Annotated in this window: 57 protein-coding genes and 2 tRNA genes; 29 read left to right on the top strand and 30 right to left on the bottom strand. The window is 62.6% G+C overall.

Annotated elements, in window-relative coordinates; translation table 11 throughout:
* Positions 1 to 1,284, top strand: a 1,284-nt coding sequence (gene groL / locus NKJ40_RS24890; protein WP_352468344.1) for a chaperonin GroEL, incomplete at its 5' end; no start/stop codon positions are given.
* A gap of 294 nt (positions 1,285 to 1,578) precedes the next feature.
* Here groL and NKJ40_RS24895 read toward each other — a convergent pair.
* Positions 1,579 to 2,178, bottom strand: a complete 600-nt coding sequence (locus NKJ40_RS24895; RefSeq protein WP_352468345.1) for a TetR/AcrR family transcriptional regulator — start codon at positions 2,176 to 2,178, stop codon at positions 1,579 to 1,581.
* Between the two features lie 97 nt (positions 2,179 to 2,275).
* Here NKJ40_RS24895 and NKJ40_RS24900 point away from each other — a divergent pair, with 97 nt between their 5' ends.
* From NKJ40_RS24900 to NKJ40_RS24910, 3 genes are read left to right on the top strand one after another with little or no spacing between them, the layout of a single operon-like run.
* The gene (locus NKJ40_RS24900) at positions 2,276 to 3,286 is read left to right on the top strand and encodes a zinc-dependent alcohol dehydrogenase family protein (RefSeq protein ID WP_352468346.1); all 1,011 of its coding nucleotides are present in this window, start codon (positions 2,276 to 2,278) and stop codon (positions 3,284 to 3,286) included.
* A 52-nt stretch (positions 3,287 to 3,338) separates the two neighbouring features.
* Positions 3,339 to 3,785, top strand: coding sequence for an OsmC family protein (locus tag NKJ40_RS24905; protein WP_352468347.1), 447 nt, complete (start codon positions 3,339 to 3,341; stop codon positions 3,783 to 3,785).
* Between the two features lie 16 nt (positions 3,786 to 3,801).
* On the top strand, positions 3,802 to 4,188 hold the full coding sequence (locus NKJ40_RS24910; protein ID WP_352468348.1) for a nuclear transport factor 2 family protein: 387 nt from the start codon (positions 3,802 to 3,804) through the stop codon (positions 4,186 to 4,188).
* A gap of 101 nt (positions 4,189 to 4,289) precedes the next feature.
* Here NKJ40_RS24910 and NKJ40_RS24915 read toward each other — a convergent pair whose 3' ends face one another.
* Positions 4,290 to 4,805 (bottom strand): OsmC family protein, encoded by a 516-nt coding sequence (locus NKJ40_RS24915; RefSeq protein ID WP_352468349.1) that lies wholly within the window; start codon positions 4,803 to 4,805, stop codon positions 4,290 to 4,292.
* A 54-nt stretch (positions 4,806 to 4,859) separates the two neighbouring features.
* A complete protein-coding gene (locus NKJ40_RS24920; protein ID WP_031195266.1) occupies positions 4,860 to 5,285 on the bottom strand; it encodes a GFA family protein in 426 nt (141 codons plus the stop codon).
* A 192-nt stretch (positions 5,286 to 5,477) separates the two neighbouring features.
* On the opposite strand from NKJ40_RS24920, the gene NKJ40_RS24925 reads away from it, so the two are divergent.
* Positions 5,478 to 6,512 (top strand): AraC family transcriptional regulator, encoded by a 1,035-nt coding sequence (locus NKJ40_RS24925; RefSeq protein WP_352468350.1) that lies wholly within the window; start codon positions 5,478 to 5,480, stop codon positions 6,510 to 6,512.
* Positions 6,513 to 6,573: 61 nt separating this feature from the next.
* On the opposite strand, the gene NKJ40_RS24930 is transcribed toward NKJ40_RS24925, so the two are convergent.
* Positions 6,574 to 7,185: a LysE family translocator gene (locus NKJ40_RS24930; protein ID WP_352468351.1), complete on the bottom strand. Its 612-nt coding sequence runs from the start codon at positions 7,183 to 7,185 to the stop codon at positions 6,574 to 6,576.
* 333 nt (positions 7,186 to 7,518) lie between these two features.
* On the opposite strand from NKJ40_RS24930, the gene NKJ40_RS24935 reads away from it, so the two are divergent.
* On the top strand, positions 7,519 to 8,499 hold the full coding sequence (locus tag NKJ40_RS24935) for an asparaginase (RefSeq protein ID WP_352468352.1): 981 nt from the start codon (positions 7,519 to 7,521) through the stop codon (positions 8,497 to 8,499).
* Between the two features lie 90 nt (positions 8,500 to 8,589).
* On the top strand, positions 8,590 to 9,237 hold the full coding sequence (locus NKJ40_RS24940; RefSeq protein ID WP_352468389.1) for a class I SAM-dependent methyltransferase: 648 nt from the start codon (positions 8,590 to 8,592) through the stop codon (positions 9,235 to 9,237).
* Between the two features lie 89 nt (positions 9,238 to 9,326).
* On the opposite strand, the gene NKJ40_RS24945 is transcribed toward NKJ40_RS24940, so the two are convergent.
* Positions 9,327 to 9,746 (bottom strand): nuclear transport factor 2 family protein, encoded by a 420-nt coding sequence (locus NKJ40_RS24945; RefSeq protein ID WP_352468353.1) that lies wholly within the window; start codon positions 9,744 to 9,746, stop codon positions 9,327 to 9,329.
* A 171-nt stretch (positions 9,747 to 9,917) separates the two neighbouring features.
* Between NKJ40_RS24945 and NKJ40_RS24950 the strand changes: the two genes are divergently transcribed.
* On the top strand, positions 9,918 to 10,838 hold the full coding sequence (locus tag NKJ40_RS24950; RefSeq protein ID WP_352468354.1) for an AraC family transcriptional regulator: 921 nt from the start codon (positions 9,918 to 9,920) through the stop codon (positions 10,836 to 10,838).
* Between the two features lie 37 nt (positions 10,839 to 10,875).
* Here the strand turns inward: NKJ40_RS24950 and NKJ40_RS24955 are convergent, their stop codons facing one another.
* From NKJ40_RS24955 to NKJ40_RS24985, 7 genes are all read right to left on the bottom strand, one after another.
* Positions 10,876 to 11,214, bottom strand: a complete 339-nt coding sequence (locus tag NKJ40_RS24955) for a YkgJ family cysteine cluster protein (protein ID WP_352468390.1) — start codon at positions 11,212 to 11,214, stop codon at positions 10,876 to 10,878.
* A 50-nt stretch (positions 11,215 to 11,264) separates the two neighbouring features.
* On the bottom strand, positions 11,265 to 11,429 hold the full coding sequence (locus tag NKJ40_RS24960; RefSeq protein ID WP_023722752.1) for a hypothetical protein: 165 nt from the start codon (positions 11,427 to 11,429) through the stop codon (positions 11,265 to 11,267).
* A 1-nt stretch (position 11,430) separates the two neighbouring features.
* On the bottom strand, positions 11,431 to 11,838 hold the full coding sequence (locus tag NKJ40_RS24965; RefSeq protein WP_292664441.1) for a hypothetical protein: 408 nt from the start codon (positions 11,836 to 11,838) through the stop codon (positions 11,431 to 11,433).
* Positions 11,838 to 12,065: a hypothetical protein gene (locus NKJ40_RS24970; protein WP_352468355.1), complete on the bottom strand. Its 228-nt coding sequence runs from the start codon at positions 12,063 to 12,065 to the stop codon at positions 11,838 to 11,840. The genes NKJ40_RS24965 and NKJ40_RS24970 overlap by 1 nt, the downstream gene beginning before the upstream one ends.
* A gap of 344 nt (positions 12,066 to 12,409) precedes the next feature.
* Positions 12,410 to 12,619, bottom strand: a complete 210-nt coding sequence (locus NKJ40_RS24975; RefSeq protein ID WP_010915421.1) for a cold-shock protein — start codon at positions 12,617 to 12,619, stop codon at positions 12,410 to 12,412.
* Between the two features lie 439 nt (positions 12,620 to 13,058).
* Entirely contained in the window at positions 13,059 to 13,850 is a 792-nt protein-coding gene (locus tag NKJ40_RS24980) for an SDR family oxidoreductase (RefSeq protein WP_352468356.1), read from the bottom strand.
* A 66-nt stretch (positions 13,851 to 13,916) separates the two neighbouring features.
* Positions 13,917 to 14,378, bottom strand: coding sequence for a RidA family protein (locus tag NKJ40_RS24985; protein WP_352468357.1), 462 nt, complete (start codon positions 14,376 to 14,378; stop codon positions 13,917 to 13,919).
* A gap of 97 nt (positions 14,379 to 14,475) precedes the next feature.
* Between NKJ40_RS24985 and NKJ40_RS24990 the strand changes: the two genes are divergently transcribed.
* Positions 14,476 to 15,327 (top strand): LysR family transcriptional regulator, encoded by an 852-nt coding sequence (locus NKJ40_RS24990; RefSeq protein WP_352468358.1) that lies wholly within the window; start codon positions 14,476 to 14,478, stop codon positions 15,325 to 15,327.
* Positions 15,328 to 15,345: 18 nt separating this feature from the next.
* Here NKJ40_RS24990 and NKJ40_RS24995 read toward each other — a convergent pair whose 3' ends face one another.
* Positions 15,346 to 16,101: an SDR family NAD(P)-dependent oxidoreductase gene (locus tag NKJ40_RS24995; protein WP_352468359.1), complete on the bottom strand. Its 756-nt coding sequence runs from the start codon at positions 16,099 to 16,101 to the stop codon at positions 15,346 to 15,348.
* Between the two features lie 77 nt (positions 16,102 to 16,178).
* On the bottom strand, positions 16,179 to 16,847 hold the full coding sequence (locus NKJ40_RS25000; RefSeq protein ID WP_352468360.1) for a glutathione S-transferase family protein: 669 nt from the start codon (positions 16,845 to 16,847) through the stop codon (positions 16,179 to 16,181).
* 146 nt (positions 16,848 to 16,993) lie between these two features.
* Between NKJ40_RS25000 and NKJ40_RS25005 the strand changes: the two genes are divergently transcribed.
* A complete protein-coding gene (locus tag NKJ40_RS25005) occupies positions 16,994 to 17,173 on the top strand; it encodes a CsbD family protein (RefSeq protein WP_254820647.1) in 180 nt (59 codons plus the stop codon).
* Between the two features lie 64 nt (positions 17,174 to 17,237).
* Here the strand turns inward: NKJ40_RS25005 and NKJ40_RS25010 are convergent, their stop codons facing one another.
* Entirely contained in the window at positions 17,238 to 18,368 is a 1,131-nt protein-coding gene (locus NKJ40_RS25010) for a metallophosphoesterase (RefSeq protein WP_352468361.1), read from the bottom strand.
* Between the two features lie 271 nt (positions 18,369 to 18,639).
* On the opposite strand from NKJ40_RS25010, the gene NKJ40_RS25015 reads away from it, so the two are divergent.
* Positions 18,640 to 19,080: a hypothetical protein gene (locus NKJ40_RS25015; RefSeq protein ID WP_352468362.1), complete on the top strand. Its 441-nt coding sequence runs from the start codon at positions 18,640 to 18,642 to the stop codon at positions 19,078 to 19,080.
* A gap of 62 nt (positions 19,081 to 19,142) precedes the next feature.
* Here the strand turns inward: NKJ40_RS25015 and NKJ40_RS25020 are convergent, their stop codons facing one another.
* Positions 19,143 to 19,736: a TetR/AcrR family transcriptional regulator gene (locus NKJ40_RS25020; protein WP_352468363.1), complete on the bottom strand. Its 594-nt coding sequence runs from the start codon at positions 19,734 to 19,736 to the stop codon at positions 19,143 to 19,145.
* Positions 19,737 to 19,886: 150 nt separating this feature from the next.
* Here NKJ40_RS25020 and NKJ40_RS25025 point away from each other — a divergent pair, with 150 nt between their 5' ends.
* The gene (locus NKJ40_RS25025) at positions 19,887 to 20,681 is read left to right on the top strand and encodes an NIPSNAP family protein (protein WP_352468364.1); all 795 of its coding nucleotides are present in this window, start codon (positions 19,887 to 19,889) and stop codon (positions 20,679 to 20,681) included.
* 46 nt (positions 20,682 to 20,727) lie between these two features.
* Here NKJ40_RS25025 and NKJ40_RS25030 read toward each other — a convergent pair whose 3' ends face one another.
* From NKJ40_RS25030 to choX, 3 genes are read right to left on the bottom strand one after another with little or no spacing between them, the layout of a single operon-like run.
* On the bottom strand, positions 20,728 to 22,176 hold the full coding sequence (locus NKJ40_RS25030; protein ID WP_352468365.1) for an amidase: 1,449 nt from the start codon (positions 22,174 to 22,176) through the stop codon (positions 20,728 to 20,730).
* A gap of 8 nt (positions 22,177 to 22,184) precedes the next feature.
* Positions 22,185 to 23,045 (bottom strand): alpha/beta fold hydrolase, encoded by an 861-nt coding sequence (locus tag NKJ40_RS25035; RefSeq protein WP_352468366.1) that lies wholly within the window; start codon positions 23,043 to 23,045, stop codon positions 22,185 to 22,187.
* Complete coding sequence (choX, locus tag NKJ40_RS25040) at positions 23,042 to 23,977, bottom strand: choline ABC transporter substrate-binding protein (RefSeq protein WP_352468367.1); 936 nt, start codon at positions 23,975 to 23,977, stop codon at positions 23,042 to 23,044. The genes NKJ40_RS25035 and choX overlap by 4 nt, the downstream gene beginning before the upstream one ends.
* Before the next feature lie 124 nt (positions 23,978 to 24,101).
* On the opposite strand from choX, the gene betI reads away from it, so the two are divergent.
* From betI to NKJ40_RS25065, 5 genes are all read left to right on the top strand, one after another.
* Positions 24,102 to 24,704 (top strand): choline-binding transcriptional repressor BetI, encoded by a 603-nt coding sequence (betI, locus tag NKJ40_RS25045; protein WP_352468368.1) that lies wholly within the window; start codon positions 24,102 to 24,104, stop codon positions 24,702 to 24,704.
* 112 nt (positions 24,705 to 24,816) lie between these two features.
* Positions 24,817 to 25,575 (top strand): SDR family NAD(P)-dependent oxidoreductase, encoded by a 759-nt coding sequence (locus NKJ40_RS25050; RefSeq protein ID WP_352468369.1) that lies wholly within the window; start codon positions 24,817 to 24,819, stop codon positions 25,573 to 25,575.
* A gap of 314 nt (positions 25,576 to 25,889) precedes the next feature.
* On the top strand, positions 25,890 to 27,287 hold the full coding sequence (gene fumC, locus NKJ40_RS25055) for a class II fumarate hydratase (RefSeq protein WP_352468370.1): 1,398 nt from the start codon (positions 25,890 to 25,892) through the stop codon (positions 27,285 to 27,287).
* A gap of 128 nt (positions 27,288 to 27,415) precedes the next feature.
* A complete protein-coding gene (locus tag NKJ40_RS25060) occupies positions 27,416 to 27,850 on the top strand; it encodes a DoxX family protein (RefSeq protein ID WP_352468371.1) in 435 nt (144 codons plus the stop codon).
* Positions 27,851 to 27,969: 119 nt separating this feature from the next.
* Positions 27,970 to 28,395, top strand: a complete 426-nt coding sequence (locus tag NKJ40_RS25065; RefSeq protein WP_352468372.1) for a DoxX family protein — start codon at positions 27,970 to 27,972, stop codon at positions 28,393 to 28,395.
* Between the two features lie 263 nt (positions 28,396 to 28,658).
* On the opposite strand, the gene ppx is transcribed toward NKJ40_RS25065, so the two are convergent.
* Together ppx and NKJ40_RS25075 are read right to left on the bottom strand one after the other, a co-directional pair.
* The gene (gene ppx, locus NKJ40_RS25070; protein ID WP_352468373.1) at positions 28,659 to 30,191 is read right to left on the bottom strand and encodes an exopolyphosphatase; all 1,533 of its coding nucleotides are present in this window, start codon (positions 30,189 to 30,191) and stop codon (positions 28,659 to 28,661) included.
* Positions 30,191 to 32,392 carry an RNA degradosome polyphosphate kinase gene (locus NKJ40_RS25075; RefSeq protein ID WP_352468374.1) on the bottom strand — a complete coding sequence of 734 codons (2,202 nt, stop codon included), beginning with the start codon at positions 32,390 to 32,392 and terminating at the stop codon, positions 30,191 to 30,193. Before NKJ40_RS25075 ends, ppx begins: the two co-directional genes overlap by 1 nt.
* 150 nt (positions 32,393 to 32,542) lie before the next feature.
* Here NKJ40_RS25075 and NKJ40_RS25080 point away from each other — a divergent pair, with 150 nt between their 5' ends.
* A complete protein-coding gene (locus NKJ40_RS25080; RefSeq protein ID WP_254820632.1) occupies positions 32,543 to 32,788 on the top strand; it encodes a zinc-finger domain-containing protein in 246 nt (81 codons plus the stop codon).
* 19 nt (positions 32,789 to 32,807) lie between these two features.
* The gene (locus NKJ40_RS25085) at positions 32,808 to 34,040 is read left to right on the top strand and encodes an FAD-dependent monooxygenase (RefSeq protein ID WP_352468375.1); all 1,233 of its coding nucleotides are present in this window, start codon (positions 32,808 to 32,810) and stop codon (positions 34,038 to 34,040) included.
* 217 nt (positions 34,041 to 34,257) lie between these two features.
* On the opposite strand, the gene NKJ40_RS25090 is transcribed toward NKJ40_RS25085, so the two are convergent.
* Entirely contained in the window at positions 34,258 to 34,929 is a 672-nt protein-coding gene (locus tag NKJ40_RS25090; protein ID WP_352468391.1) for a TIGR02117 family protein, read from the bottom strand.
* 104 nt (positions 34,930 to 35,033) lie between these two features.
* Between NKJ40_RS25090 and NKJ40_RS25095 the strand changes: the two genes are divergently transcribed.
* The 3 genes from NKJ40_RS25095 to NKJ40_RS25105 are packed head-to-tail and all read left to right on the top strand — an operon-like array spanning position 35,034 to position 37,060.
* The gene (locus NKJ40_RS25095; RefSeq protein WP_352468376.1) at positions 35,034 to 35,297 is read left to right on the top strand and encodes a metal-sensing transcriptional repressor; all 264 of its coding nucleotides are present in this window, start codon (positions 35,034 to 35,036) and stop codon (positions 35,295 to 35,297) included.
* Positions 35,294 to 36,316 carry a cation diffusion facilitator family transporter gene (locus NKJ40_RS25100; protein ID WP_502903756.1) on the top strand — a complete coding sequence of 341 codons (1,023 nt, stop codon included), beginning with the start codon at positions 35,294 to 35,296 and terminating at the stop codon, positions 36,314 to 36,316. The genes NKJ40_RS25095 and NKJ40_RS25100 overlap by 4 nt, the downstream gene beginning before the upstream one ends.
* Before the next feature lie 30 nt (positions 36,317 to 36,346).
* A complete protein-coding gene (locus NKJ40_RS25105; protein ID WP_352468377.1) occupies positions 36,347 to 37,060 on the top strand; it encodes a nickel/cobalt transporter in 714 nt (237 codons plus the stop codon).
* Positions 37,061 to 37,133: 73 nt separating this feature from the next.
* On the opposite strand, the gene NKJ40_RS25110 is transcribed toward NKJ40_RS25105, so the two are convergent.
* Positions 37,134 to 39,050: a multicopper oxidase domain-containing protein gene (locus NKJ40_RS25110; protein WP_352468378.1), complete on the bottom strand. Its 1,917-nt coding sequence runs from the start codon at positions 39,048 to 39,050 to the stop codon at positions 37,134 to 37,136.
* Between the two features lie 485 nt (positions 39,051 to 39,535).
* Here NKJ40_RS25110 and NKJ40_RS25115 point away from each other — a divergent pair, with 485 nt between their 5' ends.
* Positions 39,536 to 41,044, top strand: a complete 1,509-nt coding sequence (locus NKJ40_RS25115) for a multicopper oxidase family protein (RefSeq protein WP_352468379.1) — start codon at positions 39,536 to 39,538, stop codon at positions 41,042 to 41,044.
* A gap of 13 nt (positions 41,045 to 41,057) precedes the next feature.
* Complete coding sequence (locus tag NKJ40_RS25120; RefSeq protein WP_352468380.1) at positions 41,058 to 41,498, top strand: YqaA family protein; 441 nt, start codon at positions 41,058 to 41,060, stop codon at positions 41,496 to 41,498.
* Between the two features lie 125 nt (positions 41,499 to 41,623).
* Here the strand turns inward: NKJ40_RS25120 and NKJ40_RS25125 are convergent, their stop codons facing one another.
* The 4 genes from NKJ40_RS25125 to NKJ40_RS25140 form a co-directional block, all read right to left on the bottom strand.
* Positions 41,624 to 42,373, bottom strand: a complete 750-nt coding sequence (locus NKJ40_RS25125) for an amino acid ABC transporter ATP-binding protein (RefSeq protein ID WP_031194215.1) — start codon at positions 42,371 to 42,373, stop codon at positions 41,624 to 41,626.
* A gap of 69 nt (positions 42,374 to 42,442) precedes the next feature.
* The gene (locus NKJ40_RS25130; protein ID WP_352468381.1) at positions 42,443 to 43,600 is read right to left on the bottom strand and encodes an amino acid ABC transporter permease; all 1,158 of its coding nucleotides are present in this window, start codon (positions 43,598 to 43,600) and stop codon (positions 42,443 to 42,445) included.
* A 4-nt stretch (positions 43,601 to 43,604) separates the two neighbouring features.
* On the bottom strand, positions 43,605 to 44,792 hold the full coding sequence (locus NKJ40_RS25135) for an amino acid ABC transporter permease (RefSeq protein ID WP_352468382.1): 1,188 nt from the start codon (positions 44,790 to 44,792) through the stop codon (positions 43,605 to 43,607).
* Between the two features lie 63 nt (positions 44,793 to 44,855).
* Complete coding sequence (locus NKJ40_RS25140; RefSeq protein WP_352468383.1) at positions 44,856 to 45,884, bottom strand: amino acid ABC transporter substrate-binding protein; 1,029 nt, start codon at positions 45,882 to 45,884, stop codon at positions 44,856 to 44,858.
* 427 nt (positions 45,885 to 46,311) lie between these two features.
* Here NKJ40_RS25140 and NKJ40_RS25145 point away from each other — a divergent pair, with 427 nt between their 5' ends.
* From NKJ40_RS25145 to NKJ40_RS25160, 4 genes are all read left to right on the top strand, one after another.
* Positions 46,312 to 47,481, top strand: coding sequence for a cystathionine beta-lyase (locus NKJ40_RS25145; protein WP_352468384.1), 1,170 nt, complete (start codon positions 46,312 to 46,314; stop codon positions 47,479 to 47,481).
* Positions 47,482 to 47,735: 254 nt separating this feature from the next.
* Positions 47,736 to 48,407: an RNA polymerase sigma factor gene (locus NKJ40_RS25150; RefSeq protein ID WP_023677637.1), complete on the top strand. Its 672-nt coding sequence runs from the start codon at positions 47,736 to 47,738 to the stop codon at positions 48,405 to 48,407.
* A gap of 104 nt (positions 48,408 to 48,511) precedes the next feature.
* On the top strand, positions 48,512 to 49,036 hold the full coding sequence (locus NKJ40_RS25155) for a DUF4142 domain-containing protein (RefSeq protein WP_352468385.1): 525 nt from the start codon (positions 48,512 to 48,514) through the stop codon (positions 49,034 to 49,036).
* A gap of 11 nt (positions 49,037 to 49,047) precedes the next feature.
* A complete protein-coding gene (locus NKJ40_RS25160; RefSeq protein ID WP_352468386.1) occupies positions 49,048 to 49,362 on the top strand; it encodes a cupredoxin domain-containing protein in 315 nt (104 codons plus the stop codon).
* Between the two features lie 107 nt (positions 49,363 to 49,469).
* On the opposite strand, the gene NKJ40_RS25165 is transcribed toward NKJ40_RS25160, so the two are convergent.
* The 3 genes from NKJ40_RS25165 to NKJ40_RS25175 all read right to left on the bottom strand — a co-directional run bounded on the left by NKJ40_RS25165 (position 49,470) and on the right by NKJ40_RS25175 (position 51,183).
* The gene (locus NKJ40_RS25165; RefSeq protein WP_352468387.1) at positions 49,470 to 50,690 is read right to left on the bottom strand and encodes an anion transporter; all 1,221 of its coding nucleotides are present in this window, start codon (positions 50,688 to 50,690) and stop codon (positions 49,470 to 49,472) included.
* A gap of 60 nt (positions 50,691 to 50,750) precedes the next feature.
* Positions 50,751 to 50,827, bottom strand: a tRNA-Arg gene (locus tag NKJ40_RS25170).
* Positions 50,828 to 50,877: 50 nt separating this feature from the next.
* Positions 50,878 to 51,183, bottom strand: coding sequence for an ETC complex I subunit (locus NKJ40_RS25175; protein ID WP_352468388.1), 306 nt, complete (start codon positions 51,181 to 51,183; stop codon positions 50,878 to 50,880).
* Positions 51,184 to 51,343: 160 nt separating this feature from the next.
* Here NKJ40_RS25175 and NKJ40_RS25180 point away from each other — a divergent pair.
* Positions 51,344 to 51,420 (top strand) — tRNA-Pro (locus NKJ40_RS25180).
* Positions 51,421 to 51,578 lie beyond the last annotated feature (158 nt).

Consider the following 51,578-nt stretch of genomic DNA (forward strand, 5'->3'; position numbering starts at 1 on the left):
GCCGACGTCGTCGCGACGCTGATCAAGAACGCCAAGAAGATCAAGACCTCGGAAGAGGTTGCCCAGGTCGGCACCATCGCCGGCAATGGCGACGTTTCGGTCGGCTCGATGATCGCGGAAGCGATGCAGAAGGTCGGCAATGAGGGCGTCATCACGGTCGAGGAAGCCAAGACCGCCGAGACCGAGCTCGAAGTCGTCGAAGGCATGCAGTTCGATCGCGGCTATCTCTCGCCCTACTTCGTCACCAACGCCGAGAAGATGGTTGCGGATCTGGAAGACGCCTACATCCTTCTCCACGAGAAGAAGCTCTCCAACCTGCAGGCCATGCTGCCGATCCTCGAGGCCGTCGTGCAGACCTCGAAGCCGCTGGTTATCATCTCGGAAGACGTCGAAGGCGAGGCCCTGGCCACGCTGGTCGTCAACAAGCTGCGTGGCGGCCTGAAGATCGCCGCCGTCAAGGCGCCGGGCTTCGGCGATCGCCGCAAGGCCATGCTGGAAGACATCGCCATCCTCACCGGTGGCCAGGTCATTTCCGAAGACCTCGGCATCAAGCTTGAGAATGTCGGCCTGAACATGCTCGGCCGCGCCAAGAAGGTGTCGATCTCCAAGGAGAACACCACCATCGTCGACGGCGCCGGCAAGAAGGCCGAGATCCAGGGTCGCGTCGCCCAGATCAAGCAGCAGATCGAAGAGACCACCTCGGACTACGACAAGGAGAAGCTGCAGGAACGTCTCGCCAAGCTGGCGGGCGGCGTTGCCGTGATCCGCGTCGGCGGTGCGACCGAAGTGGAAGTCAAGGAAAAGAAGGATCGCGTCGATGACGCCCTCAACGCGACCCGCGCGGCCGTCGAAGAAGGCATCGTCCCCGGCGGCGGCGTCGCACTTCTGCGCGCTTCGCTGAGCATCAAGGCAACCGGCGCCAACTCCGACCAGACCGCGGGCATCAGCATCGTGCGTCGCGCGCTGCAGGCCCCGGCCCGCCAGATCGCGGCCAACGCCGGTGCGGAAGCATCGATCGTTGCCGGCAAGATCCTTGAGAACAAGGGCGCGACCTTCGGCTACAACGCCCAGACCGGCGAATATGGCGACATGATCGCCATGGGTATCGTCGATCCGGTCAAGGTTGTGCGCACGGCTCTGCAGGATGCGGCGTCGGTCGCCGGCCTGCTGGTCACGACCGAAGCCATGATCGCGGAGGCTCCGAAGAAGGAGTCGGCTGGCGGCGGCATGCCTGGCGGCATGGGCGGCGGCGGCATGGGCGGTATGGGCGGCATGGACTTCTAAGAAGTCCATAAAGCACGCCCATGAACTCAAGTTGCTCAAGCCCGCAAGCGGGCTTGAGTGGCGGCATGGACTTCTAATCCAACCCATCAGCCTTCAGATACGGAAAGGGCGGCCGAGAGGTCGCCCTTTTTTGTTGATGGGACGGAGGATGAGAGGCTGTCCGATTCCAAACCAAGCGGAAGCATACAACTCACCCCCTCTTCGGCGTCGGCGCAGAACGTGAATCGCCGAGCTGGAGTGTCGGCACTTCAGCAGGGCTCCGCGCTGGCCTCGATGCCCTGGAAGCGCGAAACGTCAATGCGCCGTGACGGCGATCTCTTTCGCCGGCAATGCCCCCTCAATCAGCGCCGCGACTTCATCGGCTACAGCCAGCACCGGGGCGCGGTCGTGGGTGGCGCGCGCGATCACCATCAGCCCTTCCAGCGATGATTCGACCAGCAGCGCCAGCGCATGCGCGCGGCGCTCGGGCACCCCTGCCCTGACGAAGGCCGCCCTGAGCAAGCCTATCCATTGATCGAAGGCCGACCGGCACAACTCAACCAACTCCGGCATGTCCGTCGGCGAGTCCAACACTACGGGCGCGATCGGGCAACCGAGCGTGAACTGGTTGTCTTCCAGCATGCGCGCGAGCGACTGGTAGATGTGGTGGACAGCCACCGCCGGGTCCTTTTCAGCGGCGAGCGCGGCGTCCAGCCTCTGCGTCACATCGGCGACGCTATTGCGCGTCACCTCGATGACCAGCTGATCCTTGCCGCCCGGAAAGTGAAAGTAGAGCGAGCCTCTCGGTGCGCCTGAGGCGCTCAAGATGTCGTTGAGCGACGTGCCGTGGTAGCCGCGCTGCCTCAGCAGCAGCGCCGTCGTCTCGAGTATGCGGGTGCGGGTGTCGTTCGCCATGTCAACCTCTGTCAGGAGTGCGCACTATAGGCCTTGCCTCGAATATGACAACCGGTCTATATAATATGTAGATCAGTCTATATATAGTGAGAGGCAAATGCGCAGTTATCGTCTTGAGGGAACCGGCGGGACCAAGTGCCTGGTGATGCGCGACGAGGCGCAGCCGACGCTGAAGCCGCACGAAATCGTCGTGCGTGTCCGCGCCACCTCGCTCAACCGCCGCGACACGATGATCCTCAACGGCACCTATCCGCTGGCGCCGCGCCGAGGCGTCGTCCCGCTGAGCGACGGCGCCGGCGAAGTCGTTGCCGTCGGCGATTCTGTCACCCGCTTTGCCGTCGGCGACCGCATCACCGGCAGTTATTTTGCGCGCTGGATCGACGGCCGCATCAATGCCGGGCTGATCGACCAGCTTGGCTGCACGCTGGACGGGATGCTGGCCGAATACGCCGTGCTTGACGAGCAATGGGCTTTACGGCTTCCCGATCATCTCGACTGGCATCAAGCAGCGACACTGACCTGCGCCGGCCTGACCGCCTGGAATGCGGTGACGGCGGCCGAAATGCCGAAGCCCGGCCAATGGGTTCTGGTCATCGGTTCAGGTGGTGTCGCGCTGTTTGCGCTGCAATTTGCCAAGCTGCTCGGCTGCCGTGTCGTGGCCGTCACCTCGCGCAGCGAGAAGCTGGACCGGCTGCGGGCGCTGGGCGCCGACCTCGTCGTCTCGACCGCCGACATGCCGGAATGGGGTGCTGCGGTGCGCGAGCAGACCGGCGGCATCGACCTCGTCGTCGAGACCGGCGGCCCGCCGACCTTCGCGCAATCGATGATCGCCTGCGCCCTTTACGGGCGCATCGTGCTTCTCACCATACAGGATGCGAAAGGCGGGACGGTGCAGATCCCCGGCCCGGTCTACCAGCGCAGCCTCGCCACCATCAACCGCCTGTTCGTCGGCAATCGCACCAATCTCGAAGCCATGCTGCGCGCCATCTCCGTGCATCGGCTTAAGCCCATCATCGACAAGGTGTTCGCCTTCGACGAGGCCAATGACGCCTACCGCTATTTCCAGCAAGGCGACGTCTTCGGGAAAGTGGTCGTCAACGGCGCCTGACTGGTTCGCCCCAGAATCTGATCGAGCCCCTCAAACTAAAAGGAGAGACACAATGACCATTCGTGAAGCAGAGGCTCAATGGCAGGGATCGTTGAAAGAAGGCTCGGGCCGGCTGAGGCTCGGCAGCGGCGTGTTCGAAGGCGCCTACTCCTTCCCGTCGCGTTTCGAGAACGGTCCCGGCACCAACCCCGAGGAATTGATTGCGGCGGCGCATGCCGGCTGCTTCTCGATGGCGCTGAGCGCCATCCTCGGCCGCGAAGGTTACACTCCCGCGCGTATCCACACGATCGCGAAAGCGCATCTCGGCGCCACCGCGGCCGGACCGACGATCACCCGTATCGAGCTGGAGACGGAGGCAAGCGTCGCCGCGCTGGCGGCGGGGGATTTCGAGCGGCTGGCGCAGACGGCCAAGGAGAACTGCCTCGTGTCGCGGGCGCTGGCCGGCGTCGCCGCGATCACGCTCAAGGCCCGCCTCGTTGAAACCGCTACCGATCACTGAAGGGAAGGAATATCCAATGAAACAGGAACTCATCATTGACATCGCCGCGGCCAAACGCTCCGCCGAAACGGCCGAGGTCATGCGGCGCTACAACGACGTCTTCCAGCGCCACGACCCGTCGGCGCTCGACGATCTGGTGGCGGAAGATTGCGTGATCGAGAACACCACGCCGGCCCCGGATGGCGCCCGCCGCATCGGCAAGGGCGCCTGCGTCGAACTGTGGTCGGCGATTGCGACCGGACCCGGCACGCGCTTCGACATCGAAGAAACCTTCGTCGCCGGCGACCGGGCGACGATCCGCTGGCGCTACTGGATGGCCGACGGCAATTCGCTGCGCGGCGTCAACCTGATGCGCGTGGCGGACGGGCAGATCGTCGAGGCCATGGGCTATGTGAAGGGATAGCGCTTGGCGCGACAAGCTGCATTCAGCCAAGCTGCATTCAGTGAGGCCGCGCTCAGGCCCAGCCCGGAATCCCAAAGTTTAGGATTCCGGGCAGGTCGTGGTTACCGCACGATTTTGTGAAGCTTCACGAAGGTCTTGGGACTGCGCTGGATCGTCTGGAAGATCACGCAGTAGCGATCGGTGAGCTCGAGCAGGTCAGTCAGCCGGTCTTGCGCAACGTCGGTCTCGATGTCGAACCGCAGGCGGATCTCTTTGAAGCCGACCGGCACACCTTCGGTGACGCCGAGCGTGCCGCGAAGATCGACGTCGCCCTCGGCGGAGATTTCGGCCGACTTGATCGGTATTTCGAGAACGGCGGCCGCCGCCCTCATCGAGACGCCGGCGCATGCGACAAGGGCTTCCAGCAGCATGTCGCCGGAACAAAGCTCCTGTCCGCTGCCCCCGGCCTTCGGATGGATGCCCGCTAGCGCGAGCCCACGTCCTGTCTCGACCTTGCAGGTGACCTTGGAGTCGTCGGCACTGCCCTTGGCCTTTAGCGTAAGAAGTGCCGCGCGCGCATCCTTGCGATACAGATCCTTGATCGGCTCCTGTGTGGCGCGAAATGTCGTGATGTCCATGCATGTTCTCCTGTCGTGAGATGTCGCTGTTCGAAATCGTGTGTCATTGCCGGGTTACTCCGGCACGCTCACACCCGAGCCCCCGAGTTCGGCGGGGAAGTCTTTCAGCTTCGGCAATCCGTCCTTCATCGGCAGGACCGTCTCGGCGTAGTTGACATGAACCCCCGGCGTGAACTTCACCGTCGGTATCGTGGCCGCATAGACGTCGACCAGTCCGAGCGGCGGATGATCGGTCATCAGATGGCCGCCGCACTTCGTGCAGAACTGACGGTCGCTCATGTTTGACTTCTCGAAGCCGGACAGGAACTCCTCGCCCTTGGTGACCTTGACGTTTTCCGGCTTCCACAGCGTGAACGCGTTCACGGGAGACGCCGACCACGAACGACAGGAACTGCAATGGCAGTAGCCCATCGCCTCGGCCGCTCCGTGCACTTCGATTTCTACGGCGCCGCAAAAACATCCGCCCTTATGTACCGTCATGACTTAGATCCTCGTTTTTCTTGAGTTCGACTGTGCTCAGCAGCTGATTTGAGACAGAGCTCAGCGCCGACGGGGTTTAAAGCTTCCGGCGATGAACGGAATGACGCCGCGTCCGCCTCACTTGACAGCGCGTCCGGAACTCGAAAGGGATGTCGCGCCGGGTTGCCGCGCAACTTACGGGACATGGATGGAATGGCCGGGGACGCTCTGTCTGACCTCTTGAAAAAGGTGCGTCTCACCGGCGCGACGTTTTTCGACATCAAGGCCCAGGATCCATGGGCCGTCTGCTCGCCTGCCCCGTCATCGATACTGCCGAAGATCCTTCCCGGCGCGGACCACCTGATTTCCTATCACGTGGTGACGGCCGGCCGTTGCTTTGCCCGCATCGTGGGCAAGGAGGCGATCACGGTGGAGGCCGGCGAAGTCGTGGTCTTCACCCACAGCGACCCGCACATCATGTCGAGCAATCCCGAGCTCGCGGCCGATCCTCCGACCGCCGATGTCCTGGAGATCGCGTCCGCCAGCCAAATGCCGTTCCACATCAACTATGTCAGCGACGGGTCGATCTCGGCCAGGCTCGTTTGCGGCTATCTTGCCTGCGACGCACAGCCGTTCAATCCGCTGCTCGATGCATTGCCCCCGGTGATCAAGGCCGGGGACGTGAAAGGTGATGCCGGCTGGCTTGGCCAGTTCATCAGTTTGGCAGTCTCGGAAGTGGCGGAAAAGCGGGCTGGCAGCGAGACCGTGCTCACCAAGCTCAGCGAGCTCATGTTCGTCGACGTCCTGCGCCGCTATGTGGAGGCGCTTCCACCGCAACACACCGGCTGGCTGGCTGGCCTGCGCGACCCGCACCTGTGCAAGGCGCTGGCGCTGATCCACGATCGGCCAGAGCACAATTGGACCGTGGAGGCGCTGGCGAAGGAGGCCGCGCTGTCGCGCACCGTGCTCGCCGAGCGTTTCACCAGGCTCGTCGGGATGCCGCCGGTGCATTATCTCGCCAAATGGCGGATGCAGATTGCCTCGGAACTGCTCAGCACCGGCAACAGCAACGTCGCAAACATAGCGGCGGAAATCGGCTACGAGTCCGAGGCGGCGTTCAGCCGTGCCTTCAAGAAGATGATCGGCGTCCCCCCGTCGGCCTGGCGGCTGGGTGTTCGCGCTGCGCCCGGTTTCGGAGGCGGCGAGGCTTCCGAAACCGAAGGCGGGCCGGCCGATCCGCAGCGGTAAGCAATTCCAGGAAAGGTGTGAAACGGTTTTCCGTCCGGAATTTGCGTCAAAACAGAGAGAGCTACCGGTCCGCTAGCGCCAGTTTGGCGCCGAGCATGACAAAGGCTCCGGCGAAGGTGCGGCGCATCCAGGTCAGCACCTTTGGCCGCGACACGACATGGCTGCGGATCGACGCCGCGAAAACGCCGTAGCCGACAAAGACGACGAAGGTGAGCAGCATGAAGATGCTGCTGAGCTCCAGCATCTTCGACAGCGCGTGCGATTCGGTGGTGCTGACGAATTGCGGCAGGAACGCAAAGAAGAAGATCGACAGCTTCGGATTGAGGATGTTGATGAGTATGCCCGAAGTGATCACTTTGCCGGCGGAGCGCGGCGCGACATCTTCGTCGACGCTCAGGCCGCCCTTCTCCTTCAGCGTGTTCCAGGCCATGTAGAGAAGATAGGCGACGCCGAGATATTTCAGCGTCTCGAAGGCGACGGCGCTGGTGTGCAGCAGAGCCGCGAGGCCGGTGATGGCGGCCGCCATGTGCGGAATGATGCCGAGCGTGCAGCCGAAAGCGGCAATGATGCTGGCGCGCGCACCACGCGAAAGCCCGGCGCTCAGCGTATAGAGAACGCCAGTGCCGGGCGAAGCCACGACTATCAGCGACGTCAACAAAAATTCAATGCTCACGGATGGTCTCCCGGTGCTGGCCCTGCCGCCGGCAGCGTAATCAGCGAAACGTGCGGGCACAAGCCAGCTTGAGCCGGCAGTGTCTCATTTCGAATGTCCGCTCACGACGCTTCTTTGCCTTCCCATTGAGATGATCTTCGGCAAGTCTGTGACCCGAATGAGACGTTCTCGATAGGCCCTGATGACGCAAAGATGGATATTGATGTACAAAGATTCGAGCTAATTGAGAATCCGCCAACAAGGTACCCCTGAACTTCTGTGACCACGTCCATTTGACGCTCAATCCGCTATGTCCAAGTGAACCATTAGTCGCTCCATCCGAAAGCACCCTGCATGGCGTGTATTTGCCTAATTACCACCGGCGGTACAATCGCTTCGCGGCGCATCGAAGCCGAGGATCACGTCGTAGCAACCGTCGCTGGCGAGAAACTTCGAGGTGCGATCCAAGACATTCCTCCTAACGTCGACATCAAAGTTGACGACTTCATGAATATTGTCAGCTGCGCGATGACGTTGCCAATGGCGTTTGCTCTGGTTCAGCGGATCAACATTCATCTTGCTGAAGACGATTGCATCGGCGTCGTGGTCACCCACGGCACCGATACGATGGAGGAAAGCGCCTATCTCGCGGATTTGCTCCTGGTGAATGAAAAGCCCGTGGTGTTTACCGGCGCACAGCGCAGCGCTGATGATCCCGCCGGCGATGGACCGCGGAACGTCACTGATGCCGTCAAGCTTGCGGCGTCGCCACTGGCGGCAGGTCTCGGCGCGGTGGTGCTCCTGGAACAACACTTCCACGCCGCGCGTGACGTCACGAAGGCCCACACCTCCCGCGTCGATGCGTTTGTTTCGCGAAACCACGGTAAGCTAGGGGAAATCGATGGGACGGTCGTAAGCGTATCACGCCGGCCTATCCTTCGGAAAACGTATGCAGCGAACACCATCGAACCACGAGTCGACCTCATAAGCATGGCGCTTGGCTCCGATGACCGCTTGATCCGCCTTGCGGCGGCAAGCGGCTCACGAGCGATTGTGCTCGAAGGCTTCGGCAGAGGAAACGCGACCCCTGCCGTCGCAGCGGCTGTTGCAGACATTATCGCCGATGGCGTTCCGGTGTTCGTGGCGTCACGATGTGGCGAAGGCCGCGTCTCGCCGATTTATGGCAATGGCGGAGGCAAGGATCTCGAGAAGGCGGGGGCGGTCTTTGCCGGCGATCTCACTGGACCCAAGCTGCGGATTCTAGTGTCGGTACTGTTGGGGATGGGAATGACGCTAGAGGAAATGCGCCCTGAGCTTGTCGCTTTAGGTGGGTGACCTTCCGGCAGAGGCTCCTCCCTTATCATCGGACCTTAGGGGAAACGCGCAGTGCAGCTCATAGACAGTCCGTTGGCAGTTGTCAGATCGGTGCGACCGTCGATCGCGGGACTTAGAATTCTTGATATCGGCTGCGGTGCTGGCAGCTTCGCAAGGCAGCTTGTTGCCGAGGGGGCTGACGTGAGCGGCATCGATCCGGCGGCGGGTGCGATTCGCGAAGCGGTGGCGGCGGTTCCGCAGGCGAGCTTCGTGAAAGGTGTGGCGGAGTCGCTGCCTTTCGGCGACGCGGCTTTCGACATTGCTGTTATGATCAATGCACTCCATCATGTTCCCGAAGTGGCGATGCAGGCAGCGCTAGGCGAAGCGGCCCGCGTGATTAACCCAAATGGCGTCCTGATCGTTGTCGAGCCCTTGGCGACCGGCAATTTCTTCGCCGCCCTGCGGCCGATTGAAGACGAAACCATTGTCCGGCAAGCGGCCCAACTCGCGATCGAAACCGCCGTATCATCGGGCATGCTGGCGCGGATGGCCACATTGCAATACGTTCGTCGGGAGGTCTTTCGAACCGTGAAAGGCTTTTTGGATCGCGTCGTAGCTGTTGATCCGTCGCGGCGAAAAGTCGTTGAGCATGACGAATCTGGCATCACCGCTGCTGTGCTTGCAGCGGCACAACGCGATAGCGAAGGCGCGCTTACCTTCGATCAACCGATCAAGGCGGATATTCTCGGACCCAGCTAAATTGTATTGTTGTGATCTTGCCGACGGTAACGCCGAGGCCGCGGCAGCGAAACATGCGGGCACAAGCCGGCCTGAGAGCCTATGCGCATTCAGATCATGCTGTTGGCGTGCAGCTTGCTATCGGCAATAGGCTGCCGAACTTCCCAGTGTTCGACGAGCTTGCTGTCCTTCAGCCTGAAAATGTCGACAATGGCCAAGCCTTCCTCCTCCGGTTCGCGTTTTGCGTGCATGTGCACGATGACGAAATCCCCTTCGGCAAAAATCCGCTTCACCTCTCCCCTCACGAGGGGAAATGACTGCTTGAGCTGCTGCAGATAGGCTTTGAAGCCCTCCGCACCATCCGCAATGTTCGGATTGTGTTGGATGTAGCGTTCGCCAAAATGCATCGAAGCAGCTTCGATGTTGCCTTGGTTTACTGCTTTGTCGATGAAGTCCAGGACGATCGCCTTGTTGGTGTCGAGCAAATTATGGGTCTTGGCTGGAACTGGATTTGATGGTTCGTCACGCATGTTTTTGCTCCTTCCCGTGCCTGCTTCTGCCTGTTGTGGACAGGAGCGTCCGCAGGCCGATCTTGCCAACATAATCAGCCACGCTTGTGAGATGGTCGATACGCTATTCGCCTGGATTCTTATCCAATCGTCTAATATCGTCGTCCTATTCATCGTTGGAGGATGGTTCTCATGGACGCCTTGTCCGAAGTTCTTGCTTCGCTGAGATTTGGCAGCGCCATGATCGGCAGCGCGACCCTGCATCGGCCATGGGGTATTTCGGTGGATCCGACAAGGAATGCCGCCATCCACGTCATACAGAACGGCGAATGCTGGCTGCGGTTAGCCGGTGAAAGGGAGCCGATCCGCTTAGGCGAGGGAGATGTCATCCTTGTCGCGAGCGGTATCGGGCATGCCCTTTGCAATCCGGCGGATGCACCGACGGCATCGATATCCGCCGTCCTTTCCGCAAATCGGAGCGGACTGGAACCGAAAAGCGAGAGCGGCGCGACAACTCTTCTTTGTGCGAGATATTCACTCGACGGCGTCGGGCCATATCCGATGGTTTCGCTGCTTCCTCCGCTGATTCATTTGACCCGGAATCAGATCGACACCAGCGAGCCGCTGCGGCTTGCCCTGGAACTTCTGCAGGTCGAAGCGAAAGCCGATCTCGGCGGCCACGACATTGTCGCCCCACGCCTTCTCGACAGCACGTTGATCTTCTTGTTGCGCGCCTGGATCGAACATCAGCCACTCGGAACAGGGGGATGGTTTGGCGCCTTGCGCGACAAAGGCATTGCGCAGGCTTTGCGCCTGATCCACGAGCGGCCGGGCAATCCCTGGACCATCGCTTCCCTTGCCAGCGGCGCAGCACAGTCCCGGGCCACCTTCGCGCGTCGCTTCGCTCAACTGGTAGGACAGCCGCCGCTGTCCTATGTGACCCGGTGGCGGATGAACCTTGCCGCCAAGGCTCTGCGGGAAACGAACCAGAACATTGGCGAGATCGGGCACGCCGTCGGATATGAATCGGTGCCGTCGTTCTCGCAGGCATTCAAACGATTGACCGGACGATCGCCCGGCCTCTACCGCAGCGACTTTCGCGCATCTGATTGACGAAATTCAAACTGAGACGCCAGCCCGAGGGCCGTCATTACAGCGTCGGCAGACCTTGAGCCCGACGCGCGATCAGGCAGTCGTCATCGCCCGGCATGCAGGCGCGGCAGACGTCGGGGCGGATGTCGTAGATGCCGCAGGCCGTTGACTTGCCGACCTCGCCGCACAGTGCCGAACAGCGCGCGCCGTCGCAGCGCATACCGGCTTCGTCGGCAGCCACGTATTTTTGCGGGATAAGGTCGAGCTGCGCGTCATCCTCGGTGGAGAAGCGCGGCCATCTGGACGAGTAGGCGCAGCAGGCGCCACAGGTCTGGCAATCGAAGGCAATCGGACCGGCGCCCTCTTGTGGCGACGAAAACTCCTCTGCGACCGCCAGGGCAAGCAGCCTTGGCGCAGATTTCCGGTCGGCATTTTGCTGCAAGGGCGCTATTTCTTCTTGGGCTTGCGCGGCGGTGCTTCCGCCGGCGACCTGAACAGATCGGTGCCCGCTTCGGCGGCTTCGCCGGTTTTTGGCGCGGCCGCCGGCTTGGCCGGCTTCACGGCGGCAGCAGGCGCTGCCGGCTGGCCCTTGGCGGAAAACTTGATTGCCATATCAATCCTCGTCAGAGAAACGCGATGATGGCGCATTCGGATTGCGAAGGCGGCCGATGAGCGCCGAAACGGCCGTGATGTTCATTTCTTCGGGCGACCAGTTCCTGGCTTCCTCGATGTGCCGGGGCGCCAGCTCGCGATGCGTACTGCCGCTGTAGGCGGCATCCTGAAAGGTCACGCGCTCGCGGGTCTTGGCGTTTTCCCGGACGTATTCGATCAGATAATTGGGGCATTCGGCACGACCGCGCACGCCGAGCCGAACCTGGGCATCGCCGTGGACACGCCTGCAGCGCTCGAGCTTTTCGAGCACGCGCCGGACATATTCGACCGGCTTGTCTAGTTCGCCCACGACATCGGCGATGGTCGAATCTGCGGCGATCGCCTTTTGAGGCACGCGTTTGGTGGCCATCAGCGTTTGCCTGCGCGTTTCGGCGAGGCCGCGACCGCAACCGCCGCCGCCATGTCGTCGGCTTCCTTCTCCAGGCGCAATTCGCGCAGCCGCGCGGTCTTGGCTTCGCGGGCTTGGCTGACGGCATCCCGTTCGGAATTGATGCGGTCGAGCGACATCGACTGGGTCCGCGTCTTGCTGAAAATGGATTCGGCCTGGTCGCGGGGTTTCTTTGAAGTTGCGGTCAAGGTCTTTCTCCCGGTTCGGAGCACGCCGCGGAAAAGTGGCGAGACTGGTCTTTCGGCCAGGATCCCGCACAAAGCAATACGGCAGCCGGTTTCAAATTGCTGGAACGTCCTTAGCACGTCCGGGCCGTCGAGCGGCGCTCTTTCGGCGATCGAAGCGCAAAAATGAAAAAGGCCAGGCACCGCCTGACCTTCCATGAGAGCGCCCGCGCATCCCGAGAGACGCGCAAGGAAACGTTCTTCTCATGCGCATGAGCGGGGACTTAACATCCCCGCGATCATGCGCTGGAATTTGCCATTCACCGGTGCCAGTACATCCGTGGTCACCGGTGAGGCTTAATTCCGTTTTAGGCCGCCTTCAACTGGTCGGCGGACATCTTGCCCGACTTGTTGTCGCGGACCATCTCGTAGCCAAGCTTCTGGCCCTCGACGATGTCGCGCATTCCGGCACGCTCGACGGCTGAGATGTGGACAAAAACGTCGGCAGAACCGTCGTCAGGCTGAATAAAACCAAAACCTTTGGTGGCGTTGAACCATTTAACTGTGCCTGTGCTCATAACGAACCCTTTCCATGGCAAATATTCGTTCGCCGTCATGCGGATGCACAACAACGTTTGTCTCGATTTTGATGGGGGAAGTTCGCCAAAGGCGCGCCTAAGCACGCGGATAACAAAAGTCGGTCAAACAAATATCGACAAAATTCTTATAGACTTCTTTGCGCGTTGTGTCAATTTTTTTGATTTTCCACACTCGCGGAGACGCGCGGCGGCGGCCCGCGCCAGCACATCGGACGGCGAAAGCCGGGCTATTGCCCGCCGAAAAAACCAATCAGCCGGGAACCATTTTGGCACCGCGGGCATTCTTTCGGTGTCGAAAGCCGTTCTTGAAAGAGCGATCTTGAGAGAGGCGGACGACAAACAGGACGCCCCCCGCGCAGATAAAAGGCACGAGGGGCGTTCCTGTGATGCGACCATTCGCGCCGCTGCACCCTGCCCCTCACAGCATGGCCCGGCTGAACCCGCCATCCACCGGCAAAGCCACGCCGGTGATATAGGCGGCGTCGTCGCTGGCCAGGAATGCGGCAACCGCGCCGAATTCGGCGGGGGTCCCGTAGCGCTTTGCCGGGATTTCGGCCTGACTCTCGGCGGCGATCACAGCAGCGTCCACACCCCTGTCGGCGGCGTCCATCGCGTCGAACTGTTTCGTCCGGTCCGTCGCAAAACGGCCAGGCAGCAACAGGTTGACGGTGACGCCGTCCGCCGCCACTTCGCCAGCCAGCGTCTTGGCCCAGCCGGCAAGCGACGCGCGCAACGCATTCGAAGCGGTGAGGCCGGGGATCGGCTCGCGGACGGACGTGGAGGAAACGGCGATGATGCGCCCCCAGCGCCGCGACCGCATGCCTGGCAGGAGAGAAATGGCGATGCGCATCTGGCTCAGCACCATGCTGGTGAACTGCTTCTCCCAGACGCTCGCATCGAAGACGCTGGCCGCGAAGGGCGGCGGGCCGCCGCCATTGAGCAGGACGATGTCGATCCGCTGATGCTCGTCCTCGATGGCACGGATCAGCCGGGAGACGCTGTCGTTATCGGAAAGATCGGCGCTGAAGGTCGAGCAGACGGGGCCGGCGGACTCGATCGCGCGCCGCGCCGCATCCAGGGTCTCCTTCCCTCGTCCGGCCAGGATGATCTCGGCGCCTTTCGCCGCGAGCGATTCGGCGACGCCGAAACCCAGGCCCTTGCCTCCGCCGAGAACCAGCGCCTTCCGCCCCTCAAAATTTGTACTTATCAAGCCAAGCCTCCCCTGGTTTCGCTGCGCACTCCCGGATAAGCCCTGAGTGCATGCTTTGGGCGTGCATCAGCGGACATGCACAATGGCGTCGGCTTCGACCGGAAAATTGGCCGGCAAGCCGGCCATGCCGAGCGAGCAGCGGGCATGCTCGCCACGCTCGCCGAAAACATGGAGCAGAAATTCGGATGCTCCGTTGCCGACCTCCGAATAGGCCGCAAAGCCGGCCGCCGCGTTCACATAGACGGTCAGCTTGGCGAATTTCACGACGCGGTCGAGATTGCCGTCCAGTTCCTTGTCGAGCCAATAGACGATGTTGGCCGCGCAGAGCCGGGCGGCGTTCCGCGCCGCGGCCAGATCGATCTCTGCGCCAACCTGGCCGATCGCAGCGATCTCCTGCCCGATCTCGGGGATCTGACCGGAGACATAGACGATGTCGGCGACCCGAGCCGTCGGCGAGAACGGCAAAGCAGGCCGATCGAGCGACGGCCAGGCGACACCGAGCCCCTCAAATCTTCTTCTGTAGGACAAGGTGGCTGCTCCTGTTTTCGTTGGCGCGAGCGGACCTTGAATTCAGATCGGGCTTTCGGATAGCCTGATAGTGCTGACACAGCTATCAGGAATTCTTATGACTGGAGATATCGACGTCCGGCTGCTGCGCGCCTTCGTCACCGTGGCCGATACGGGAACGGTGAGCCGGGCCGCCGATCGGCTTGCCCGCACGCAGGCGGCGGTGAGCATGCAGCTTCAGCGCCTCGAGGGCGAAGTCGGAGCCGAGCTGCTGCGCCGTTCGCCGCGCGGCGTGACGCTGACCGAGGCCGGCGAGATCCTGCTCGCCTTCGCCCGCAAGGCCATCGCGATCGGCGACGATGCCAGGCGCGAGATAGAAGGCCGCAGGCTGGTCGGCCGTGTCCGGCTGGGCATCGTCGAAGATTTGGCGGTGACACGGCTGCCGTTGATCATCGCCGACTTCCGCCGCCGGCATCCTTCCGTGGAGATCGAGCTGACGTCGGCCAGCAGCAGCGATCTCAGCAAGTCGCTGGGCGAAGGAAAATGCGACATCGTCATGGCCGATCCGGCGCGCTTCACAAAGGCGCCGCGAGGCCATCTGTCACGACAGTTGGTCTGGGCGGCAAGCCGCATGATCGAGATCGATGACGAGGTCGAGCTTCCGCTGATCATCTTCGAAGGCGCCTGCTCCTGGCAGGACAGGATGCTGGCCTCGCTCGCCGAGGCCGGGATCGGCTGGAAGATCGGCTGCCGCGTGTCGACCTTCGCGACACTGATCTCGGCGCTGAGGGCCGGGCTTGGCATCGGGCTTCTGCTGCAGGAAGGACTACCGCCCGACTGCCAAAGCCTCAACGGACGCTTCAACCTGCCGCCGGCGCCGATGGCGGATTTCGGCGTCTATCTCGCGAGGGACCCGTCGCGGCTGGTCGAGGAGTGTGGCGATTTCCTGCGAGCGGGATTCGAAGCGTAGCGAAATATCTGACGCCGTTCACCGTTCCTGGTCGGTCGGGCGGATGACGATCTCGTTGACGTTGACATGTGCCGGCTGGCTCACGGCGTAGAAAATGGCCGCGGCGATGTCCTCGGCGGTCAGCGCCTCCATGGCGGCAAGCCGCTTATCCAGATCAGCCTTGAACGCCGGATTGGTGATGTGGTCGCCGAGCTCTGTGCGCACCAGGCCGGGCTCGATGACGGTGACGCGAACCTTGTCGGCGTAGACTTCGCGGCGCAGCGATTCGGAAAAGCCGACGACACCGAACTTGGTTGCCGCGTAGCCGCTGGCGCCCGGATTGGCGACACGGCCGGCGACCGACGAGACATTGACGATGTGACCCTTGGCGGCCCTCAGATGCGGCAGCGCCGCTTTGGTGACGCCCATCAGCGCCAGCAGGTTGAGCTCGACCATGCGGCGCCAGTCGTCGAGCCTCGCCTCGGCGGCCGGCGACAGAAGCATCACTCCGGCATTGTTGACGAGGATGTCGAGACGGCTCCATTCGGCGACAACCTTGTCGACCATGGCCGTGACATCGTCATTGCTGGTGACGTCGGCCTCGATGCGGAGCGCCGTGCCGCCGGCCTTTTCGATACGCGCGGCCAGCGCTTCGAGACGATCGGCGCGGCGTGCGGCAATCGCAACCTTGGCCCCGGCGGCGGCCAGCGCCACAGCCGTTGCCTCGCCGATGCCCGAGGAGGCGCCGGTGACAAGCGCGACCTTGCCGGCCAGTGCGGAAGAAACAGCTGTCATTGTGAAATCTCCAAGGCCCCTGCCCGATCTTCAGATAGGCCGCGGGCCGCGAAGTGGAAGACCGGCTTTGCTTGGTTCTACTCGTCTGGGCCGGGCTCCGGCCAAGGCTCTTTCGCCGCCTCGGCATACCAGTGGCGCATCGCCGGCATCGAAAGCACGGCGTCGACATAGGCGCGGGTATCGGTTGCCAGCGTGCCACCATAGGTGTCGAAGCGGGTGACGACCGGCGCGTACATGGCGTCGGCCGCGGTGAAATGGCCAAACAGGAACGGGCCGCCTTTGCCGTGCTTTTCGCGGCATTGCCGCCACAAATCCTCGATGCGCGCCCGTTGCGCCTCACCTTCGGCGTCGAGCGGCCTGTGGCCTTTCGGCCGGCGCAAATTCATCGGCCAGCCATAGCGGACCTCGCGAAAGCCCGAATGCATCTCTGTCGCCGCCGAGCGGGCCAGCGCACGAGCGCCGATGTCGGCCGGCCAGAGCTTTTTCTCGGGAAACAGCTCAGCAAGATATTCAAGGATGGCAAGGGTTTCCCAGACGATCCGGACCTCGCCAGTCGGCAGCCGATGGTTCAGCACCGGCACCTGGCCGGTCGGCGATATCCTGGCCAGATTGGCCGCGGTCTCGGGCGTGCGCAGGCGCACAAGACCTTCCTCGAACGGGATCTCCAGATGCTTCATCGCCAGCCATGGCCTCAGCGACCAGGACGAGAAGCATTTGTTGCCGATGAAGAGCGTGAATTCAGCCATTGTCCCTCCGGCCCTGTCTGTTCGGGCTTCTCGCGCACCCTATCCTGTCGGCTTCGCGGCCGGAAGCTATCCCAATCGACGGGCAGAACCCGGAACCTAAGCGATCCGCGACCGTTTCTCCAGGCGAACGGTTCAGGAGATGCGCGATGGTGAACAAGGATCAGGTTGCCGGCGTTGCCAAGCAAGCCAAGGGCTCGGTCAAGCAGACCGCCGGCAAGGCCACCGGCAACAGGCGCACCGAGGCCGAAGGCGACGTCGACAAGGCGACCGGCAAGATGCAGAAGGCTTACGGCGACGTGAAGGACAAGGTGAAGAAGGCGCTTTGAGGGTGGCCCTTCGCAAACCAGGAAAAGGCGGCTCGGCCGCCTTTTTTGCGTCCTCTCCTGCCCGTCAGAAAGTCAGGCTTTTGCTGTATGCATTGGTGAAGGTGACCTCGCCATGATCTCCTGCGGCTTCGCCCAGCACCACATCCATGCTGTTTCCGGTCACCCGCGCCAAGGCAAAGCCGCCCATGAAGGCGGCCTTCGGCTTGAACAAATCGAGCCCGTCACGGTGGTAGATCATCGGCGTCGCGTGCTGGTGACCATGGAAGATGCCGACGACGTTGTAACCCTTCAGCACAGCCAGCAGCGCCTGCCTGTCAGCTTCGCTCCACCAGTGCGGCGGACCCTTGCCGCCTTCGTCGAAGGTCTTCTCGGCTGCGTCCCATCTTTCGATCGAAAAAGTATCCCAGCCATAATGCTGGAACAGGATGACCGGGCGGCCGTCGCCGGCATAAGTCGCCAGGTCCTGCTTCAGCCATGGCAGGCTGCTGGCGGCGCCATGGCCGGTATCGCCGGCAAAACGGTGCGTCTGGACAAGATGCAGACCGCCCCAATCCCATGAATAGCAGTCGGTCCCGACGTCGTAGTCGGTCGCCGGCGCGGGCGGCTTGAAGAACACGCCGGGGCGGTGGTTGACCTCGACGTAGTCGCGCATTTCGCGGCGGTACCAGTCGACATGCGAGCGCGGGCCGTTCTGGTCGAGGTCGTGGTTGCCGAGGCCGACATAGACCGGCATGTGCACATGGTCGGGGCCGACACCTTGCTGATAGCGCTGGCTGAACTGAAGCAGCTGCGTGCCCTCGCTGGGCTGGGTGATCTGGCCGCCGCCATCATCGGTGATGTCGCCGCCAACGACGAGGCCGAGCGGCGTGCCGATGTTGCCCGTCGAGCGCAGGGCGGTGGCAACGCCATCGATTTCAGCCGGCCATTGCCTGTCGCCGACGCCGTTGAGTGCGGCGACATTGCGCAGCAAGGCAGCGTCTGTCTTGCCCTCCTGCTCGCAATGCGGGCTCAATCCGTTTGCCATGCGGCAGGCATGGACATCGGCGATGAACAGAAAAGTGGCGTCGATCGGCGGGATGCGCTGCCCGGTCTGGCCGAAGGCCGGGCGCGAAACGGCGCCGGCCGCGGCAACGGCCGCTGCCTTCATCAGGAACCTGCGCCGGGAAACCGGCCGGGCGGAAATACGATGCATCATGCGCTAAAATTCAGCACGACGCGGACCGGCAGTCCAGTTGCTCGCAAAGTGTGTCGACACGTTCTCCCAGGTCTGGCATTGCTTTCGGCATTCAACTTGCGCGGGCAGAGGAGGACGCCATGAAAGCTACATCCATCGGCATGACAATGGCGATTCTGGCGGTGACGAGCGCAGCGCATGGCGCCGGGTGCATCGACGCCAAATCGGCCAAGGCCGGCTTCATTCTCGAAAGGCCCGCATCCACAGCGAATTTCGTCCGGCGGCGGGCGGAATGGTGGCGGTTGCCAACAAATACCAGTCGCAATCGCCGCAGTCGCAGTACCTGTTCGGCGGGCTGATCGAAGTGTTTCGCGACAGCAGCACGGGGCAGCTGGCGATGATCCCGTTTTCCGATCTCAGGAAGGTGTTCCCGCTGAAGGCGGGTGCCAAGAGCAAGATCGTATTTGCCCGTCTCGCACCGAACAAGCCGCCGAAGGGCACCGAGACGCTGGAGATCAACGTCAAGGGCAAGGAGACGTTCAGCCTGGGTGATTGCAAATACTCCGTGCTCGCGGTCAAGCAGACGATCAGGAGCGAGGCCGGCGAGACGCGGGACGAATTCATCGCGCTTTACGCACCCGACCTGCAGGCAGTTGTGGCCAGGCGCTATGACGAGGGCACCAGTGCCGAAAGCGTGGTCGGCTACGAGCTGATCAAGCCGCTGCCGAATTAGGAGAGCTCGGCCTCCCCGCCTCGGTCGCGATATCAGCGACTGCGGCCTCTGTCCTGCCAGCGTTAAAGCGCTCTGTGCAGTATCCTGCGACGTCGCCTCGTGACTCCCTGTTCCAATGCCATCAGGCAATCGCGCAGCACGCTTGCGTCCTGCGCGGTCTTGGCCATCGACATGGCGCCGGAATAGCTGGCGACAGCCAACGCTGCGAAGCGCTGCGGATCGATGCCCTGCTCCCGGCCCGCCTGCTGGTCGGCCCTGATCTTGTCGGCGATCGCCTGACGCCAGGTAGAAAAAATGCTGGCAAGGGCAATGCGGAAATCCGGATCGGCAAGCGACAGTTCATGCGCCAGGTTGTTGAGCGGGCAGCCGCGCACGAAACCCTGCCGCTCCAGCTCCGCCGCGACGGCCGCGAACACGGAGCGCACGCCCTCGCGCGCTGAGGGAGCCATCCGCACCGGCGCGATCCATGTCTCTTCAACCGCGGCGGCGACCCGCTCCTCGATCACTGCGAGCGCCAGCGCCTTCTTGGTTGGGAAATGGTGGTGCAGCGCGCCGCCGGTGACGCCCGCCGTCGCCATCAGGTCGCCCATGCTGGATGCATGATAGCCGCGTGCCTGAAACGCCTCCTCGGCGACATCGAGCACCTTTTTGCGCATGCCTTCGGGATCGTTGGTGCGTTTTTGAGCCCGCGACCTTGGGCGAGCGGATATCTCTGCTGACATCTTCACACGATAGCACATTGACAAAACAGGACAATCGGTCTGTTTTGTAAAACAGGATGACTGTCCTGTTTTGGAGCTCGCGCGATGAACCTGCCTTTGAACGCCATACCTAATCCCGATCTGCTCGCCTCGCCCGTCGTCGAACTCAGGCAATACACGCTGAAACCCGGCCGGCGCGAGACACTGATCGGCATCTTCGACAATCAGCTGATCGAGGGCCAGGAAACGGCGGGGATGACCATCATCGGCCAGTTCCGCGATCTCGACCGGCCGGACATGTTCGTCTGGCTGCGCGGCTTCGATGGCATGGAAGCGCGGAAAAACGCTCTGACCGCCTTCTATGACGGGCCGGTCTGGGCTGCCTGGCGCGACGCCGCCAACGCCACGATGATCTCATCCGACGACGTGCTGCTGCTGAAGCCGGCCTGGCCAGGCGCCGGCCTAGACCTCTCGGGATCGCAGCGGGCAGTTACACCGGATTTCGAAAAACCAACCGTAAGCAATGATTTGCAGGCAATTGTTGTCATCAGGATTCATCATTTGCGACCGGGCCTGGAAGCCGGCTTCGCCAGGGATTTCCAGACCGGGGCTCTTCCGGTGCTTGCCGCACTTGGCGCACGGCCGCTGGCCGCCTTCATCACCGAACATGCCGAAAACAGCTTTCCGCGGTTGCCGGTGCGGGCCGGCGAAAACGTCTTCATCAGCATCGCGGGTTTCGACAGCACCGAAGCCTATGCCCGCCATGAGGCAGCCTTGGCTGCCTCCCCGAGATGGCAGGCATTCGAGCAGACCGCGCAGTGGGAATTTGCCAGGCCCATGGAGGTTCTGCGCCTGGCGCCGACGGCGCGATCGCTGTTCGGGCAGCCAACGCCGGCATGACCAACGCCGTCGAAGCCAGCTATGTGCGCTGGACTCCCGGTCTGGTTCACGCCGGAAAATGCCTGGCATGGATCGCTTGGTAGCGCGTGGTCCATGCGGTTGCCTGCTCCAGGTCAAGGGAAATGCGAAGCAGCTGGTGATCCTCGTTCTTGCGGCCAATGAGCTGGATGCCGATCGGCAGGCCGCCTTTCGACTGGAACAACGGCAGGCTGGCGGCCGGTTGCCCGGTGACGTTGAAGATTTCTGTGAAAGGCGCAAAGCCGTAAGCTCGGCTCGCCCAAGCCTCGTAATCGAAGAGAGCACCATCGCCATGGATGGCGCCAAGCCGGGGCGGCAGGTCGGCCGTGGTCGGCGTCATGATCAGGTCGAACGCATCGAACGCCATCGCCATCGCCAGCGAAGCGCTGTGCACGTGGTCCTGCGCCCTGAGATAGTCGGCGGCCGAAGACCGCCGGAAACAGTCGAGCGCGTGACGAGTCAGGCTTTCGATTTCGCCAGCCGCCGGCATCCGCCCGATCTCATCGGCGCGCTCGTCAACCAGCCGCGCAACCTCCGACATCCAGAAAATGCTCCAGTCCGCTCCGGCGCTGGCTTCCCGCGGGAAACGCGCCTCTGTGACCTCGTGCCCCATTTCCTCGAGGAGGATCACGGCTTCCTGGAATTTTCCCCCGATCTCGGACGCGACCGGCGTGCCATCCGGCCGGTGCGCCAGGCACGCGACGCGCAGTCGCTCGCCGGGGGAAGACAGCCAGTCCAGGTAGGACGGCACCGATTTCGACACGGAGTAAGGCGCTCCTTGTTCTGGACCGGCAGTCATGTCCAGCATGGCGGCGCTGTCCCGAACGGTGCGGGACACGACGTTCTCGGCGTAGAGCCCGGCGCCGACCTGACCTTGACCAGGCCCGACAGGCGTGAGCCCGCGCGACGGCTTCATGCCGAACACGCCGCAACAGGCAGCCGGCACCCGGATCGAGCCGCCGATATCGGAACCGTGGGCGACCGGCACCATACCGCTTGCCACCGCCGCAGCAGCTCCGCCGCTTGAGCCGCCCGCCGTCAGCGAAGGATCCCAGGGGTTCAAGGTGGGGCCGCGAAAGCTGGGTTCGGTCACGAAGTCGTTGGCGAATTCAGGCGTGTTTGTCTTGCCCAGCAAGATCAGACCGGCGGCCCGCCAGCGCCGGACGATCTCGTTGTCGGGCTTCGGCGCGGCATCCTTGAAGTAGAGCGACGAGTGCGTCGTCGGCCACTCCCGCACATTGACGCCGGTGTCCTTGACCAGGAAAGGAATGCCGGCGAGTGCGGCCTGCCGGTTGCAGCTTGCCGCGCCGGAAAGCGCCCGGTCCGCATCGATCAGTGTCACGGCGTTGATGGCGGGATTGATGCTTTCGATCGCTTCGATAGCCGCTTCGACGACCTCGACGGCCGATAATTCGCCCGAGCGAACATGCCCGGCCAGGGCGACGGCATCCAGCGCCACGTATTCGGAAAGGTTCATGACCGGTCTCAGCCCGGATTGCCTGTCGCTTCGGCTGTCGGCTGGGGTCCAGCTTTGGTCCGGACCTTGAAATAGCGGGCGATGGCTGCCGCGACCAATGCCGGGTCCTCCCAATGCGGATTGTGGCCACAGCGCACCGCGCTCACGAACGCGGCGCTAGGGATTTCTTCGAGGAGCCGCCGTTGGTGCGTTTCGTCGAAGAGCAGGTCGCGCCCGCCAGCAATGACAAGCGCCGGCAGGCGCAGCGTGCGCGCCTTGTCGGTCAAATCGACGCGCCGAACCTTCTCGAGGATTGCGCGCCAAAGTGCCGCCGGCATGGCTGACGCCTCCTTTGCAGCCATGGTCAGGAAGTCCGCTGGAACCTCGGCCTCGCAGGCATGCCAATAGTCATAGAACGGATCGGCCGGCGATATCGGATCTCGAAGCGCCCGCACACCAATGGTCATCGGGTGGTCCTCACCGATCTGCGGCCGCAGCGTTCCGGCCATCAGCAAAAGGCCGCCGATCATCTCGGGGTAGCGCGCGGCTGCCTCGATCGCCACCATGCTGCCCAGGGAATGCCCGACCAGAACCGGCCGCTGGAGCCGCAATCGCTCGATCAAACTCGCCACATCTTCCGCGAAATCCGCCGGGGCGAAGCCGCGTGTCCCGGCCGGCGAGGCGCCATGCCCGCGCAGGTCCGGAATGACAAGCCGGCGCCCGGCGAGATGCGGCGCCAGCAAGGAGAAGCTGCGGCTCGTGTCGGAGAAGCCGTGCACCAGCACCAGCGCGGGCTCCTGCCCGGCGATTTCGACGCAGGCCGTTTCAGTGCAGCCGGCACCGACCCTGCGCTTGCGGCCGTTCCAACCCGCCTGATAGGCCGATATCACAGGCCGAGCTGCTGCTTGACTGCGTCGAGTGCGGGCTTGCCATCGAATGTGGTGACACCGGCCAGCCAGGCGCCGAGCCTATCCGGATTCTCCTTGACCGCCTTCAGGCCGGCTTCCTCCGGCTTCATACCGTCATTGATGAGATAGCCCATGCCGAGGTTTTCGAAATCGATGTCGAAGGCGAGGTTCTTCAGCAACTGCCCGACATTGGGGCATTGCTGCAGATAGCCCTTGCGCACCTGCGTCGTCACCGTCGCGGCGCCGAAGTTCGGGCCGTAGAACTTGTCGCCGCCGCTCAGATATTTGAAGTCGTACATCGTGTTCATTGGATGCGGCGCCCAGCCCTGGAAGACGATGAAGCGCTTTTCCTTGATCTCGTAGCCGACCTCGGAAAGCATGCCGGCTTCACTCGATTCGACGACCTGCCAACCATCGAGGCCGAGCGACTTATCGGCGATGGCGTCCATCATCAGCTGGTTGGAGCCCGGCTCGATGCCGTACATCTTCCTGCCGAATTTGTCGGCGAACTTTTGCAGGTCGGCAAAATCCTTGACACCGGCCTCCCAGACGTAAGTCGGCACGGCAAAGGTGTATTTGGCGCCGACGAGATTGACGCGCACATCGTCTACCGAGCCGTCCTTCTTATAGGGCTCGTAGTAGGTGATCATCGCCGGATCCCAATAGCCAAGGAACACGTCCAAATCATTGTTCTTCAAGGATTCATAGATGACGTTGATGCCCAGAAGCGAGCTTGCCGGCTTGTAGCCGAGCGCATCGAGCAAGACGCTGGTAACGCCGGTGGTGAAGGCAAGGTCGTTCCATCCAGGCTCGGCCATGCGCACGACCTTGCATTGCTCGGGTTCAGCCGCAAAGACCGGCTGGGTCGCCAGCAGGACGCCGAGCGAGGCGCCTATTCCAAGGCTACGAAGCATTTCGGTTCTCCTCATTTCACCAACGGGCGTCGACCATTCGGTTTTTATATTGTCCCAACGGTCAATTCTTGATCTCGGCGGACGAAAATGTCAACGTCGGTTTTCGATGCATGGATCCGGCCCCGTGAAACTCAAGCGTCTCAGCGACATACGCCGCAAAGAGCTGCGGCAAGCCGCCTTTGCCGTGCTTCAGCGCGAAGGCATAGCTGGCGCCACCATAGAAAAGGTGGCGGCGCAGGCCGGCGCGTCGAAGGGCATCGTGCTGCATTATTTCAACAGCAAGCAGGAACTGTTCGAGCACGCCATGCGCGAATCGAACCTGGTGCTGCGGCATGCGGTGGTCGAGCGGCTGAGACAGGCGCGCACGCCAATGCAACGGATAGATGCCATCATCGAAGGCAATTTCGAGCCGCATCTCTTCCAGCCGTCCCTCTGCCATGCCTGGCTTTCGCTTTGCGCGGAGGTGCCGCGCGACGAAAAGCTGGCCCGCATCCAGAAGGTGATTCATGCGCGCATGCGCTCCAACCTGCTGTCCGGCCTGCGCGGTCTGGCGCCGGCGCGCGATGCTGACGAGATCGCTTTCGGCGTCACCGCCCTGATCGATGGGCTGTGGTTGCGGCTTGGCCTGCAGCCCGGCAGCGTTACGCGTGAACAGGCCATTCATCAGGTCAAGGAGTTTGTCGCTACCCGCCTGGCTGTTCGGCGCGATGCAGCCGCTGCCGAATAGACAGGCGCATCAGCCGAAAGTTCATATTGTAGGATGGGCCGGCGGCTTGACCACAATTGGCAACGGCGCTGTTCTCCTTGCCAAAGAAGACGGCAATGCGCGGGAGTGTTGGATGAGACTAGGCGGCAAACGGGCACTGGTCACCGGCGGCTCGGACGGGATCGGGCTGGCAATCGCCGAGGCGTTTTTGCGCGAAGGCGCGGATGTGCTGATCGTCGGCCGCGACGGCAAAAAGCTCGACGCCGCCCGCAAGCAGCTCGGGGATAATGTCGAAACGCTGTCGGCCGATTTGTCGGCCAGCGCCGGCATCGACGCCGTGGTCGAGCATGCCAGGCGCGGCCCAGCTGTCGATATCCTCGTCAACAATGCCGGCGTGGCGTTCCTGGTGCCGTTCGAAACCGTCAGCGAGGATCAGTTCCAGCAGTCGTTCGCGCTCAACGTCACGGCCGTATTCTTCCTCACCCAACGGCTGTTGCCGCATCTCGCGCCGGGCGGGGCTTCCGTGATCAACATCTCGTCCTATTTCGCACACAAGATGATCCCGAAGCGGCCGTCCAGCCTCTATTCGCTGTCGAAGGGCGCGCTCAATTCGCTGACCAAGTCGCTCGCCTTCGAGCTCGGGCCGCGCGGCATAAGGGTCAACGCCATCGCGCCCGGCACGGTCGACACAGCGATGCGGCGCAGGTCGATCGAAAACCTGCCTGAGGCCGCGCAAGCCGAGCTCAAGGCCTATGTCGAGCGCAGCTACCCGCTCGGCCGCATCGGCCGAACCGGCGACCTTGCCGGCATCGCGGTCTATCTTGCCAGCGACGAAGCGGCATGGACCAGCGGCGGTGTATTTGCTGTCGACGGCGGCTATACGGCGGGGTGAGGAGCGGTCGGCGAAGCTGCCAATCTCCCCCCTTGTGGGGGAGATGTCCGGCAGGACAGAGGGGGGCGCTGTCCCGCCGACTTCTCATCGATCGCAATTCCGCCCTTAGGCTTGTTGTCCTTCTCCGCTGGTTGCAGGGTGAACAACGTTGGCGATCCTTCGCGCCCCCCTCTGCCCTGCCGGGCATCTCCCCCACGAGGGGGGAGATTGCCAGTCCCTTCAACCGATTTGCATCCCCATCGTCCGCAATCTCCGCTTGAAGGCGTTTGTGCAACGCGATACGCCGTTTGCAAATTGCAAACCGGAGAGACTTCGTGAGCGCGCCAGAGACCAGAACCGAAACCGACACGTTCGGTCCCATCGAGGTCGCCGCCGACCGCTATTGGGGCGCGCAGGCGCAGCGTTCGCTGGCCAATTTCAAGATCGGCTGGGAGAAACAGCCGGCGTCGATCGTGCGGGCGCTAGGCATCGTCAAACGGGCGGCCGCCGAAGCCAATATGGAGCTGAAGCGGCTCGATCCGGCGATCGGCAAGGCCATCGTCGAGGCCTCCCAGGAGGTCATCGACGGCAAGCTGAACGAACATTTCCCGCTGGTCGTCTGGCAGACCGGCTCGGGCACGCAGTCCAACATGAACGCCAATGAGGTGATTTCCAACCGGGCGATCGAGCTTCTGGGCGGCGTCATGGGGTCGAAGAAGCCGGTGCATCCCAATGACCACGTCAACATGAGCCAGTCGTCGAACGACACCTATCCGACGGCCATGCACATAGCCTGCGCCGAGCGCATCATCCACGATCTGCTGCCGGCGCTGAGACATTTGCATGCGGCACTCGAGGCCAAGACCAAGGCATTCGCCCACATCGTCAAGATCGGCCGCACCCACACGCAGGACGCCACGCCGCTGACGCTTGGCCAGGAATTCTCGGGCTATGCGGCTCAGGTCGCCTCGTCGATCAAGCGCATCGAGATGACCCTGCCCGGCCTGCAGGAATTGGCACAGGGCGGCACCGCGGTCGGCACCGGCCTCAACGCGCCGGTCGGTTTTGCCGAAAAAGTGGCGTCGCGCATCGCCGCAATCACCGGGATCGATTTCGTCACCGCGCCGAACAAGTTCGAGGCGCTGGCCGCGCATGATTCCATGGTCTTCTCGCACGGCGCCATCAATGCCTGCGCGGCGGCGCTGTTCAAGATCGCCAACGACATCCGCCTGCTCGGCTCGGGCCCGCGTTCGGGCCTCGGCGAATTGTCGCTGCCGGAAAACGAACCGGGCTCCTCGATCATGCCGGGCAAGGTCAATCCGACACAATGCGAGGCCATGACGCAGGTTTGCGTGCAGGTGTTCGGCAACAACGCGGCGATCAGCTTCGCCGGCAGCCAGGGCCATTTCGAGCTCAACGTCTACAATCCTCTGATGGCCTATTGTTTCCTGCAGTCGGTGCAGTTGCTGGCCGACGCTTCCCTGTCGTTCACTGACAATTGCGTCGTCGGCATCGAGGCCCGCGAAGACAACATCAAGGCAGCGCTCGACCGTTCGCTGATGCTGGTGACGGCGCTGGCGCCGACGATCGGCTATGACAACGCCGCCAACATCGCCAAGGCGGCGCACAAGAACGGCACAACGCTGCGCGAGGAAGCGCTGGCCACCGGGCTGGTCAGCGAAGCCGACTATGAGCGGCTGGTGCGGCCGGAGGACATGACGCACCCAGGGTAAGTTGATCGCGAAAACGTTACCTCGGTGAACAATCCGTAACCAATCTGACGTCTTTGGTGAACAGTCGGCATGCGCTAACTGGACGGCTATCCCAAGTCGTTTGGCCAAACCCTTCTGGAGAGTTACGCATGTCCACCAACACGTCCACCAACACTTCGTTTGCCGGTTCCGGCACCGCCTCCGGCGCCTCGGGCACGATCCTGCTCGGCCGCATCCTGCTTTCGGTCATCTTCCTGCTTTCCGGCTTCGGCAAGCTGACGGCGATTGCCGGCACGGCCGGCTATTTCGGCAGCCTCGGCCTGCCGCTGCCGATGGTGACCGCCATTGTCGTCGGCCTGATCGAACTGCTTGGCGGGCTCGCCATCCTGGTCGGCTTCCAGACCCGGATCGTCGGCTGGGTGATGGCGATCTTCACCGTTGCCACCGCACTGGTCGCCCACACCGGCTGGGCCGATCAGATGCAGATGATCAATTTCATGAAAAACCTCGGCATCGCCGGCGGCTTCCTCGTGCTCGCCTCGTCGGGTCCAGGCGCGTATTCGATCGACGCCAAGCGCGGCTGAAGCGGCCCAGCATTTCCTGAACAAAGGGGCGCGGAATTTTCCGCGCCCCTTTTTCGTTGTCGGTTTATATCTGCTGGCTGGAACTCTGCTAGCATCGGCCGCCGATATCGGAGGAGACCATGCCTCGCAATGCGCTGCTCTTGCTTTCCCGGCTGCTGCTCGCCGCGCTGTTCGTGCCGTCCGGCTTCCATGCGCTTGCCGACATCGCCGGCACATCGGGCTATTTCGCCGGCCTCGGCCTGCCGCTGCCGACGCTCGCTGCCTGGGGCACCGGGCTGTTCGAGCTGATCGCCGGGCTGCTCATCCTCGTCGGCTTCAAGACGCCGATCGTGGCGCTGCTGCTCGCCGCCTTCTGCATCGCGGCGGGCTTCATCGGCCACTATGGCCAAGGTGGCGACGATCCGACGCTGACCTTCCTGCATTCGCAGATGCTGATGAAGGACATCGCCATATCAGGCGGTTTCCTGGCGCTGGCAATGGCTGGTGCGGGCGCCTGGTCGGCCGACGGACGGATGCCCAGGGCAATCGCTTCACGCAAAAGCTAGCGCTCGACTCGTCCACCTGCAGAAGTCGGCGCCGCCCCTCATCTGCCTGCCGGCATCTTCTCCCCGTATAGTGACGGGGAGAAGGAAGCTGGCCGCGACCCCGGCACTCTTTCTGCAACGCTGGAAGTAAGCGAAATCCGTTCCGAAGGCATCTTTCTCCCCGTCGCTATACGGGGAGAAATGCCCGGCAGGGCAATGAGGGGCGGCGCAAAACCTGAAACGATTGCCTTGAGGCGGAGCAGAGATTAGTTGGCTGAGACAGCCTACTTCACCGAAACGCTAGGCCCGCCCTCGACCGCCAGCACCAGCCGGCGGTTGGTGACCCTTGCCAGTTGCGCCAGCCTGCCGGCCGGCCGCTCGCCGTAAAGATCGGCCAGCGCTGCCGGCAGCACCAGCGCCAGCACGCCATTGCCGCGGTTTTCCCATTTCAGCCGCGGCATGACACCCGGCATCGCCGCGCTCAGCAAATAGACGACGCGCAGCAGCGCGGCCAGCACCCGTGCCCGTTCGAGATAGCGCGGCGTCGCCAGTCCGCGGATTTCCGGAGCGGCTTCATTGAACACGCCCTCGTGGCGAAACAGGCTGACAAGCGCCAGGAAAGCGCGGCCGGGATGGTCGACGCCGATGAACGAGGCGTGGGCGATGATGTTGAGCGATTGCTTGCCGCGATATTCGGGATGGGCGCGCCAGCCGATATCAGCGAGCAGGCAGGCGGCGTGGCGGTAGCGCGCTTCATCCCTGGTCTCGTCGATGCCGAAGGCGGCGAACGCCTTGCCGGTCCACTCGACAAGTTCATGCGCGTGGTCGACCGAGCGCGAGCGCAGGCGGGCAAGCTCTTCCGCCGCCGAGATCAGCGGATCGGCTTTCTGCTCGGCATTGTCGAGCAGCGAATAGAGAAAGCCCTCGCGCACGCCCAGCGCCGACACGATGATCTTCGACGGCTGCATCGCCGCCATGATCTCCTGCAGCACGATGGCGCCATAGGGCAGCAGCGAGCGGCGGTTCTTGGAGACGCCCTCGATGCCTTTGATCTTATCGATCTCGGCCTTGGCGACCTGCCGGAGGAAATTCGCGGCGCTTTCGATGCCGATCTCGTAATGATGCATGACGCCGAGCGGGTAGTTGGTCATTTCCATGTGCAGCCGGGCGAGGTTTCGCCAAGTGCCGCCGACCGTGTAGAAGGCCCTGCCCTGCCCGCCCTTCAGCAATTTCGCCCGTGCCAGTTGCTCGCGCGCGATCCTTGCCGCCTGGGCCAGCGAGTTCTTCGCCATGTCCTGCAGGCGCAAGCCGCCCAACGGCAGCGTGATGCCGTCACCGATCGTCTCACCGTCGATGTCGATCAGTTCGAGGCTGCCGCCGCCAAGATCGCCGGCAATGCCGTTGGCCGGGTGGAAACCGGAGATCACGCCGAGTGCCGAATAATGGGCTTCCTCGCGGCCGCTCAGCACCTGGATCTCGGTCTTGAGCACATCCTCGGCGCGGTGGATGAAGTCGGGGCCGTTGACGGCCTCGCGAGCGGCGGCGGTCGCCAGCACATATATGCGCTCGGCGCCGGCCTGGTCGGAGAGCGCGCGGAAGCGGCGGAACTCTTCCATCGAGCGCGTCACCGCCTCGGGATCGAGCTTTCCGGTCGAAACGATGCCGCGGCCGAGGCCGGCCAGCATCTTTTCGTTGAACAGCAAGGTCGGCGAGCGCGCCAGCCCCTCATAGATGACAAGACGGATCGAGTTCGACCCGATATCGATGATGGACAGCGGTCGGCGGTCCTGAAGCCGGCCCTGGGACGCTGAAATCATCAGCCCGTCGCTGCGTTCTGTTTCTTGCGGCGCTTGAACTGCGCGATGCGCTTGGGCGCATGCGACTTCAACGCATCGCCCCGTCCGGACAGGCTCGGATTGGTCATGAAATATTCCTGCGCGTTGAACGGTTCCTCGCCCTCTTCCAGCACGACGCGCCGGGAGGTTCCGTCAGCCAATACGTCGAAACTTTGCTGGTTGTCCATGATGTTGCCGAGCATGATCTGGCCGAGCACCTGCTCATGCACAGTTGGATTGGTGATCGGCACCATGGTCTCGACGCGGCGGTCGAGATTGCGCGGCATTAGATCGGCCGAGGAGATGTAGACGATCGCCCCGTCCGATGGCAGGCCGTGGCCGTTGCCGAAGCAGTAGATGCGGCTGTGCTCGAGGAAACGGCCGACGATCGACTTCACCCTAATGTTCTCCGACAGGCCGGGCACCTGCGGCCTCAGGCAGCAGATGCCGCGCACGACGAGATCGATCTCGACGCCGGCGCGGCTGGCATCGTAGAGCGCATCGATGATGATCGGATCGACCAGCGCATTCATCTTCATCCAGATGCGAGCCGGCCTGCCGTCCAGCGCGTGGCCGATCTCGTCCGAAATGTGCTTGAGGATGCGGTTGCGCAGCGTGAACGGCGATATGGCCAGCCGCATCTGCTCGGCCGGCTCGGCATAGCCGGTGATGAAGTTGAACAATTGCGCGACATCGCGCGCGATCGTCGGGTCGGTGGTGAAGAAGGACAGGTCGGTGTAGATGCGCGCGGTGACCGGGTGGTAGTTGCCGGTGCCGAGATGCACGTAATTGCGCAGCCTGCCGTCCTCGCGCCGCACCACCAGCGACATTTTCGCGTGAGTCTTGAGCTCGAGGAAACCGAAGACGACCTGGACGCCGGCGCGCTCGAGGTCGCGGGCCCAGCGGATGTTGGCCTCCTCGTCGAAACGCGCCTTGAGCTCGACCAGCGCCGTCACCGACTTGCCGGCTTCCGCCGCATCGACCAAAGCCCGCACGATCGGGCTGTCGTTGGAGGTGCGATAGAGCGTCTGCTTGATCGCCACCACTTCCGGATCGGCCATCGCCTGGCGCAGGAACTGCACCACGACGTCGAAGGATTCGTAAGGGTGGTGGACGATGATGTCCTTCTCGCGGATGGCGGCAAAGCAATCGCCGCCGTGCTCGCGGATGCGCTCGGGGAAGCGCGGATTGTAGGGCGTGAACTTCAGATCGTCGCGGGCGACGGCGACGATCTCCGAGATCTGGCTAAGCGCCAGCGGACCTGTAAGCACGCTGATGCGGCTGGCCGAGACACCGAGCTCGCCGGCGACGAAGTCGCGCAATTCGGACGGCATCAGCCTGTCGAACTCGATGCGGATGACGGAGCCGCGGCGGCGACGCTTCAGCGCCGTCTCGAACAGCCGCACCAGATCTTCGGATTCTTCCTCGACCTCGATATCGCTGTCACGGATGATGCGGAACGTGCCGGAGCCCTTGACCTCGTAGCCGGGGAACAGCTTGCCGATGTAGAGACTGACCGCCTCTTCGAGCGGAACGAAGCGGACGTGATGCTTGCGATCCGGCAAGCGGATGAAGCGCCTCAGCGCCACCGGCAGGCGCAAAAGCGCGCTCATTTCCTCGCCGTTCTTGCGGTGGCGCAATTGCAGCGCCATCGAGAAACCGAGATTGGGAATGAACGGAAACGGATGCGCCGGGTCGATCGACAGCGGCGTCAGGACCGGAAACACCTGCTCCTGGAAATGGTCCTCGAGCCAGGTCTTCTCGTCCTTGGTCAGCGCATCGCGGGTGATGCTCTCGATGCCTTCCTTGTTGAGCTGCAGCATCAGCGCCGAAAGGCTGTTCTGCTGGTCCTCCTGCAGGCGCTCTACCTCGCGCAGCAACTGTTCGAGCTGCTGCTCGGGGGTGCGCCCGTCCGGGCTCTTCAGCACGATGCCTTCGCGCACCTGGCCGGCAAGACCGGCGACGCGGACCATGAAGAACTCGTCGAGATTGGCTGCCGATATCGACAGGAAGCGAACGCGCTCGAGCAGCGGATGATTGGCGTTCAGCGATTCCTCGAGCACGCGGCGGTTGAATTGCAGCCAGGAAAACTCGCGGTTGACGAAGCGGTCAGGATTGCCGCCTTCGCGGCTCGCAGCCTCGATGGTGATGAATTCGTTCTGCACCGGCTTCAGTTCGTTCATAGTTCCTGCTCTTCTCACACCCGTCCGCGGATTACGGTGTTAACCGGCTTAACTTATCCTCTGACAGGCTTTTGCGACAGTTTCATTTCATCGATCTTGCAAAGAGACCGGTTATGATCCAGATGCAATCGACAAGATCAGGAGACGACGATGGCAGGCGGTTCCATTCCCCATTTCCAGAACGATGCGGGCTATCCGGCAATCGACATCGGCGTCAAGGAATTCATGTGCACCGGCGCCAATCCGCCTTTCGACCACCCGCATGTATTTCTCGATATGGGCGACGACAATGAAAAGGTCTGCCCCTATTGCTCGACGCTCTATCGATATTCGCCGAAGCTGAAGGCATTGGAAACGCAGCCGCCGGGCTGCCTCTATATCGACCAGGCCGCCTGATTCTTCCGCGACAAGCCTGATGCAGGGAACGCAGTCCCGGCAGGTGGTCATCGCCGGGGCGGGCGTCGCCGGGCTGACCGCGGCACTGGCCTTCGCCGAGCGCGGCTATCGGATAAAACTGTTCGAACAGGCGCAGCACCTCGAGGCTGCCGGCGCCGGCATCCAGCTTTCACCCAACGCGACGCGCATCCTACGGCAGCTCGGCGTACTCGAACGGCTGCTGGCGACGGCGGTGCGGCCGGAGGCGGTCGTGCTCAAGGATGCCGCCACGCTGCGCAAGCTGGCGTGCGTACCGCTTGGCCAGGCCGCAGAAACGCGCTGGGGAGCGCCCTATCTCGTTGCACACCGCGCCGATCTGCAGTCAGCGCTGATGCAGCGAGTTTCGGAGCAGCCCGGTATCGATCTGATCGCTGGCTCGCGGGTGACCGACATCGCAGCCGGACCGAAAGGTGTTGCCGTCATTGCATCGGTTGATGGCAAAACGGTCGAGGCTGGCTGTCTGCTGATCGGCGCCGATGGCGTCTGGTCGTCAGTGCGAGAAACGCTTGCCCGCAAGGCGGCCGAATTCGGTAGGAGCCGGTTTTCGGGCGAGCTTGCCTGGCGCGCCACGGTGGCCGCCGACAGCCCCGCCGGACAAACCTTTGCAGCGATCGGTGCGGCCGATTGCGTTACCGCCTTCCTCTATCCCGGCTTCCATATGGTCGCCTATCCGGTCAGCCGTGGCACTGCCTTCAATCTCGCTGCCTTCACCAGGGGCAAGCGCATCGCCGAGGGCTGGTCGGGGCATGCCGATCCCACCAGCCTCTCAAGCGCCATGCGCGGTGCCGCGCCGGCGCTGGTCCGTCTGGCGAGCGAGGCCGCGCCGTGGACGGCATGGCCGATCCACACCGTCGAGCAGCGGCGGTGGACGACGCCGGAAGGCATCGCGCTGATCGGCGATGCGGCGCATGCGATGACGCCCTTTGCCGCACAGGGCGCGGCGATGGCGATCGAGGACGCGGCGACGCTTGCCGGTTTCGTTGCCGCTTCGCCGGCCGATCTTAAGGGGGCGCTCGCCGGCTGGGAACAGGCGCGGCGGCCGCGCGTCGCCCAGGTCGCCCGCCGCAGCGCCGTCAACCGCCTCGCCTGGCACGCGGCCGGGCCGGTGGCGATGGCCCGCAACCTGTTCCTGGCAATGCGCTCACCCGAAAAGCTCGCCGCCGATCTCGACTGGCTCTATGGCTGGCGGGCGTTGGACGATGGCGCGCGATGATACGCACGACAGGCTGGCGGGACAGCGCCCCTCTCTGTCCCGCCGGACATCTCCCCTACTTGGGGGGAGATTAGCCATCACATTGGCTTTCGCCAATCTTCAAGGTTGCACGACCTAGCAAGGCGCCGAAGCCGCTAATCTCCCCCCTCGTGGGGAGATGTCCGGCAGGACAGAGGGGGGCGCGAAGGGTCGCGGCGTTGATCAGCCGGAACCCTCTTCAATTGTAAAGCCGCATCGACAGGCCGAGCGAGGCCGGCATCGGGTTCCACCAGCCGGTGCGCAGGCCCGCCGTGCGCAGTGCCGCCGCCGTCCAGGTGTTGCAGCCGACCAGCGCATTGAAATGGCCATTGGCTTCGAAAAACCGGTCGAAGCGGGAATAGGCCGCATTCTCGATCGGAATGGCCCCGTTCGGCCCCTGCTGGAAACTTGCCGCAATGTAATCGAGCAGCGCGGTAAAGCGTTCGTCGCCGATGTCGAAGCCGGCGACGTCGGGATGCGGCTCGGCGATTTCGCCGGAAATGTCGACATGCATCACCGAGGCATCGACGGTCAGCGCCTTCATCACCGGCACTGCCTTCAGCTCCGACCAGGTCGGCGTCTCCAGATAGAAGGCGCGGCCGCCCCAGCCGAAGACGATGTAGCGGACCTCCGCCATGTCGGCCGGAATGCCGGCATCGACCACAAAATGGAAGCGCCGGCGCACATCGTCGTCGACCGGGATGGCGATGTCGGTGTGGATCGGATTTTGCAGCACCAAAATGCGGTGGCTTGCGCCGATCGGATCGGCAACGGCCGCCGGCCAGAGCGGGCGCGGCAGCAGCGTGCCCAGCGCTACCGCTAGCGCTATTGCAACGGCCAGCAGGCCAAGAAAACGGGCAAGCTTCTTCATGCGGAAGGCATAGAACAAGCAATGCTCAAGGTGAAGCCTCTCCGGAAGTTGCACAGCTGACTTAGAGCTTGACGCGTATCCTCCCCGGGAGGATATGCTGGGGCATGTCAGATCATCTCCACGCCTCGCATCCTTCGATCATAAAGCGCCTGAAGCGCGCGCAAGGCCACCTCACGGCGGTGCTGGCCATGATCGAGGCGCATCGCCCTTGCGTTGATCTGGCGCAGCAGCTTCACGCCGTCGAACGGGCCATCAGCAGCGCCAAGCGCGAGCTGATCAACGATCACATCGAGCATTGCCTGACGGACAGCGTGGAAACCGGCGGCAACTCGCTGGCGGAACTCAAGCAGCTGGCGAAATATCTATGAATGCCATCGTAGCCCGCATTCTGGACAGGCTCGGGTTCGGCTCGCACGCCGCACATCATCACGGCGGTCACGGTCCGCACGGTCACACCCATGGCGTCATCGATGCGACAATTGCCACCACCGATCGGGGCATCTGGGCAATCAAATGGTCGTTCGTAATCCTGGCCATCACCGCGGCATTGCAGATGGTCGTGGTTGCGTTGTCGGGAAGTGTGGCGCTGCTGGCCGACACAATCCACAACATCGGCGACGCGACCACGGCGATCCCGCTATGGATTGCGTTCGTGCTGGCGCGGCGCAAGCCGTCGCGGATCTTCACCTATGGCTTGGGCCGGGTCGAGGATCTGGCCGGCATCATCATCGTGCTCATCATCCTGTTCAGCGCTGTTGTCGCCGCCTACCAGGCCATCGACAGGCTGATCAATCCACAAGTTGTGACCCATCTCGGCTGGCTGACGGCGGCGGGCATTGTCGGCTTCCTCGGCAACGAGGCGGTTGCCGTGTTCCGTATCCGCGTCGGCCGCGAAATCAACAGCGCGGCGCTCATTGCCGACGGCTACCACGCCCGCACCGACGGACTTACCAGCCTTGCCGTGGTCATCGGAGCCATCGGCGTCTGGCTCGGCTTTTCCTTGGCCGACCCGATCGTCGGCCTGCTGATCACGATTGCGATCTTCGGTATCGTCTGGCAATCGGCCCGCTCGGTGCTGACCCGCATGCTGGATGGAATCGAACCCGGTGTGATGGATGAAATCCGACATGCCGCCGAGCATGTTGCGGGCGCACGCATTGTCGATGCCAAGGCGCGCTGGATCGGTCATAGATTGCACGCCGACATCGCAATTGCCGCAGACGAAACCCTGCCGCTGTCGGAAGCGAACAAGATCGCGGCAGCGCTGAAGGACGAACTGTCCCAGCATATGCCGGCCCTGGCTGAGGCGAATGTGCGGTTTTCAACCGTATATGGAGAGCACGACCGTCCTCACGAGCACACGCACGACCATGGCCACATGCACTGACGCTCGCCGATTTTCTGCTAGTCTCGTCCGATGTTCCAGACGCTCGTAGAATTTCAGCGCACGATCTATCTGACTCTCGGCGAACAGATCAAGCTGCTTGCGGCCGGAGGCAATTGGCTGGCGTTCATGGCCTTCCTGCCGATGGGCGTCGTGTTCGGGGCTGCCCATGCGCTGACGCCGGGTCATAGCAAGGCGGTCCTGGCGACCTATCTTGCCGGTTCGGATGCGAAGGTCTCGCGCGGCCTGCTCGTATCTATGACGCTATCGTTCACGCATGTGACGATTGCCGTTCTGATTGCGGCTCTCTCGCTGCCACTGGTCTCCATAGCATTGGGCAGCGTTGGCCGCGCTCCGCTTCTGGAGCATATCAGTCGTGGGCTGCTCGGCCTCATTGGCGTCTGGATGCTCTGGCGCGCTTTGAGCCATAGCCATCACCACAGGCACGAAGGCGAGGCTGTCGGCGTGATGGCAGGCCTGATCCCCTGCCCGCTGACGCTTTTCGCGATGACTTTCGCGATCTCCAGGGGTGTTCCGGCAGCGGGCGTCCTGTTTGCCATCACCATGATGGTCGGCGTGGCGCTGACGCTGTCCTGCGTCGCCGTGTTGTCGATCGTGTTTCGGGAACGGCTTGTACAGTTTTTCGCGCGCCAGCCACGGCTGTTCGAAACCATCTCCCGGGCCATCGAGGCCGCTGCCGGTCTCGCCCTTGCCGGCGTCGCTGTCTGGCAGATAACCTCAGCTTGAGAGAAAATTGGCCCCAGCCACCGCATATCGTCCGGGCCGAAGCAGCGGTTGGAACGAGCCTAGGCGACGCCGGTCATGTCACATCGATGACGACCATCAGCCCGCCGCCGCCCTTCTCCTCGACATTGTTGTTCGTGGTGTGATGCGGGATGTGGCAATGGATCAGCCATTTGCCCGGACGCTGCGCCTTCCAGATCACGTCATAGCGCTGACCCGGCCCGACGTTGACCGTATCGGCAAGGAAACGACCCGAGGCAGGGATCGTCTCGCCGTCGCGGGCAACGACCTCGAACGGTCCGCCATGGATATGCATCGGATGGATGAAGCCGTTGTTGGTGCCGATGAACCGCACCTTGAGCGTCTCGCCGACCTTCATCGGGATCGTCTCGGTCGAGGGATAGGCCTTGCCGTTGATGGTGAAGAAATTCGGCATGCCGCCGTCCATCGGCATCGACGGGTAGGTCAGCCCTTCCCGCACCAGCCATTCCTGAAGCTCGATGACGTAATCATGGTCGGCCGCGACCTCATCGGCGGGATTGGCGGGATCGATGATCAGCGCACCGTAGAGGCCGAGCGCCTGGGTCCGGTCCGGCTTGGCATGGGGATGATAGAAATAGGTTCCGTGCTGGGTTGCGGTGAATTCGTATGAATAGGATTGCCCGGGCTCGATCGGCGACTGCGTGATCTCGGCCGGCCCATCCATCTGGTTCGGCAGGATCAAGCCATGCCAATGCACCGTCGTTTCGTCAGGCAGGCCGTTGGTGACGTTGATCCTGACCCGGTCGCCCTGGCGAATGTGAATTCGCGGGCCGGGAATCTGGCCATTATAGGCATAGGCGTCGACCGCGACGTCCGGCAGGATCTGCCAGCGGACCACCGAAGGCCTGAGCTCGAACACCTTGACGCCGTTCTCCATCCGAAACGGCAGGTCCTGGTCACCCTTTGCCGTCAGACCATAAGAGGCGGCCACGAGGCGCGGATCGGTGGCAGCCATATCGCGCATCGTATCGGCCGGCGTGTCGCGATCCATGATCATGCCTTGCGGCATGATCACCCCGCCGACGTCGCGTGCCGACAGCGTCAGGTTCAGCCAGTTCGCCGGCGCGATCATGCCGATGGCGAGCGCCAGCAGGGAGACGGCACCTAGGGCAGCGACCTGCGGCGTCGTGGCATCCGTCTCCATGTGATGGCCGCCGCCTTTGCCTTTGTGGGAAGCCATATCGTGGCGCTGCCCGCGACGGCCACTGGCGTCGGCCTGCTGCATTTGCATTTGCGCATGTTGCCTCGTTGCAGGCTGCTGCCGACCATCGATGCCGGCTGCCTGCGCGCGCTGCGTCATCAGCCCATGCTTCAGCCCCCGGGCGACCAGCCAGACATTGGCCGGATAGGCAAGCGCAAAACCGGCGAGGACGCCAATCGACATCACACCCCAGAACAACAGCTCCGTCGGTTCCATCGCGCGCATGTCGCGGCCCATCATCAGAAAACTCATGACCGGCGCCATGCCGGCCATCATGAAGTTCATCGAGATGAATTCGGGCAGGAAGCTCTTGCGCACGTTCTCCCGATAGGTGCCGCCCATCATCGATTTCATGAAAAGCGACTGGAAGATGAACAGGCCGAAGGCAAAGCCGGCGAGATATTCGACAATCAGGTCGATCCACATCGGCAGGCCGAGCGCCGCCGTGATGGCGGCGGCAAGAATGATGCCGGTGGCATCGCCAGCGACGCAGTGGATGGTGGAGCCGACGCCCTGCTTCCAGAGCGGCCGGGTGAACACCTCATGCTCGCCCGGCCGGGGTTCCTTGTCGGCGAGCACGTAGAGCAACAAGCCGAGCGGACCCATATAGAGGGTGACCAGGATGAAGCCCCATTTCATCACCACCGGCTCGGGATTGTTGCGATATTGGTCGAAGCCGACATAAAGCGTCGAAGCCAGCGCCAGCGCGAACCAGACGACGAGGAAATAATCGATCGGTTGGATGAGCATCAGGATGAACCCTTGACCTGTCGCCGCACTCGCCCACGCGGCTTGTTATACAACTCCTAATGGCAACAAACGCGGCCGGCGCGCTTATGATCCGCGCCGGCAAGTGGGGTCGTTATGAGGCTTCCCATCACGGGAAGGTCAAGGGCTTTTGAGCCAGCTCAAATCATCGCCGCCGTGCCGAGGCAGCACATCGAAAATTTGCCCCTTGACCTTCCCGTGATGGGAACCTTTATCGTGTGGCAGCTACCCAGTTGGAGCTGCAAACCCATGAACGCCGTCGCTCATAACCCAGCCGAGCCTGTTTCCGCTCCCGCGATTGAGATTGGGATCGAGGGCATGACCTCCGCCTCCTGTGTCGCCCGCTTGAAAAGGCGCTGAAGACGGTGGCATGACGTGACCGAGGCTAATGTGAATCTGGCTACGGAGCGTGCCACCTGAGTTATACCGCGTGCCGACGCGCGTGACCTTAATCTCGGAGACAACACATGGATCGACGCAGTTTTCTGGCGGCAGGCGTTGCCACGGTTCTCGCCAGCCCGCGCGCCATCGCCCAGATGAAGATGGACGAGATGCCCGGCATGGATATGGGCGGTCACACGGGCCACGACATGGACGGGGCACCAAAAAGCGCGGCCATGCTGCCTGAGGGCCAGGCGTTGCGCGAGTTGCCGCTGCTAGCCAATGAAGCCAATTCGCCCCGCCTGTTCAGAGCAAACCTCACGGCTGAACCCGCCATGGTTCGCTTTGCAGATGGGCTCGACACGCCAATCCTTGGGTACAATGGCATGAGCCCGGGGCCATTGATCGAGGTGACTGAAGGCGACCGTGTCGAGATTGTATTCACGAACCAAATTCCTGAAGAGACGAGCACCATCCATTGGCATGGCATGCCGGTTCCAGCTGACCAGGATGGCAATCCGATGGACCCCGTTGCGACGGGCACGGAGCGCACCTACAGCTTCGAACTGCCCGAAGGAACCGCGGGGTCGTACTGGTATCATCCGCATCCGCACGGCAAGACGGCCGAGCAGGTCTATCGCGGACTTGCCGGCGCGTTCGTGGTCAAGCCGAAGGCGGACCCGATCCCGGCCGAGTATGGCGACACTGTTCTGGTGTTCACAGACCTTCGCCTTGCCGCCGACGGCACCATGCCGGACAACACCATGGTCGATTTGATGAACGGGCGCGTCGGCGATCACGTGCTGGTCAACGGACAGAAAAATCCCGCGCTATCGGTCCCGTTTGGAACAAAGCGGCGATTTCGGTTCTACAACGCGACCAACGCGCGCTTTTTGCGGCTCTCCTTCGACGGCGCACCCATGACGATCATCGGCACCGATGGCGGTCTGCTGGAGGCGCCGGTGGCAGCCAAGGATGTCCTGCTCAGCCCGGCGGAACGCCTTGAACTGATCGTTTCGTTTGAGAAGCCCGGAACCGTCACCCTGAACACGCTCGACTACGATCGCGGCTGGATGGGCGCAGGCCGCCCCGCCGATGCAGGCCTGGCATTGCTTACGGTCAATGTTTCGGACACGCCTGCAGAGGCGTTTCCTCCGCTGCCGGAAAAGCTTCGACCAATTGCGCAACTTGGCACCCCGGCCGTCAGCCGGCGTTTCGTGTTCACCGAAACGATGACGATGAGCACGACGGATATGCAGATGGGCTTCCTGATCAACGGCGCGGCGTTCGACATGGGCCGCATCGACGTGGTGTCGAAAACAGGACAGGTCGAGCTCTGGGAAATCGTCAACAAGGCCGACATGGACCATCCGTTCCATGTTCACGGGACGCAGTTCCAGGTGGTCGAGCACGAACGTGGTGGGCAGGTCTCGAAACCGGCCTATCTCGGCTGGAAGGACACGGTCAACGTGGCGCGCGGCGAAACGGTGCGGCTTTTGCTGCGCCAGGATCGCCCCGGGCGGAGGATGTATCATTGCCACATCCTGGAGCACGAGCAGCTTGGCATGATGGGCGTCATCGACGTGCAGGCATAGCCGGTCGCTCGACGTGGCTGCACTGGCAATCTATGGCGCCCTGTTCACCAGCGCATTCCTCGCCGCAACCATCTTGCCGGTCTCGTCGGAAGTTGTGCTCGCCGGCTTGATCGCCGGCGGCCGTGGCGATCCGGTGCTACTGCTTGCGGTCGCCACAATCGGCAACACGCTCGGCTCGGTGGTGAACTGGATGCTGGGGCGTGGCATCGATACGCTGCAATCTAGGCGATGGTTTCCCATTACCCGTGAACGATACCAGCGGGCGAGCCGGAGCTTTCGCCGCTTTGGCGCGTGGCTGCTCCTATTCGCCTGGCTGCCGGTCGTCGGGGACGCCTTCACTGTCGCGGCAGGCGCGGCCCGCATGCATCTCGGCGTATTCGTGATGCTTGTCGCATTGGGCAAGGCTGCACGATATGCGGTGATCGTCGCAGGAGGATTGTGGGTGCTAAGATAGTTCCCGATGCTCGCCATCGACCAAAGGGCAGATCCTCCCGAGCACCACCGCTCGTCGAATACGCGCAAGGCCCGAGCAAGACAGAGAGCCTGGTCCGCCGGTCTTGTCCCGACCGGCGTACAGGATCAGTGCAAGATCTGCGACAGGAACAGTTTCGTGCGTTCGTGGCGCGGGTGGTCGAAGAACTCGGCCGGCGTGTTCTGCTCGACGATCTGGCCTTGGTCCATGAAGATCACCCGGTTGGCGACTTTGCGCGCAAAGCCCATCTCGTGGGTGACGCAGAGCATGGTCATGCCCTCCTCGGCCAGCCCGACCATCGTCTCCAGCACTTCCTTGATCATTTCCGGGTCGAGCGCCGAGGTCGGCTCGTCGAACAGCATGATGCGCGGGTTCATGCACAGCGAGCGGGCGATCGCCACGCGCTGTTGCTGGCCGCCGGAAAGCTGACCGGGATATTTGTTGGCCTGTTCCGGGATCTTGACGCGCGTGAGGAAATGCATGGCGATTTCCTCGGCCTGCTTCCGCGGCATCTTACGCACCCAGATCGGCGCCAGTGTGCAATTTTCCAGAATGGTCAGATGCGGGAACAGGTTGAAGTGCTGGAACACCATGCCGACCTCGCGGCGCACCTCGTCGATCTTCTTCAGATCGTTGGTCAGTTCCTTGCCGTCGACTATGATCTTGCCCTTCTGGTGTTCCTCCAGCCGGTTGATGCAGCGGATCATCGTCGATTTGCCGGAGCCAGACGGGCCGCAGATGACGATGCGCTCGCCGCGCATCACCTTTAGATTGATGTCCTTCAGCACATGGAATTCGCCGTACCATTTGTGCATGGCAATGATGTCGATGGCGACATCGGTGGTGGAAATGTGCATCTTGGCGGCATTGACCTTGATCTCTTCCGCGCTGACGGCGTTTTCTATGACCATGACAAGGTCCCCTTTTTAGCGTTTGTGGCCGGTGTCGAGACGGCGTTCCGTGTACATTGAATAGCGCGACATGCCGAAGCAGAACAGCCAGAAGATGAAGGCGGCGAAGACGAGGCCGGATCTGGCCGTCTGCGGCGTCGCCCAATTGGCGTCGGAGAAGTTCTGCTTGACGATGCCGAGGAGGTCGAACATCGAGATGACGATGACCAGGCTGGTGTCCTTGAACATGCCGATGAAGGTGTTGACGATGCCGGGAATGACCAGCTTCAGCGCCTGCGGCATGACGACCAGACCCATTTTCTGCCAGTAGCTGAGGCCGAGCGAATCGGCGCCCTCATACTGGCCTTTGGGGATCGCCTGCAGGCCGCCGCGCACCACTTCGGCCATGTAGGCGGCGGCAAACAGCGACACGCCGATCAGCGCGCGCAGGAACTTGTCGAAGCTGACGCCGGCCGGCAGGAACAGCGGCAGCATCACGCTGGCAAAGAACAGCACCGTAATCAGCGGGATGCCGCGTACCGTCTCGATGAAGATCACGCACAGCAGCTTGACGATCGGCATGTTCGAGCGCCGGCCGAGCGCCAGCACGATACCGATCGGCAGCGACACGGCAATGCCGACGAAGGACAGGCTGAGCGTCACCAGCAGCCCACCCCAACGCGACGTCTCGACATGCGGCAGGCCGAACATGCCGCCGACCAGCAGAACGAAGGCGACGACCGGCAGCGCCAGGAAGAGAAGAATGGCGTTCAGTCCTTTGCGCGGTACGCGCGGGATGAGCAGAGGCACCAGCAGTGCCACGAACAGGATGGCCACCAGGATCGGCCGCCAACGCTCCTCGATAGGATAGGTGCCGAACATGAACTGGCCGAACTTGGCGTTGACGAATGCCCAGCAAGCACCGGCCCAGCCATCCGGCTGGATGCCGCCTTGCGCCACGGTGGCGCAGACCGAGCGATCCGGTCCGGTCCACTGGGCGTTGATGAAGGCCCAATTGATGATTTGCGGCAGGATCATAGCGACCAGCGCGATGCCGACGATGGTCAAGATGGTGTCGCCCGTGGTGGCAATCAGGTTCTTGCGGATCCAGGCGGTGAGGCCACGCTCGCTCGACGGCGCCGGCTGCGCCAGCGTCATCTCCGTCCGCACCCAGGACATGTCGTGTTCCTGCATGGCCCTACCTCTCCACCAGCGCCATCCTGGCATTGACGACGTTCATGATCGCCGACGTGATCAGGCTGAGCGCGAGATAGACAGCCATCATGATCACCACGCCTTCGACCGCCTGCCCGGTCTGGTTCAAGACAGTGCCGGCAGTCGCCGTCAGGTCGGGGTAGCCGATGGCGATGGCGAGCGAAGAGTTCTTGGTCAGGTTCAGATACTGGCTGGTCAGCGGCGGAATAACGATGCGCATCGCCTGCGGCACGACGACAAGCCTGAGGATCGATCCCGAGCGCAGCCCGAGTGCCGCGGCCGCCTCGGTCTGGCCCGTGCTGACGCCCCTGATGCCGGCGCGCACGATCTCGGCGATGAAGGCGGCCGTATAGCAGGACAACGCCAGATAGAGCGACAGGAACTCCGGCCTGACCTGAAAGCCACCGACCAGGTTGAAGGTCGATTGTTTCGGGAATTCGAAGCTCAGCGGAAAGCCGCTCAGCGCGTAGGCCAGCAGCGGCAGGCCGACCATCAACGCTATGGATGTCCAGAGCACCGGGAACGGCTGACCCGTCGCCATCTGCCGCTGCCGCGCCTTGCGGGCAACGAACCAGGCCATGGCAATGCCGAGGAGCAGGGCGACCAGGATCAGCCAGGAGCCTTCGCCCCAGACAGCGCGCGGAAAATAGAAGCCGCGCTGGTTGAGAAAGGAGCCGAACGGCAAATTGATGCTCTCGCGCGGCGGCGGCAGCACAGCAAGCACGCCGGAATACCAGAAGAAGATGACCAGCAGCGGCGGGATGTTGCGGAAGACCTCGACGTAGACAGTGCAGATCTTCCTGATCAGCCAGTTGCGCGACAGTCGGCCGATGCCGACGATGAAACCGATAATGGTGGCGGTGATGATGCCGACGACGGCAACGATCACGGTGTTGATAAAGCCAACCAGGATGGCTCGGAAATAAGTCGAATCCGACGAATAAGCGATGGCGCTTTCGCTGATGTCGAAACCGGCGCGGCCCTTGAGAAAGCCGAAGCCGGAGGCGATGTGCAAGCGCGTCAGATTGACGATGACGTTGTGGGTAACCCACCAGACCCCCGCCACCAGCAGGACGAGGACCAGTGCTTGAAAGAATATACCGCGGACGCGAGGATCATTGATGAAGGAACCGCGGCTTGGCTCCTCGCGAAGAACTTCCTGCGATGCCATTCGACAGTCCCCTGGAAAGAGAGACCGGAAGGCAGACGATCTGCCTTCCGGATCCATTTTCGATCAGCGGATCGGCGGAGCGTATTGCAGACCACCCTTGGTCCACAGCGCGTTGATGCCGCGCGCGATCTTCAGCGGGCTGCCCGAGCCGACATTGCGCTCGAACATCTCGCCGTAATTGCCGACGGCCTTGACGATATTGACGACCCAGTCGTTGGAGACGCCGAGATCGGTGCCGATCTTGGTGTCGGCTTCCTGGCCGAGCACGCGCTTGATCTCAGGACTGTCCGAGTTCTTCATCTCGTCGACATTGGCCTTGGTGATGCCGAGTTCCTCGGCGTCGAGCAATGCGAAATAGGTCCACTTGACGATGTGGTACCACTGGTCGTCGCCTTGGCGCACGGCCGGCCCAAGCGGTTCCTTGGAGATGATCTCGGGCAACACGACGTGGTCGGCCGGCGCACCGAGCGTCAGGCGGATGCCATAGAGGCCCGACTGGTCGGTGGTGTAGACGTCGCAGCGGCCGGCGTCATAGGCGGCGTTGACCTCTTCCAGCTTTTCGAAGACGACCGGGTTGTACTCCATCTTGTTCGACTTGAAATAGTCGGCAAGGTTGAGCTCGGTCGTGGTGCCGCTCTGCACGCAGACCGCCGCACCCGAAAGCTGCAGCGCCGAGTTCACGCCCGGAAGCTTCTTGGCGTTGATCATGAAGCCCTGGCCGTCATAATAAGTCGTGCCGACGAAGTTCAGGCCGAGTGCGGTGTCGCGATTGATGGTCCAGGTGGTGTTGCGCGACAGGATGTCGATCTCACCCGACTGCAGAGCGGTAAACCGCTCCTTGGCGCTGAGCGGCGTAAACTTCACCTTGGTGCCATCGCCGAACACGGCGGCTGCCACAGCGCGGCAGAAATCCGCGTCGATGCCTTGCCACTCACCCTTGTCGTCCGGCGCCGAGAAGCCGGCCAGACCGGTCGAGACGCCGCATTGGATGAAGCCCTTCGCCTTGACATCGTCGAGCGTGGCCGCCGAAGCCGCCGAAGCCGCGAATCCAAACGCGGCGGCGCCCAAAATGCCGATTGCAATGTGTTTCATGACCCACAGACCCTTTTCTGTTTTTTCCAGGCGAACCTGACTTTTTCCTGTGTGAACGCAGCTATGTATTCCGGCCCGTTACCGGAATCCCGCATCGTAACCGACGCGCTGCCTCCCATTCACGAACAACATCGAAGGCGATTATTCCTGTGAGGTCAAGGGAAATGACCGAATCCGAAAGACTTTGAAAACCCATCGCCTGAAATGCCTGAAATTGCAGACAAACGCGCTCGCAAATTGGTCAGCGCGCCAATAAAGCCGGCAAAGTCCGACCGTGACTTGCCAAGCACACCTGGCAACCGTCCAGAGGATCTACGGCGCACTGCTGAATTGGCATATTCAAGACCTTGGCCTGGCGAGTGCGGTGCGGTTGCGCGACCAATGCCGCCGCACTATGGCTAACGACCTACCCATGGGACGAAAAGCAATGGCAAAAGACGGCAGCGAGATGGGCATCAACACGCGGCTCGCCCATTCCGGCAACAACCCGCATGACTATTTCGGCTTCGTCAATCCGCCGGTGGTGCATGCCTCGACCGTGCTTTATCCCAATGCGGCGGCGATGGCTTCACGCAGCCAGAAATACACCTACGGAACGCGCGGCACGCCGACCACCGATGCGCTGAACAGCGCGATCGATGCGCTCGAAGGTTCGGCAGGCACGGTCGCGGTGCCGTCCGGCCTGGCGGCGGTGACGCTGCCGCTGCTCGCCTTCCTGTCGGCCGGCGATCATCTGTTGATCGTCGATTCCGTCTATCATCCGACCCGCAACTTCGCCGACACGATGCTGAAGCGGCTGGGCATCGAGGTCGAGTATTACGAACCGCGCATCGGGGCCGGCATCGCGGCGCTGATCAAGCCCAACACCAGGGTGGTGTTCACCGAATCGCCGGCTTCCAACACTTTCGAGATGCAGGACATACCGGCCATCGCCACGGCAGCACATGCCGCCGGCGCCATCGTCATGATGGACAACACCTGGGCGACGCCGCTCTACTTCCGCCCCCTCGATCATGGCGTCGACATCTCGATCCATGCGGCGACCAAATACCCGGCCGGCCATTCCGACGTGCTGCTCGGCACGGTCTCGGCCAACGCAGCCTGCTGGAATCAGCTTTGCGAGACGTTCAACACGATGGGCTGCTGCGCCGGGCCGGATGACGTCTACCAGGTGCTGCGCGGCCTGCGCACAATGGGCGTGCGGCTGGAGCGCCATCAAAAGAGCGCGCTTGCTCTCGCCGGCTGGCTGGAGGGTCAGCCGGGCGTAGCGCAAGTGCTGCATCCGGGGCTGCCCAGCCATCCCGACCACGCTTTGTGGAAGCGCGATTTTTGCGGATCGAGCGGCATCTTCTCTATCGTTCTTGCAGGCGGCGGACAGAAGCAGCAGCACGCCTTCCTCGACGCGTTGAAGTTTTTCGGCCTCGGCTATTCGTGGGGCGGCTATGAGAGCCTTGCCGTGCCGGTATTCCTGGGCGACCGTACCGTCGCCAAGGGCCCGTATGACGGGCCGCTGGTGCGCCTGCAGATCGGGCTCGAGGATGTCGAGGATTTGAAGGCCGACTTGGCGCGCGGGCTGGCGGCTGCCGCAGAGGCCTGAGCCAGCACCTTTCCAGGCTGAGCCAGGAAATCGGCGTAACAGCCTGGAAAAATTGCGATCCTGAGCGATGTCATGGCGACCGACCAGCCGATGAACCGGGCGTCTACAAAATAGAGACGCCGCTGTGGTGGAAGCAGTAGAATAGCCTCTGCCGGCGCTTGATACGGATCGAGGCTGGCCGGCGGATTCGTCGGGAACCTTTTGTCGGCCGAAGCATCCAATGTCGCGATGAGAAGCCTATCAGGAGATCGGCCATGCCTGCTGCGTTGACGGCAACGCCCGCCGCTTCCGGCGACATGCAGCTTGTCGGCCGCGCGCTGGCACGTGATGGCGATGCATTCCGCACCATCATCAAGACGCACAACCAAAGGCTCTACCGCATCGCCCGCGGCGTCGTGCGTAACGACAGCGAGGCCGAGGACATCGTCCAGGAGGCCTATGTCAGCGCCTTTGCCCATCTCGAGGCCTTTCGCGGCGATGCCTCGCTCGCCACGTGGCTGTCGCGTATCGTGATCAACGAAGCGCTCGGCCGCTTGCGCAAAAGGCGGCGAATGGTAGCGATGCCTGAAAACCCGCAAGCCGAAATCATCCGGTTTCCCCTCAACCCGAGCGACGATCCGGAGCGGACGATGGCGCAACGGCAGATCCTTGAGCTTGTCGAACGGGCAACCGACAGTCTTCCCGATGTCTACCGGATGGTGTTCGTGGCGCGCGTCATCGAAGGATTGAGCATCGAGGAGACCGCCGAACTGCTTGGCGTGCGACCAGAAACCATCAAGACCCGGCTGCACCGCGCCCGTGCGCTGGTGCGCAAGGCGCTGGACGACCAGATCGGCCCGGTGCTGCTCGATGCCTTTCCCTTCGCGGGCCGGCGCTGCGAACGGCTCACCAATGCCGTGATGCAGCGGCTTGGTCTTTCCGGATAGGTCGCGCCGATTTTCGCGGGAACGTTTGCCGGCGACCTGCATCCAATTAGCGTCACTGAAAACGAAGCCCGATGCAGTTCCGCGTCCGGGCGAAGGAGAGCATCATGTTTATTCGACCGACCGCGGCACTGGCCGCATTTTTCCTGCTTAGCGCAGCGCCCTTGTCGCAAGCTGCCGACAAGCCGACCGATCCGCAGATCGCACATATCGCCTACACGGCGGGCGTGCTTGATGTCGAAGCGGCCAAGCAGGCGCTGAAGAAATCGAAGAACAAGGAGGTCGTGGATTTCGCCAAGGACATGGTGCGAGATCACGAGGCGGTCAACAAACAGGCTCTCGACCTGGTCAAGAAGCTCAAGGTCACGCCTGAGGACAATCCGACCAGCAAAGCGCTGACCAAGGCGGCGGCCGAGGAACGTGCCAAGCTTGCCAAGCTCAAGGGCGCGGCGTTCGACAAGGCCTATGTCGCCAGCGAAGTGGCCTACCACAAGCAGGTCAATGGCGCGCTCGAAACACTGCTGATTCCGTCGGCCAGCAATGCCGAGCTGAAAAGCCTGCTGGAAACCGGCCTGAAAATATTCCAGGGCCACGAACAGCACGCCGAACACGTCGCCGGCATGCTGAAGTGAGGATTGGGCCAATGGTGTCGAGGCGGCATCTGTGGGTTGCGCTGGCGCTGACCATGGGCGCCGCACCGGCCAAGGCCGAAACCATCGAGGTGACGATCGACAAGCTTGTGTTTTCGCCGGCAAAGGTCGAGGCGAAGGTCGGCGACACGATCAAGTGGGTGAACAAGGACGTGTTCGCCCACACGGCAACCGTCGACGGCGGCTGGGAAGTGATGATCCCGCCGAAGAAGGCGGCGAGCCTGACGGTGAAGAAGGCGGTGTCGGTCGATTATTTCTGCCGCTTCCATCCGAACATGAAAGGCCATCTCACGGTGACATCGCCCTGACTGGCTAATGCATGTCGCGCAAAAGTGTGCAGCGGTTTTGCGATAACGACATGCATAAAAAAGAACCTAAAGCGCCTCGCATGAGGCGGGTCGAATGCGACGCGCTTTTAGGCCGCCAGCCATGCCGTCCCTACAAGAAGCGTGACCAGCGTCAACGGCAGGCCGACCTTGAAGAAGGCGATGAAGCCCAGCGGTTTGCCGGAGACCCGCGCGTGCTCGGCAACGATCAGATTGGCGACCGAGCCGAGCAGCGTGAAATTCCCGGCCAGCGTCGAACTCATGGCGACGACCAACCAGGCCCGCTCGGGGTTTTCCAGTCCGGGCACGAACGGCTTCAGCGCCAGCACGGCCGGGACATTGCTCATGATGTTGGACAGCACTGCGGTGAAGCCGGACAGCCGCCAGACATCATTCAGCCCGAGGTCTTTTGCCGAAGCGACGATGTCGGGCGTAAGCAGCGTCTTCTCCGCCCCGGCGACGACGATGAAAAGCCCGGCGAACATGAACAGCAGCGGCCCATCGATCTCGCGATAGATGCGCTCAGGCTTGATGGCGCGGGTCAGCAACAGAATGGCGCCGCCGATCAGCGCGGCCTTCGCAACGGGAACGCCGGCAAAGAAGGCGACCGCCAAACCGATACAGACGACCACCGCCTTGAGCACCTGTCCCGGCAGCATGCGGCCGCGATAGACTTCGGGGCTGAGCTCGGCCTTGCGCGAGAATTCGGCGCGGTAGACGATGCGGATGATGACGATGACGGCAACGAGGCCGAACGCCGCGACCGGCGCAAGCGCCGCCGAGAAGGCCGGATAGGAAATCCCCGACAAGGCGCCGATGACCATGTTCTGCGGATTGCCGGTGATGGTGGCGACACTGCCGCAATTGGATGCGGTCGCCGTGGCGATCAGGTAGGGCACCGGGTTGCGGTTGATGACGCGGGTGACGTGGACGACGATCGGCGCCATGACCAGGCAGATGGCGTCGTTGACGAGGAATGCCGACAGGACGCCGGTCAACAGCGTCACCATCACCAGCAGCATGAACGGCGCATGCGCATGCTCGATGGCGAACCCGCCGAGCGCGCGAAAGGCGCCCGACACTTTCAGATGCGCCACGACGATCATCATGCCGAGCAGAAGCGTGATGGTGTCGAAGCTGATGGCGCGGTAGGCGTCTTCCATGTCGAGCGCGCCGATGGCGATCATCGCCGCACCGCCGAGCAGCGCGATGCCTGCCCGGTCGAGGCGCAGCCCAGGTATCCTGCCGACGGCGACGCCGGCATAGGTCAGGACAAGGATCAGCAGTGCCGCCGCGCCCATCGCTGTCATGCTTCGGAAATCCTGTTCGCGACTGGCGAGTGAACCTGTCCGGAATGGACCTGAAAATATTGGCGATCCCGACAGGATTCGAACCTGTGACCATCGGCTTAGAAGGCCGGTGCTCTATCCAGCTGAGCTACGGGACCGCTGGCCGGCCGCATGACCGACGGATTGTGCCGGCAGGGCCGGTATGGGATCAATGCGTCCAGGGCATCCTGCGGTCATAGCGGAAATTCTCCGCATAGGAAATCTGGCGGCGCTTGATTTCCTTCGGCTCCTCGACGCGGAAAGCCAGCCCTTCCTTCTCGGCATAGGCGACCGCCTCTTCTCTTGTGTCGAAGGTCAGCCTGATCTGGCTTCGCATGTCGCCGGACGTGGTGTAGCCCATCAGCGGATCGATCTTCTTGCGCTGCTCCGGATCGAATTCCAGCACCCAATAGCCGGTCTTGGCCTTGCCGGACTGCATCGCGGTTTTGGCTGGGCTGAAAATGCGGGCTGACATGACCACCTCATTGCTGGTTGCAAGCACACGACCCCGAGACCACATTATTGCTCTCTGGCCATGCACCAGCCCGTCATTACTGCGCAATGCCGCCGGCAGCAAGGCCGATGGCTTTTTACGCTTGCTTTGGTGGGCTGAAATCACTAGGCAACAGACCGTTCGGAGTGTAGCGCAGCCTGGTAGCGCATCTGGTTTGGGACCAGAGGGTCGGGAGTTCGAATCTCTCCACTCCGACCATTCATCAACCGAATCTTGTCTCAAGCAAATCTTGTCGGCAGCGCAGGCGGGTCACACCCCTGGGGGACCCTCACATATAAAAAAAAAAGCCCCCACCCGCACAAGAAGGAGATGGAGATTCGGCGGGTGGGGGGGAAAAAAAAAATAGGGGGGGGGGG

The organism is Mesorhizobium sp. M0119, from assembly GCF_040322615.1.
In the GTDB taxonomy this organism is placed as follows: domain Bacteria; phylum Pseudomonadota; class Alphaproteobacteria; order Rhizobiales; family Rhizobiaceae; genus Mesorhizobium.

Bases quoted from the DNA above. Each gene is read 5' to 3' on its own strand.
- NKJ40_RS24895 (WP_352468345.1), bottom strand. From the start codon at position 2,178: ATGGCGAACGACACCCGCACCCGCATACTCGAGACGACGGCGCTGCTG.
- NKJ40_RS24900 (WP_352468346.1), top strand. From the start codon at position 2,276: ATGCGCAGTTATCGTCTTGAGGGAACCGGCGGGACCAAGTGCCTGGTG.
- NKJ40_RS24905 (WP_352468347.1), top strand. From the start codon at position 3,339: ATGACCATTCGTGAAGCAGAGGCTCAATGGCAGGGATCGTTGAAAGAA.
- NKJ40_RS24910 (WP_352468348.1), top strand. From the start codon at position 3,802: ATGAAACAGGAACTCATCATTGACATCGCCGCGGCCAAACGCTCCGCC.
- NKJ40_RS24915 (WP_352468349.1), bottom strand. From the start codon at position 4,805: ATGGACATCACGACATTTCGCGCCACACAGGAGCCGATCAAGGATCTG.
- NKJ40_RS24920 (WP_031195266.1), bottom strand. From the start codon at position 5,285: ATGACGGTACATAAGGGCGGATGTTTTTGCGGCGCCGTAGAAATCGAA.
- NKJ40_RS24925 (WP_352468350.1), top strand. From the start codon at position 5,478: ATGGCCGGGGACGCTCTGTCTGACCTCTTGAAAAAGGTGCGTCTCACC.
- NKJ40_RS24935 (WP_352468352.1), top strand. From the start codon at position 7,519: ATGGCGTGTATTTGCCTAATTACCACCGGCGGTACAATCGCTTCGCGG.
- NKJ40_RS24945 (WP_352468353.1), bottom strand. From the start codon at position 9,746: ATGCGTGACGAACCATCAAATCCAGTTCCAGCCAAGACCCATAATTTG.
- NKJ40_RS24950 (WP_352468354.1), top strand. From the start codon at position 9,918: ATGGACGCCTTGTCCGAAGTTCTTGCTTCGCTGAGATTTGGCAGCGCC.
- NKJ40_RS24960 (WP_023722752.1), bottom strand. From the start codon at position 11,429: ATGGCAATCAAGTTTTCCGCCAAGGGCCAGCCGGCAGCGCCTGCTGCC.
- NKJ40_RS24965 (WP_292664441.1), bottom strand. From the start codon at position 11,838: ATGGCCACCAAACGCGTGCCTCAAAAGGCGATCGCCGCAGATTCGACC.
- NKJ40_RS24975 (WP_010915421.1), bottom strand. From the start codon at position 12,619: ATGAGCACAGGCACAGTTAAATGGTTCAACGCCACCAAAGGTTTTGGT.
- NKJ40_RS24990 (WP_352468358.1), top strand. From the start codon at position 14,476: ATGACTGGAGATATCGACGTCCGGCTGCTGCGCGCCTTCGTCACCGTG.
- NKJ40_RS24995 (WP_352468359.1), bottom strand. From the start codon at position 16,101: ATGACAGCTGTTTCTTCCGCACTGGCCGGCAAGGTCGCGCTTGTCACC.
- NKJ40_RS25000 (WP_352468360.1), bottom strand. From the start codon at position 16,847: ATGGCTGAATTCACGCTCTTCATCGGCAACAAATGCTTCTCGTCCTGG.
- NKJ40_RS25005 (WP_254820647.1), top strand. From the start codon at position 16,994: ATGGTGAACAAGGATCAGGTTGCCGGCGTTGCCAAGCAAGCCAAGGGC.
- NKJ40_RS25010 (WP_352468361.1), bottom strand. From the start codon at position 18,368: ATGATGCATCGTATTTCCGCCCGGCCGGTTTCCCGGCGCAGGTTCCTG.
- NKJ40_RS25015 (WP_352468362.1), top strand. From the start codon at position 18,640: ATGGTGGCGGTTGCCAACAAATACCAGTCGCAATCGCCGCAGTCGCAG.
- NKJ40_RS25020 (WP_352468363.1), bottom strand. From the start codon at position 19,736: ATGCGCAAAAAGGTGCTCGATGTCGCCGAGGAGGCGTTTCAGGCACGC.
- NKJ40_RS25025 (WP_352468364.1), top strand. From the start codon at position 19,887: ATGAACCTGCCTTTGAACGCCATACCTAATCCCGATCTGCTCGCCTCG.
- NKJ40_RS25030 (WP_352468365.1), bottom strand. From the start codon at position 22,176: ATGAACCTTTCCGAATACGTGGCGCTGGATGCCGTCGCCCTGGCCGGG.
- choX (WP_352468367.1), bottom strand. From the start codon at position 23,977: ATGCTTCGTAGCCTTGGAATAGGCGCCTCGCTCGGCGTCCTGCTGGCG.
- NKJ40_RS25050 (WP_352468369.1), top strand. From the start codon at position 24,817: ATGAGACTAGGCGGCAAACGGGCACTGGTCACCGGCGGCTCGGACGGG.
- NKJ40_RS25060 (WP_352468371.1), top strand. From the start codon at position 27,416: ATGTCCACCAACACGTCCACCAACACTTCGTTTGCCGGTTCCGGCACC.
- NKJ40_RS25065 (WP_352468372.1), top strand. From the start codon at position 27,970: ATGCCTCGCAATGCGCTGCTCTTGCTTTCCCGGCTGCTGCTCGCCGCG.
- ppx (WP_352468373.1), bottom strand. From the start codon at position 30,191: ATGATTTCAGCGTCCCAGGGCCGGCTTCAGGACCGCCGACCGCTGTCC.
- NKJ40_RS25075 (WP_352468374.1), bottom strand. From the start codon at position 32,392: ATGAACGAACTGAAGCCGGTGCAGAACGAATTCATCACCATCGAGGCT.
- NKJ40_RS25080 (WP_254820632.1), top strand. From the start codon at position 32,543: ATGGCAGGCGGTTCCATTCCCCATTTCCAGAACGATGCGGGCTATCCG.
- NKJ40_RS25085 (WP_352468375.1), top strand. From the start codon at position 32,808: ATGCAGGGAACGCAGTCCCGGCAGGTGGTCATCGCCGGGGCGGGCGTC.
- NKJ40_RS25090 (WP_352468391.1), bottom strand. From the start codon at position 34,929: ATGAAGAAGCTTGCCCGTTTTCTTGGCCTGCTGGCCGTTGCAATAGCG.
- NKJ40_RS25095 (WP_352468376.1), top strand. From the start codon at position 35,034: ATGTCAGATCATCTCCACGCCTCGCATCCTTCGATCATAAAGCGCCTG.
- NKJ40_RS25100 (WP_502903756.1), top strand. From the start codon at position 35,294: ATGAATGCCATCGTAGCCCGCATTCTGGACAGGCTCGGGTTCGGCTCG.
- NKJ40_RS25105 (WP_352468377.1), top strand. From the start codon at position 36,347: ATGTTCCAGACGCTCGTAGAATTTCAGCGCACGATCTATCTGACTCTC.
- NKJ40_RS25110 (WP_352468378.1), bottom strand. From the start codon at position 39,050: ATGCTCATCCAACCGATCGATTATTTCCTCGTCGTCTGGTTCGCGCTG.
- NKJ40_RS25115 (WP_352468379.1), top strand. From the start codon at position 39,536: ATGGATCGACGCAGTTTTCTGGCGGCAGGCGTTGCCACGGTTCTCGCC.
- NKJ40_RS25125 (WP_031194215.1), bottom strand. From the start codon at position 42,373: ATGCACATTTCCACCACCGATGTCGCCATCGACATCATTGCCATGCAC.
- NKJ40_RS25130 (WP_352468381.1), bottom strand. From the start codon at position 43,600: ATGCAGGAACACGACATGTCCTGGGTGCGGACGGAGATGACGCTGGCG.
- NKJ40_RS25135 (WP_352468382.1), bottom strand. From the start codon at position 44,792: ATGGCATCGCAGGAAGTTCTTCGCGAGGAGCCAAGCCGCGGTTCCTTC.
- NKJ40_RS25140 (WP_352468383.1), bottom strand. From the start codon at position 45,884: ATGAAACACATTGCAATCGGCATTTTGGGCGCCGCCGCGTTTGGATTC.
- NKJ40_RS25145 (WP_352468384.1), top strand. From the start codon at position 46,312: ATGGCAAAAGACGGCAGCGAGATGGGCATCAACACGCGGCTCGCCCAT.
- NKJ40_RS25150 (WP_023677637.1), top strand. From the start codon at position 47,736: ATGCCTGCTGCGTTGACGGCAACGCCCGCCGCTTCCGGCGACATGCAG.
- NKJ40_RS25155 (WP_352468385.1), top strand. From the start codon at position 48,512: ATGTTTATTCGACCGACCGCGGCACTGGCCGCATTTTTCCTGCTTAGC.
- NKJ40_RS25160 (WP_352468386.1), top strand. From the start codon at position 49,048: ATGGTGTCGAGGCGGCATCTGTGGGTTGCGCTGGCGCTGACCATGGGC.
- NKJ40_RS25165 (WP_352468387.1), bottom strand. From the start codon at position 50,690: ATGACAGCGATGGGCGCGGCGGCACTGCTGATCCTTGTCCTGACCTAT.
- NKJ40_RS25175 (WP_352468388.1), bottom strand. From the start codon at position 51,183: ATGTCAGCCCGCATTTTCAGCCCAGCCAAAACCGCGATGCAGTCCGGC.